Annotated in this window: 54 protein-coding genes and 2 tRNA genes (1 of these 56 running past the window's edge); 33 read left to right on the top strand and 23 right to left on the bottom strand. The window is 67.6% G+C overall.

All coding sequences use genetic code 11. The annotated features are described in order from the left end of the window. On the top strand, positions 1-2,805 hold the 3' portion of the coding sequence (locus QRN63_RS12555; protein WP_285031043.1) for a DEAD/DEAH box helicase. It extends 39 nt beyond the left edge of the window; the window shows 2,805 of its 2,844 coding nt (coding positions 40-2,844); its start codon lies beyond the left edge, outside the window; its stop codon occupies positions 2,803-2,805. A gap of 12 nt (positions 2,806-2,817) precedes the next feature. Here the strand turns inward: QRN63_RS12555 and QRN63_RS12550 are convergent, their stop codons facing one another. After that, the gene (locus QRN63_RS12550; protein WP_285031042.1) at positions 2,818-3,696 is read right to left on the bottom strand and encodes an MBL fold metallo-hydrolase; all 879 of its coding nucleotides are present in this window, start codon (positions 3,694-3,696) and stop codon (positions 2,818-2,820) included. Positions 3,697-3,837: 141 nt separating this feature from the next. Between QRN63_RS12550 and QRN63_RS12545 the strand changes: the two genes are divergently transcribed. Then, positions 3,838-4,581, top strand: a complete 744-nt coding sequence (locus tag QRN63_RS12545; RefSeq protein WP_267316847.1) for a DUF4333 domain-containing protein — start codon at positions 3,838-3,840, stop codon at positions 4,579-4,581. Positions 4,582-4,653: 72 nt separating this feature from the next. Here the strand turns inward: QRN63_RS12545 and QRN63_RS12540 are convergent, their stop codons facing one another. Next, a complete protein-coding gene (locus QRN63_RS12540; protein WP_285031041.1) occupies positions 4,654-5,604 on the bottom strand; it encodes a 5'-3' exonuclease in 951 nt (316 codons plus the stop codon). A gap of 52 nt (positions 5,605-5,656) precedes the next feature. Between QRN63_RS12540 and QRN63_RS12535 the strand changes: the two genes are divergently transcribed. Together QRN63_RS12535 and QRN63_RS12530 are read left to right on the top strand one after the other, a co-directional pair. After that, complete coding sequence (locus QRN63_RS12535; protein WP_285031040.1) at positions 5,657-6,781, top strand: M24 family metallopeptidase; 1,125 nt, start codon at positions 5,657-5,659, stop codon at positions 6,779-6,781. A gap of 43 nt (positions 6,782-6,824) precedes the next feature. Next, a complete protein-coding gene (locus QRN63_RS12530; RefSeq protein ID WP_285031037.1) occupies positions 6,825-8,150 on the top strand; it encodes an ABC1 kinase family protein in 1,326 nt (441 codons plus the stop codon). 78 nt (positions 8,151-8,228) lie between these two features. Here QRN63_RS12530 and QRN63_RS12525 read toward each other — a convergent pair whose 3' ends face one another. Further along, on the bottom strand, positions 8,229-9,086 hold the full coding sequence (locus tag QRN63_RS12525; RefSeq protein ID WP_285031036.1) for a metal-dependent hydrolase: 858 nt from the start codon (positions 9,084-9,086) through the stop codon (positions 8,229-8,231). Further along, positions 9,079-9,723 (bottom strand): TetR/AcrR family transcriptional regulator, encoded by a 645-nt coding sequence (locus QRN63_RS12520; protein WP_285031034.1) that lies wholly within the window; start codon positions 9,721-9,723, stop codon positions 9,079-9,081. Before QRN63_RS12520 ends, QRN63_RS12525 begins: the two co-directional genes overlap by 8 nt. Before the next feature lie 144 nt (positions 9,724-9,867). Between QRN63_RS12520 and QRN63_RS12515 the strand changes: the two genes are divergently transcribed. Further along, a complete protein-coding gene (locus QRN63_RS12515) occupies positions 9,868-10,536 on the top strand; it encodes a class I SAM-dependent methyltransferase (RefSeq protein WP_285031032.1) in 669 nt (222 codons plus the stop codon). Here the strand turns inward: QRN63_RS12515 and QRN63_RS12510 are convergent. Beyond that, a complete protein-coding gene (locus QRN63_RS12510; protein WP_267316853.1) occupies positions 10,514-10,909 on the bottom strand; it encodes an MmcQ/YjbR family DNA-binding protein in 396 nt (131 codons plus the stop codon). The genes QRN63_RS12515 and QRN63_RS12510 overlap by 23 nt on opposite strands. A gap of 162 nt (positions 10,910-11,071) precedes the next feature. Between QRN63_RS12510 and ligA the strand changes: the two genes are divergently transcribed. Then, positions 11,072-13,144, top strand: coding sequence for an NAD-dependent DNA ligase LigA (ligA, locus tag QRN63_RS12505; RefSeq protein ID WP_285031031.1), 2,073 nt, complete (start codon positions 11,072-11,074; stop codon positions 13,142-13,144). On the opposite strand, the gene QRN63_RS12500 is transcribed toward ligA, so the two are convergent. From QRN63_RS12500 to QRN63_RS12480, 5 genes are all read right to left on the bottom strand, one after another. Further along, entirely contained in the window at positions 13,141-14,721 is a 1,581-nt protein-coding gene (locus tag QRN63_RS12500; protein ID WP_285031030.1) for a polyamine aminopropyltransferase, read from the bottom strand. The genes ligA and QRN63_RS12500 overlap by 4 nt on opposite strands. After that, positions 14,721-15,179 (bottom strand): DUF350 domain-containing protein, encoded by a 459-nt coding sequence (locus QRN63_RS12495; protein WP_285031028.1) that lies wholly within the window; start codon positions 15,177-15,179, stop codon positions 14,721-14,723. The genes QRN63_RS12500 and QRN63_RS12495 overlap by 1 nt, the downstream gene beginning before the upstream one ends. 25 nt (positions 15,180-15,204) lie before the next feature. Continuing rightward, positions 15,205-15,621, bottom strand: a complete 417-nt coding sequence (locus QRN63_RS12490; RefSeq protein WP_285031027.1) for a DUF4247 domain-containing protein — start codon at positions 15,619-15,621, stop codon at positions 15,205-15,207. A gap of 9 nt (positions 15,622-15,630) precedes the next feature. Further along, positions 15,631-16,242, bottom strand: a complete 612-nt coding sequence (locus tag QRN63_RS12485; RefSeq protein ID WP_285031026.1) for a DUF4178 domain-containing protein — start codon at positions 16,240-16,242, stop codon at positions 15,631-15,633. Positions 16,243-16,332: 90 nt separating this feature from the next. Then, on the bottom strand, positions 16,333-17,028 hold the full coding sequence (locus tag QRN63_RS12480) for an ACT domain-containing protein (protein ID WP_285031362.1): 696 nt from the start codon (positions 17,026-17,028) through the stop codon (positions 16,333-16,335). An 83-nt stretch (positions 17,029-17,111) separates the two neighbouring features. Here QRN63_RS12480 and gatC point away from each other — a divergent pair, with 83 nt between their 5' ends. Genes gatC through QRN63_RS12465 form a run of 3 tightly spaced genes read left to right on the top strand, consistent with a single transcriptional unit; the run spans position 17,112 to position 19,984 of the window. Then, positions 17,112-17,411, top strand: coding sequence for an Asp-tRNA(Asn)/Glu-tRNA(Gln) amidotransferase subunit GatC (gene gatC, locus QRN63_RS12475; RefSeq protein WP_267316859.1), 300 nt, complete (start codon positions 17,112-17,114; stop codon positions 17,409-17,411). Further along, positions 17,408-18,892, top strand: coding sequence for an Asp-tRNA(Asn)/Glu-tRNA(Gln) amidotransferase subunit GatA (gene gatA / locus QRN63_RS12470; RefSeq protein ID WP_285031025.1), 1,485 nt, complete (start codon positions 17,408-17,410; stop codon positions 18,890-18,892). The genes gatC and gatA overlap by 4 nt, the downstream gene beginning before the upstream one ends. A gap of 60 nt (positions 18,893-18,952) precedes the next feature. Further along, positions 18,953-19,984: an ATP-dependent 6-phosphofructokinase gene (locus QRN63_RS12465; RefSeq protein ID WP_267316861.1), complete on the top strand. Its 1,032-nt coding sequence runs from the start codon at positions 18,953-18,955 to the stop codon at positions 19,982-19,984. Here the strand turns inward: QRN63_RS12465 and QRN63_RS12460 are convergent. Together QRN63_RS12460 and QRN63_RS12455 are read right to left on the bottom strand one after the other, a co-directional pair. Beyond that, on the bottom strand, positions 19,981-20,982 hold the full coding sequence (locus QRN63_RS12460) for a glycerophosphodiester phosphodiesterase family protein (RefSeq protein WP_285031024.1): 1,002 nt from the start codon (positions 20,980-20,982) through the stop codon (positions 19,981-19,983). The genes QRN63_RS12465 and QRN63_RS12460 overlap by 4 nt on opposite strands. 45 nt (positions 20,983-21,027) lie before the next feature. Then, on the bottom strand, positions 21,028-21,699 hold the full coding sequence (locus QRN63_RS12455) for a hypothetical protein (protein WP_285031023.1): 672 nt from the start codon (positions 21,697-21,699) through the stop codon (positions 21,028-21,030). Between the two features lie 23 nt (positions 21,700-21,722). On the opposite strand from QRN63_RS12455, the gene gatB reads away from it, so the two are divergent. Next, positions 21,723-23,219 carry an Asp-tRNA(Asn)/Glu-tRNA(Gln) amidotransferase subunit GatB gene (gene gatB / locus QRN63_RS12450; protein WP_267316864.1) on the top strand — a complete coding sequence of 499 codons (1,497 nt, stop codon included), beginning with the start codon at positions 21,723-21,725 and terminating at the stop codon, positions 23,217-23,219. Here the strand turns inward: gatB and QRN63_RS12445 are convergent. After that, positions 23,216-24,325, bottom strand: coding sequence for a DUF7802 domain-containing protein (locus QRN63_RS12445; protein ID WP_285031022.1), 1,110 nt, complete (start codon positions 24,323-24,325; stop codon positions 23,216-23,218). The two genes, gatB and QRN63_RS12445, sit on opposite strands and share 4 nt — an antisense overlap. A 29-nt stretch (positions 24,326-24,354) precedes the next feature. Next, positions 24,355-25,530, bottom strand: a complete 1,176-nt coding sequence (locus QRN63_RS12440; protein WP_267316866.1) for a PQQ-dependent sugar dehydrogenase — start codon at positions 25,528-25,530, stop codon at positions 24,355-24,357. 139 nt (positions 25,531-25,669) lie between these two features. Between QRN63_RS12440 and QRN63_RS12435 the strand changes: the two genes are divergently transcribed. Next, positions 25,670-26,566: a DoxX family protein gene (locus tag QRN63_RS12435; RefSeq protein WP_267316867.1), complete on the top strand. Its 897-nt coding sequence runs from the start codon at positions 25,670-25,672 to the stop codon at positions 26,564-26,566. 23 nt (positions 26,567-26,589) lie between these two features. Here the strand turns inward: QRN63_RS12435 and QRN63_RS12430 are convergent, their stop codons facing one another. Continuing rightward, on the bottom strand, positions 26,590-27,000 hold the full coding sequence (locus QRN63_RS12430) for a PH domain-containing protein (protein WP_267316868.1): 411 nt from the start codon (positions 26,998-27,000) through the stop codon (positions 26,590-26,592). A gap of 257 nt (positions 27,001-27,257) precedes the next feature. Here QRN63_RS12430 and QRN63_RS12425 point away from each other — a divergent pair, with 257 nt between their 5' ends. The 3 genes from QRN63_RS12425 (at position 27,258) to ilvC (ending at position 30,672) form a co-directional block, all read left to right on the top strand. Then, positions 27,258-29,090, top strand: coding sequence for an acetolactate synthase large subunit (locus tag QRN63_RS12425; protein ID WP_285031021.1), 1,833 nt, complete (start codon positions 27,258-27,260; stop codon positions 29,088-29,090). Positions 29,091-29,095: 5 nt separating this feature from the next. After that, the gene (ilvN, locus tag QRN63_RS12420; protein WP_155899492.1) at positions 29,096-29,602 is read left to right on the top strand and encodes an acetolactate synthase small subunit; all 507 of its coding nucleotides are present in this window, start codon (positions 29,096-29,098) and stop codon (positions 29,600-29,602) included. 68 nt (positions 29,603-29,670) lie between these two features. Continuing rightward, positions 29,671-30,672 carry a ketol-acid reductoisomerase gene (ilvC, locus tag QRN63_RS12415; protein ID WP_205848940.1) on the top strand — a complete coding sequence of 334 codons (1,002 nt, stop codon included), beginning with the start codon at positions 29,671-29,673 and terminating at the stop codon, positions 30,670-30,672. Positions 30,673-30,750: 78 nt separating this feature from the next. Here the strand turns inward: ilvC and QRN63_RS12410 are convergent, their stop codons facing one another. The 3 genes from QRN63_RS12410 to QRN63_RS12400 form a co-directional block, all read right to left on the bottom strand. Then, a complete protein-coding gene (locus tag QRN63_RS12410) occupies positions 30,751-31,080 on the bottom strand; it encodes a hypothetical protein (protein ID WP_267316870.1) in 330 nt (109 codons plus the stop codon). Between the two features lie 69 nt (positions 31,081-31,149). Then, positions 31,150-31,749, bottom strand: a complete 600-nt coding sequence (gene wrbA / locus QRN63_RS12405; protein WP_285031020.1) for an NAD(P)H:quinone oxidoreductase — start codon at positions 31,747-31,749, stop codon at positions 31,150-31,152. 14 nt (positions 31,750-31,763) lie between these two features. Next, a complete protein-coding gene (locus QRN63_RS12400; RefSeq protein WP_285031019.1) occupies positions 31,764-33,191 on the bottom strand; it encodes a phytoene desaturase family protein in 1,428 nt (475 codons plus the stop codon). An 87-nt stretch (positions 33,192-33,278) separates the two neighbouring features. Between QRN63_RS12400 and serA the strand changes: the two genes are divergently transcribed. Genes serA through QRN63_RS12385 form a run of 3 tightly spaced genes read left to right on the top strand, consistent with a single transcriptional unit; the run spans position 33,279 to position 36,458 of the window. Further along, positions 33,279-34,865: a phosphoglycerate dehydrogenase gene (serA, locus tag QRN63_RS12395; RefSeq protein WP_267316873.1), complete on the top strand. Its 1,587-nt coding sequence runs from the start codon at positions 33,279-33,281 to the stop codon at positions 34,863-34,865. Next, entirely contained in the window at positions 34,862-35,872 is a 1,011-nt protein-coding gene (locus tag QRN63_RS12390) for a 3-isopropylmalate dehydrogenase (protein ID WP_285031018.1), read from the top strand. Before serA ends, QRN63_RS12390 begins: the two co-directional genes overlap by 4 nt. A 13-nt stretch (positions 35,873-35,885) precedes the next feature. Beyond that, positions 35,886-36,458 (top strand): hypothetical protein, encoded by a 573-nt coding sequence (locus QRN63_RS12385; protein WP_267316875.1) that lies wholly within the window; start codon positions 35,886-35,888, stop codon positions 36,456-36,458. Here the strand turns inward: QRN63_RS12385 and QRN63_RS12380 are convergent. Further along, complete coding sequence (locus QRN63_RS12380; RefSeq protein ID WP_285031017.1) at positions 36,447-37,298, bottom strand: helix-turn-helix transcriptional regulator; 852 nt, start codon at positions 37,296-37,298, stop codon at positions 36,447-36,449. The two genes, QRN63_RS12385 and QRN63_RS12380, sit on opposite strands and share 12 nt — an antisense overlap. A 133-nt stretch (positions 37,299-37,431) precedes the next feature. Here QRN63_RS12380 and QRN63_RS12375 point away from each other — a divergent pair, with 133 nt between their 5' ends. The 8 genes from QRN63_RS12375 to QRN63_RS12340 all read left to right on the top strand — a co-directional run bounded on the left by QRN63_RS12375 (position 37,432) and on the right by QRN63_RS12340 (position 45,161). Next, a complete protein-coding gene (locus QRN63_RS12375; RefSeq protein ID WP_285031016.1) occupies positions 37,432-38,349 on the top strand; it encodes an alpha/beta hydrolase family protein in 918 nt (305 codons plus the stop codon). Between the two features lie 118 nt (positions 38,350-38,467). Beyond that, on the top strand, positions 38,468-39,349 hold the full coding sequence (gene bla, locus QRN63_RS12370) for a class A beta-lactamase (RefSeq protein ID WP_285031014.1): 882 nt from the start codon (positions 38,468-38,470) through the stop codon (positions 39,347-39,349). Positions 39,350-39,358: 9 nt separating this feature from the next. Then, a complete protein-coding gene (locus QRN63_RS12365; protein ID WP_285031013.1) occupies positions 39,359-40,633 on the top strand; it encodes a DUF7373 family lipoprotein in 1,275 nt (424 codons plus the stop codon). Positions 40,634-40,710: 77 nt separating this feature from the next. Then, on the top strand, positions 40,711-41,337 hold the full coding sequence (locus QRN63_RS12360; RefSeq protein WP_285031012.1) for a dihydrofolate reductase family protein: 627 nt from the start codon (positions 40,711-40,713) through the stop codon (positions 41,335-41,337). A 140-nt stretch (positions 41,338-41,477) separates the two neighbouring features. After that, the gene (locus QRN63_RS12355) at positions 41,478-41,639 is read left to right on the top strand and encodes a hypothetical protein (protein WP_267316881.1); all 162 of its coding nucleotides are present in this window, start codon (positions 41,478-41,480) and stop codon (positions 41,637-41,639) included. Positions 41,640-41,654: 15 nt separating this feature from the next. After that, the gene (locus QRN63_RS12350) at positions 41,655-41,939 is read left to right on the top strand and encodes a hypothetical protein (protein ID WP_285031011.1); all 285 of its coding nucleotides are present in this window, start codon (positions 41,655-41,657) and stop codon (positions 41,937-41,939) included. 117 nt (positions 41,940-42,056) lie between these two features. Next, entirely contained in the window at positions 42,057-42,527 is a 471-nt protein-coding gene (locus QRN63_RS12345) for a DIP1984 family protein (RefSeq protein ID WP_267316883.1), read from the top strand. 498 nt (positions 42,528-43,025) lie between these two features. Further along, positions 43,026-45,161: a hypothetical protein gene (locus QRN63_RS12340; protein ID WP_285031010.1), complete on the top strand. Its 2,136-nt coding sequence runs from the start codon at positions 43,026-43,028 to the stop codon at positions 45,159-45,161. A 132-nt stretch (positions 45,162-45,293) separates the two neighbouring features. Here QRN63_RS12340 and QRN63_RS12335 read toward each other — a convergent pair whose 3' ends face one another. Next, positions 45,294-46,508 (bottom strand): MFS transporter, encoded by a 1,215-nt coding sequence (locus QRN63_RS12335; protein WP_285031009.1) that lies wholly within the window; start codon positions 46,506-46,508, stop codon positions 45,294-45,296. Positions 46,509-46,583: 75 nt separating this feature from the next. On the opposite strand from QRN63_RS12335, the gene QRN63_RS12330 reads away from it, so the two are divergent. The 5 genes from QRN63_RS12330 (at position 46,584) to QRN63_RS12310 (ending at position 50,375) form a co-directional block, all read left to right on the top strand. Next, on the top strand, positions 46,584-47,774 hold the full coding sequence (locus QRN63_RS12330; RefSeq protein WP_502888122.1) for an alpha/beta hydrolase family protein: 1,191 nt from the start codon (positions 46,584-46,586) through the stop codon (positions 47,772-47,774). 26 nt (positions 47,775-47,800) lie between these two features. After that, a complete protein-coding gene (locus tag QRN63_RS12325; protein WP_285031008.1) occupies positions 47,801-48,583 on the top strand; it encodes a fumarylacetoacetate hydrolase family protein in 783 nt (260 codons plus the stop codon). A 1-nt stretch (position 48,584) separates the two neighbouring features. Further along, a complete protein-coding gene (gene gltX, locus QRN63_RS12320) occupies positions 48,585-50,042 on the top strand; it encodes a glutamate--tRNA ligase (RefSeq protein ID WP_285031007.1) in 1,458 nt (485 codons plus the stop codon). A gap of 128 nt (positions 50,043-50,170) precedes the next feature. Next, positions 50,171-50,242: transfer RNA gene (locus QRN63_RS12315), tRNA-Gln, on the top strand. 60 nt (positions 50,243-50,302) lie between these two features. Next, positions 50,303-50,375: transfer RNA gene (locus QRN63_RS12310), tRNA-Glu, on the top strand. Between the two features lie 53 nt (positions 50,376-50,428). On the opposite strand, the gene QRN63_RS12305 is transcribed toward QRN63_RS12310, so the two are convergent. From QRN63_RS12305 to QRN63_RS12295, 3 genes are all read right to left on the bottom strand, one after another. Beyond that, positions 50,429-51,643 carry a DUF1501 domain-containing protein gene (locus tag QRN63_RS12305; RefSeq protein ID WP_285031003.1) on the bottom strand — a complete coding sequence of 405 codons (1,215 nt, stop codon included), beginning with the start codon at positions 51,641-51,643 and terminating at the stop codon, positions 50,429-50,431. Positions 51,644-51,653: 10 nt separating this feature from the next. Further along, complete coding sequence (locus QRN63_RS12300; RefSeq protein ID WP_323848806.1) at positions 51,654-52,967, bottom strand: DUF1800 domain-containing protein; 1,314 nt, start codon at positions 52,965-52,967, stop codon at positions 51,654-51,656. Between the two features lie 124 nt (positions 52,968-53,091). Then, positions 53,092-53,793, bottom strand: coding sequence for an IclR family transcriptional regulator (locus tag QRN63_RS12295; protein WP_267316889.1), 702 nt, complete (start codon positions 53,791-53,793; stop codon positions 53,092-53,094). Positions 53,794-53,867: 74 nt separating this feature from the next. Between QRN63_RS12295 and leuC the strand changes: the two genes are divergently transcribed. The 3 genes from leuC to QRN63_RS12280 form a co-directional block, all read left to right on the top strand. Continuing rightward, on the top strand, positions 53,868-55,292 hold the full coding sequence (gene leuC, locus QRN63_RS12290) for a 3-isopropylmalate dehydratase large subunit (RefSeq protein WP_285031002.1): 1,425 nt from the start codon (positions 53,868-53,870) through the stop codon (positions 55,290-55,292). A gap of 12 nt (positions 55,293-55,304) precedes the next feature. Further along, a complete protein-coding gene (leuD, locus tag QRN63_RS12285) occupies positions 55,305-55,898 on the top strand; it encodes a 3-isopropylmalate dehydratase small subunit (RefSeq protein ID WP_064860460.1) in 594 nt (197 codons plus the stop codon). Positions 55,899-56,146: 248 nt separating this feature from the next. Further along, a partial coding sequence (locus QRN63_RS12280) for an HU family DNA-binding protein (protein WP_285031000.1) occupies positions 56,147-56,705 on the top strand: 559 nt, incomplete at its 3' end.

Raw genomic sequence — 56,705 nt, 5'->3', positions numbered from 1 at the left:
GAACCGGGGCCGCAACTGCGTGACTTCGCCGCCGGCTTGTCGTTCACACTGGACGACTTCCAGATCAAGGCCTGCGTGGCGCTCGAGAACGGTCGCGGCGTTCTGGTCTGCGCCCCGACCGGTGCCGGCAAGACCGTCGTCGGCGAATTCGCGGTGCATCTGGCGCTCGCTGCCGGGCGGAAGTGTTTCTACACCACCCCGATCAAGGCGCTGAGCAACCAGAAGCACAACGATCTGGTGGCGCGCTACGGCCCCGAACGCATCGGCCTGCTCACGGGTGACCAGGCGATCAACGGTGACGCCGACATCGTGGTGATGACCACCGAAGTGCTGCGCAACATGCTCTACGCCGACTCGCACGCGCTGCACGGCCTCGCCTATGTCGTCATGGACGAGGTCCACTTCCTGGCCGACCGCATGCGCGGCGCCGTGTGGGAAGAAGTGATCCTGCACCTGCCCGACGAGGTCCGGCTGGTCAGCTTGTCGGCGACGGTCAGCAACGCCGAGGAGTTCGGCGGCTGGATCCAGACGGTCCGTGGTGACACGACCGTCGTCGTCGACGAACACCGCCCGGTGCCGCTGTGGCAGCACATGCTGGTGGGCAAGCGGCTCTTCGATCTGTTCGACCTGTCCAAGGGCGCGGCGCCAGGCAAGAGCAAGGCGCGCGTCGACCCGGAGTTGTTGCGGCACATCGCGCATCGCCGCGAGGCGGATCGTCTGATGGACTGGCAGCCCCGGGGACGTGGCCGTGATGGCCATCGGGGCCGGCCCGCCATGTACCGGCCGCCCAGCCGGCCCGACGTCATCGGCACGCTGGACCAGGCCGGGCTGCTGCCGGCCATCACATTCGTGTTCTCCCGCGCTGGGTGCGACGCCGCGGTCAAGCAGTGCCTGCGGTCCGCGGTGCGGCTGACCAACAAGACCGAGCGGGACCGGATCGCCGAGGTCGTCGACCGGCGCTGCGCTGATCTGGCCGAGTCCGATCTGGCGGTGCTGGACTATCACGAGTGGCGCGAGGGCCTGCTGCGCGGCCTGGCCGCGCACCACGCCGGGCTGCTGCCGGTGTTCCGGCACACCGTCGAGGAGCTGTTCACCGCCGGACTGGTCAAGGCCGTGTTCGCTACCGAGACACTGGCTTTGGGCATCAACATGCCGGCCCGCACCGTGGTGCTGGAACGGCTCGTCAAGTACAACGGTGAGCAGCACGCCCCGTTGACGCCGGGGGAGTACACGCAGCTGACCGGCCGCGCCGGGCGCCGCGGCATCGACGTCGAGGGCCACGCCGTCGTCCTGTGGCACGCCACCGACGAGATGGCCGATCCGGCCCAGGTCGCCGGCCTGGCGTCGACCCGAACGTTCCCGCTGCGCAGTTCCTTCGCGCCGTCGTACAACATGACGATCAACCTGGTGCAGCACATGACACCGGCCGCGGCACACCGACTGATCGAGCAGTCGTTCGCGCAGTACCAGGCGGACCGGTCGGTCACCGGGCTGGTGCGCGGCATCAAGCGCGGCGAGCGGATGCTCGCCGAGATTGCAGCCGAACAGGGCGACGATTGGAACTCCGTGCTCGAGTACGCCCGGCTGCGGGCGAGCATCACCGAACGTGAGCGGGCACAGTCCCGGGCCGGCCGCCTGACGCGGCGCAAGGGCATCAACGACGCGCTGGCCGCGCTCAAGCGTGGCGACGTCATCGCCATCGGCCTGGGCCGTCGCAGCGGACTGGCCGTGGTGCTGGAGCCGGCATTCGACGCCGATGACCCCAGGCCGTTGGTGCTGACCGAACATCGTTGGGCGGGAAGGATTTCCGCTGCCGACTACGCCGGGACGTCGCGGCATCTGGGCAGCATGTCGCTGCCCAAGCGGGTGGAGCACCGGCAGCCGAAGGTACGCCGCGACCTGGCGTCGGCGCTGCTGTCGGCCGCCGAGGCGCTCGATGTGCCGTCGGTGCGACGCAGCCGCGGCGCAAGTGAGGCGACACCGGACATCGACCCGGACCTGGCCAGGCTGCGTGAGCAGATGCGCCGTCACCCCGCGCATCAACTGCCCGACCGCGAAGCCAGAGTGCGTGCCGCGGAGCGCTACCTGCGTATCGAGCGTGACAACGACCAGACCGAGCAGAAGGTCGCCGCGGCCACCAACTCCCTGGCCCGCACCTTCGACCGCATCGTGTCGCTGCTCAGCGAGCGGGGCTTCATCGAAGGCGCCGAAGGTGAGCCGGCGGTGACCGACGACGGGAGTCCAATTGTCGTCACCGACGACGGGAGTCCAATTGTCGTCACCGACGACGGCAGGCTCCTGGCCCGCATCTACAGCGAGAGCGACCTTCTGGTCGCCGAGTGCCTGCGCGGCGGGGTCTGGGACGCCTTGAACCCCGCCGAGTTGGCTGCGGTCGTATCGGCGGTGCTGTTCGAATCGCGCGGCGACGGCCCGTCGGTGCCGCCGGGCTCGGAACAGGTCACCGACGAGGTGCGCCGGGCGCTGGCGAAGACCCGCAGCCTGTGGACCGACATCCGAGGCGACGAGCGCCGGCACCGGCTGCCGTTCAGCAGGGAGCCCGACGCCGGGTTCGCCGCGGCGATGTACAGCTGGGCGACCTACGGCGACCTGACCGCGGCGCTGCTGATGTCCGACAACGGCAACGGAAATGCACTGCCCGCAGGTGATTTCGTGCGGTGGTGTCGTCAGGTGCTGGACCTGCTGGACCAGGTGCGGCTCGCCGCGCCGTCGCCGCAGCTGCGGGTCACGGCCAAGCGGGCCATCGGTGCCGTGCGTCGCGGCGTCGTCGCCATCGACTCCATGTGACCTGCCGCCGGCTCAGGCCAGACTCAGATCCAGCCAGTCGTCGACCATGAACCGATCGCCGCGCGCCACGATGGTCGCGCCGCCGCGGCCGGCATAGTGCGCCGGCACGACCGTCGCCCTTCGCCGGGACGCCTCGGTGAACACCCGCTTGCGGGTGACGGTCGCCTCGGCCGCGTTGACGTCGAACGCGCACGGATCATCGGGCCGGGGAATCTGGATCGGACAGTGCGTCAGATCGCCGACGAACACCGCCGGCTTGCCGGCATCGAGCCACAGCACCGACGAGCCGGGGGTATGACCGGGGGCAGGGCGCAGCCACACCGACTCGCTCAGCTGAAAGTCGCCGGAGAACTGTTCGGTCTGGCCGGCCACAGGGATCACGCTGTCCTCGAACACCGTTCGCATCTCCTCGGTGGTCTCGGGGTTGTCGGGCGCAAAGAACCGGTAGTCGGCCTCGGGCATCAGGTACCGGGCGTTGGGGAACGTGGGGACCCAGGCGCCGTCGACCAGTTGGGTGTTCCAGCCGACGTGATCGGTGTGCAGGTGCGTATTGAGGACGACGTCGACGTCAGCCGGGTCGATGCCGGCGGCCCGCATGTTGTCGAGGAACGGGGTGCTGAGGTGATCCAGCGGCAGCATATGTGGCCGGTGCCGATCATTGCCGGCGCCGGTGTCGATGACGATGGTCAGTCCGTCCACCTGCAGCACCCAGCTCTGGATCGCGATCCGGAACAGGTCGGTCTCGGGGTTCCAGAACCGCGGCGCCAGCAGTTCGGCCTCGTCGTGCCAGGCCTCCGGCGGGGTCGACGGCCACAGTGTGGTGGGGATTTGCACCTGGGTTTCCGCGACGCGGGTCAAGATGGCGTTGCCGAGCCGGATTTGGTCCGTCATACCGCGACACTAAGGCCGGCCGGGTCAGGTAATGCCCAGACACGCGCCCCGCGTGCAGGTCATCCCGGAACGGCGGCACCGGTAGTGTGGTTGACCAGCAGCCCGGATGACATCCGAGTCGTAGAGCACCGAGGAGAGACGATGAGCGGTCCAGAGGGAACTGATCCGTCACAGCAGTGGCAAGGTCAGCAGCCCGCTTGGGGTCAGCCGGCGTCCGGCGCCGAGCAGCCGACCACTGCCGCCCCGGCTTGGGGACAGCAGCCGGCCTACAACCCGGAGCAGTACCAGCAGCAGTACCCGGCGGTGCAGCCCGGCGCCGCGCAGCCTGGGGCACAGCAGGTTCCGGGCTACCCCCAGCAGCAGTACCCGGGTTACCCGCAACAGGGTTACCCGCAGCCGGGTGCCTACGGCCAGCCGCAGTACGGCCAGCCGGGACAATACGGGCAGCCTCAGTACGGCCAGCCCGGTCAGTACGGGCAGCCGCAGTTCGGTGAGGGTGCCGCGGGTCAGCAGTTCGACCAGCAGTTCGGCGGCCCGGCCGCCAAGAAGGCCAGCAGCAAGACGCTGCTGATCATCGGTGGCGTCGTGGCTGCGGTCATCGTCGCGGTCGTCGGCGTCCTCGGGTTCCTGTGGCCGGGCTTCTTCGTCACCACCAAGCTCGACATCAATGCCGCGCAGTCGGGCGTGCAGAAGATCCTGACCGACGAGACCAACGGCTACGGCGCGAAGAACGTCAAGGACGTCAAGTGCAACAACGGCACCGACCCTGAGGTCAAGTCCGGGCAGACGTTCGACTGTGACGTCAACATCGACGGCACCAAGCGCACCGTCAAGGTCACCTTCAAGGACGACAAGGGCACCTACGAGGTCGGCCGCCCGAAGTAGCTTCCTCTGCCGAGCAGACGTGAAAACCCCCATTTTCAAGTCGAAATGGGGGTTTTCACGTCTGTTCGCGAGCTACAGCTTGTCGAGCGCCTTCTGTAGCCGGGCGACCGAGTTGACGACGCCGTACTTGCCGGCCAGGTCGGCCATGCGCTGCGGGTCGCGGGCAGCCAGTGGCAGGGCGTCGGACTCCGTCGACAGCGACACCGGCGCATCGGTCGCCACGAGGACGACTGGCAGCGCGGCCGTGATGTAGTCCGCCGCGGCCAGCAGTTTCTTACGTTGCGCCGCAGCCATTTTGGAGGTCGGGTCCTGGGCCGCCGCCTCGATCGCGGCCAGTGAACCATAGGTCTGCAAGAGAGTGGCCGCCGTCTTCTCGCCGATACCGGCGACGCCTGGCAGACCGTCGGACGCATCGCCGCGCAGCAGGGCGAGTTCGGCGTATGCCGCACCGGCGCGATCCAGCGGGACGCCATAGGTCTCGGCGACCTCGGCCGGCCCGTACAGCACCGCCTTGGCCAGGCCGCGACCGATATAGAACACCCTGATTCCAGGTCCGTCATCGCTGGCGAGCTGCAGCAGGTCGCGGTCACCGCTGACGACGATCGCGGGGTCGGTCTGTTCCCGGGTTGCCAGCGTGCCGAGCACGTCGTCGGCCTCGAAGCCAGGTGCGCCGGCGGTGGCGATGCCGAACGCGTCGAGCAACTCCATGATCATGGCGACCTGGGGCGTCAGGTCGTCGGGCACTTCCTCGATGTCGGGCTCGCCATCTGGATGCTCCTCGAGCACGCGGTGCGTCTTGTAGGACGGGATCAGGTCGACACGCCACTGCGGCCGCCAGTCGAGGTCCAGGCACACCACCAGACGGCCGGGACGGTGCTGGGTGACCAGGGCGGCGATGTTGTCGATGAAGCCGCGGACCGCGTTGACGGGGCGGCCGTCGGGCGCGGTGATCGAGGACGGCACCCCGAAGTACGACCGGAACCACATGCTGGCGCCGTCGAGCAGAAGGATCGGCTGGTTCATGTTCAGGCCCGCCTGTCACGGGTGTCGATCAGCATCGCACTAGCCTATTGCCATGAGTTCAGCGCGATTCAACACCGACGTCTATGCCGCGCGTCTGCGCTCGGCCGCCGCGGCTGCGCAGGCCGCCGGCCTGGCCGGACTGGTCATCACGCCGGGATATGACCTCCGGTACCTGGTGGGGTCGCGGGCGCAGACCTTCGAGCGGCTGACTGCGCTCGTGGTGCCGGCCGACGGATCGACGCCGACGGTCGTCGTGCCGCGGCTCGAGCTCGCCTCGCTGAAAGAGTCGGCGATCCTGGAACTGGGCCTCGCGGTTCGGGATTGGGTCGACGGCGACGACCCCTACGCGTCGGTCGCCGCGGCGCTGCCGGGGAAGCTGGTGGCCGTCACCGACGCCATGCCCGCCTTGCATCTGCTCCCGCTGGCCTCGGTCCTCGGCGCGGTGCCGGTGCTGGCGACCGATGTGCTGCGGCAGCTGCGAATGATCAAGGACCCCAGTGAGATCGACGCTCTGACCAAGGCCGGCGCGGCCATCGACCGCGTCCATGCGCGGGTGCCCGAGTTCCTGGTGCCGGGCCGTACCGAGGTCGACGTCGCCGCCGACATCGCCGAAGCGATTGTCGCCGAGGGCCATTCGGAGGTGGCGTTCATCATCGTCGGGTCCGGGCCGAACGGGGCCGATCCGCACCACGAATGCTCGGATCGTGAACTGCAGGTCGGTGACATCGTCGTCGTCGACATCGGCGGGCCGGTCGAGCCGGGCTACAACTCGGACTGCACCAGGACCTACAGCATCGGTGAGCCCGATCCTGTGGTGGTGCAACAGTATTCGGTGTTGCAGCGCGCGCAGGCGGCGGCGGTGGCCGCGGTCCGGCCCGGCATGACGGCCGAGCAGATCGACGCTGAGGCCCGCGACGTGCTGGCCGCCGAAGGACTGGCCGACGTGTTCGTGCACCGCACCGGACACGGCATCGGCCTGTCTGTCCATGAGGAGCCCTACATCGTGGCGGGCAATGCGTTGACGCTGGAGCCGGGCATGGCGTTCAGCGTCGAGCCCGGGGTGTACTTCGCGGGGCAGTGGGGTGCCCGGATCGAGGACATTGTCGTCGTCACCGACGACGGCTGCGTGTCGATGAACAACCAGCCGCACGAACTGGTGGTTGTCCCGGTTTTGTAGCGGGCTGTTGTCAAGATCGGCTAAGGAAGACAAGATCGACGCCATGGCTGAAATCCGCCGTGGCCGCACGGGACGCGCCGCCAAGCTGGCAACGCTTCCTGCCGGGATCGCAGGTCGCGCCGTTCTCGGCGTCGGGAAGCGTATGGCCGGCAAGTCGAAAGAGGACGTCAACGCCGAGCTGGTGGAGAAGGCCGCCGAACAGCTCTTTCAGGTGCTGGGGGAGCTCAAAGGCGCGGCAATGAAACTGGGACAAGCGCTTTCGGTCATGGAGGCCGCCATCCCGCCGGCGTATGCCGAGCCCTACCGCGAAGCCCTGACCAAGCTCCAGAGCGACGCACCGCCCCTGCCTGCGGACAAAGTGCACCGCGTGCTCGATGCCCAGCTGGGCACCAAGTGGCGTGAGCGTTTCCAATCGTTCGACGACACGCCCGTCGCCTCCGCGAGCATCGGGCAGGTGCACAGCGCGGTGTGGAGCGACGGCCGCCGCGTCGCTGTCAAGGTGCAGTACCCGGGCGCCGATGAGGCCGTGCGCGCCGACCTCAAGACGCTGCGCATGCTGACCACGCTGTTCAAGCAGGTGGTTCCGGGCGCCGACGTCAAGAGCATCATCGACGAGCTCATCGAGCGCACCGAGGAAGAATTGAACTACCGCATCGAGGCGGACTATCAGCGCGCGTTCGCCAAGGCCTTCGCGGGCGATCCGCAGTTCTACGTCCCGGCGGTCGTCGCGTCGTCACCGAAGGTCGTCATCACCGAATGGATGGAGGGCCGCAAGCTCTCTGAGATCATCGCGGGCGGCACGGAAGACGAACGCAACAGGTGCGCGCACCTGTTGCTGGAGGTCACCATCAGCGCCCCGTATCGCTGCGGGCTGCTCCACGTCGATACCCATCCCGGCAATTTCATGCTGCTCGACGACGGCCGGTTCGGCGTCATGGATTTCGGTGCCGTCGCGGTGCACGAAGGTGGACTGCCGCGGGCGACCGGGCCGATCCTGCGGCTCGCGCGCGACGAGAAGTGGGAGGAGATGACCGCCTACCTTCGGGAGGAGGGGTTCATCCCGGCCGGGGCCACCGTCTCTCACGAAGAGATCAACGCCTACCTGCTGCCGTACATCGAACCGTTGCGCCAAGAGAGCTTCCACTTCAGCCGCAAATGGTTGCAAGGCATCGCCGCCACCGCCGCGGACATCCGCAGCGAGCAGTTCGCGGCGACCTTCAAGACCAGCCGCCAGCTGAACCTGCCGCCCAACTATCTGATGATGTTCCGGGTGCTCGGTGGTCTGCTCGGCATCGCCGCACAGCTCGACGCGACCATCAACTACGCCGAGATCGTCGACAAGTGGGTGCCGGGATTCCGCGAGGACTGACGGGTCGCCACCTACGGCCGATTCGGCGTGAGGCGTGGGATCCAGGCGCGCACCGATTCGCGGTAGCGGCCGGCGCGTTCACTGGTACTGACCTGTCCCCACGGCGAGTTGTCCGGTCTCGCCGAACAACTCGGGCTGCCAACGATTCAGCAGGTCCGTGTTGTCCACGTCGTTGGGGTGGAAGCCGACGGTGTTGTACTGGCGGAGCCGTTGGCGCACAGAACGTTTCAGAAATGGCGTACGACGCAGGTTCCACAGGCTGCCGAACAGGCGTGCGGGTCGGTAGGTGGCGCGGTCCGCGAGCATCGATAGCGCGGTGAATGCCACAACGCTGCCGACGAACGTGCAGGTCACCATGCGCATGGTCCAGATGCGACGCTGCTCGCTGCCGCCTACCGCACGGTACACGTCGAAGGCGACGGCGCGGTGCTCCGATTCTTCGTACGCGTGCCATAGCAACATTTTTCGTACCTCGGAGGCGCCGAGCAGAGCCTGCGCCTCCGGGTCGCTGAGCAACGCTTCGGCGAATACGGCGGTGAAATGCTCCAACGCCGCGGTGATCGCCAGGCAGGTCAACGGCGAGTATCTGCGCTCATCCCACCGCAGCGCTCTGCCGGTGAATCGGTCATTGAACTTCGTGGGATATCCCAACTGCTGCAGCCGTTCGTTGAGCGCGATGTGCTCGCGGCTATGCGTCACTTCCTGGCCGATGAATCCTCTGACCTGTTCTTTCAGCACGGGGTCGGTGACTTGATCGGCGTAGCGGCGCACCGACCGCACGAAGAATTCCTCGCCTTCGGGGAAGGTCGAGGACAGGTAGGCGATGACGTGGCTGAGCACCAAATCGCCCTGGACGTAGTGACGGTCAGAGACACCGCCCGAGTAGTCGAAGTGGATGCGGCGAGCGCGGATTGGGCGCGGGTGGGTGTCAGCCATGCGATTCTCCGATGGTGGTCTGGATCAACATTGCGGTGAAAAAGGCGCGTACTTCGGCGATCTTCTTGCGATGACTCTCGCGAGTCAGGTCATACAGGCTCAGTCCGTCGTAGAGTGCGGCAACGGTGCGCAGCAACACGTCCATCGACTTTTCGGCGGCGGAATCGGTGAAATACTCGGCGCCCTCCTGGCGCAAGATCTCGATGAACATGTCGTCCCAGGTCGACATCAAGGCACGTAGTTCCGAGTCGTGGCGGGCCGCGATCGAGAGTTCCATCAGCGCGCGGCATTCGGGCTGTTCGTAGTACGACCACAGGATGTCCAGCGCTGCTTCCGGGGTGCGCTGTTGTGGATCGAGCCCTGCCATTCGCGCTTCGAAGTCCTCGGCGCGCTTGGCTACCAAGTGACTGGCAGCTGCGTTCACCAGCGCCGCCTTGGTGGGGAAGTGGTGCGCAAGGGCGCCGCGGGAGACCCTGGCCCGCCGAACGATGTCGTTCGTCGATGTGGCGGCATAGCCCTTGTCGACAATGCACCACAACGTGGCCTCCAGAAGACGCAACCGCATCGCTGCCACGCGCTCGGCACGCGGGATGCGCACTCGTTCGTCTGCGTTGCGGTGGCGGGAGCCGGCTGCCATATCCGGACGTTAGCCCTGATTTAACAAACAGGCAAGCCTGCCTGTTATTGGCCCGGCGAGGTCCGTGCGGCGTGGCCGGCGTCGCGGTGACTTGCTGATGGCTAACATCATCGTCAGATGGCCTGAGGCGGAGGTGACTTCGGCGTGACGGACAGCGCTGCAGTGGAGCCGGACTTCGTCGCGTTGACGCGCGGCGGCTACGACCGTGCGGCTGTGCACTACGTTCAGCGCTTCCAGAACCACCTCGACGACAGGCCGGTGGATCGCGCCATGATCGGAGCTTTCGCCGAGTTGGTGGCCAACATGCCCACGCCGCATGTATTGGACGTGGGCTGCGGCACCGGCGTGGCCACGGCGGCGCTCGCCGCTGCCGGTCTTCACGTCACGGGAATCGATCTGTCTCCCAACATGATCGCGCAGGCGCGGCAGCACAATCCCGGTCTGTCATTTCGCGTCGGATCGATGCTCGACCTCGCGGTGGCCGACGGCAGCGTCGGCGGGCTCTGCGCCTGGTACTCGATCATCCACGTGCCGGACGCGCACCTGGCTGCGGTGTTCGCCGAGTTCCACCGGGTGCTCGCGCCGGGCGGGGTGCTGCTGTTGGCATTTCAGGTCGGTGATGAGCCGCGCGTGCTCACGGACTTCGACGGCGAGCCGGTGCAGTTGACGTTCGTCCGCCGTCGGCCCGAGGTCGCTGCAGATCTGTTGTCGAGCAGCGGTTTTCGCGTCCACGCCGAAATGGTGCGGCAACCCGATGACGACGCAGCTGAATCCACGCCGCAGGCCTACCTCATCGCGCGTCGAGCAGCTTGATCAGTCGCTTCGTCGCGACCAGTCGGAACGACGCGTCGAGCAGCTCCCGGACCTCGTCCCAGTCGACCTTCGCCGCGGTGAAATCCAGCCCGAGCCAGCCCGAGGGGCCCATGTAGGCGGGATAGTAGAAGCGCGAATCCTGTTCCAGCGCTGCGCGGTCGGATTCGTCGACCTTGACCAGCAGTGAATGCGGGTAGGCGACCATCTCGCCCGTCGCCTTGGAGTTGCCGCCGTACATCGCGAACATCTTGGGTGCGCAGAACACCGGCCGGCCCCACGACACCTTCTCGAAGGCCTCGGGAAAGCTCAGCGCGACCGCGCGCAGCTCTGCCAGGCCGGGGTCGTCATCGTCGAACATGATCGGATGCGGCACGGTTGCCACGGTAACCCGCGGTAGGGCGGATCGGGGACTGGCGGTCGCACCAGGCGTCGGAGCCGCTGAGACCCGGGGCCGCGCGCACGGTCCACGTGGCGGGCGGGACGTCGTCGGGGATCATCGCGGTCTGGTGTCGGTGCCCTTCGCTAGCCTTACCGGGTGAGCTCACCTGACCCTGACGTGCGCCGGCAATGGCAGGAACTGGCCGAGGAGGTCCGCGGCCACCAGTTCCGCTACTACGTCAAGGACGCACCGATCATCTCCGACGGTGAATTCGACAAGTTGCTGGGCGAATTGCAGGAGATCGAGGAGCGGTACCCCGAGCTGCGGACGCCGGATTCGCCGACGCAGCTGGTCGGGGGCGCCGGGTTCGCGACCGAGTTCGGCGAGGCGCAGCACCTGGAGCGGATGCTCTCGCTCGACAACGCCTTCAACACCGACGAGCTGACGGCGTGGGCCGCGCGGCTCACCAACGAGCTGGGCCGCGACCTCGAGTACCTCTGCGAGCTGAAGGTCGACGGCGTCGCGCTGGCACTGGTCTACCGCGACGGCAAGCTCGTCCGCGGCGCCACCCGGGGCGACGGTCGCACCGGTGAGGACGTGACGCTCAACGCCCGCACCATCACCGACGTCCCCGAGCAGCTGACCGGCACCGACGAATTCCCGGTGCCGGCGGTGCTGGAGGTCCGTGGCGAGGTGTACTTCCGCGTCGAGGATTTCGCCGCGCTCAACGCCAGTCTCGTCGAGGAAGGCAAGGCGCCGTTCGCCAATCCGCGCAACAGCGCCGCCGGGTCGTTGCGGCAGAAGAACCCCGCGGTCACCGCCCGCCGCCGGCTGCACATGATCTGCCATGGACTGGGCTACACCGAAGGCTTCGAGCCGGCATCGCTGCACGACGCGTACCGCGCGCTGAAGGCGTGGGGTCTGCCGGTGTCCGACCACACCACCCGCGTCACCGGCATCGCGGCGGTGGCCGAACGCGTCGCGTACTGGGGTGAGCACCGCCACGACGTCGATCACGAGATCGACGGCCTGGTGGTCAAATTGGACGACCGCACCCTGCAGCGCCGCTTGGGCGCCACCAGCCGCGCGCCACGGTGGGCCATCGCGTACAAGTACCCGCCCGAGGAAGTCACCACCAAGCTGCTCGACATCCGGGTCAGCGTGGGCCGCACCGGCCGCGTCACCCCGTTCGCGTACATGGAGCCCGTCACGGTGGCGGGATCGACGGTCGGGCTCGCGACGCTGCACAACGCCACCGAGGTGAAGCGCAAGGGTGTGCTGATCGGCGACACCGTGGTGATCCGCAAGGCCGGCGACGTCATCCCCGAGGTGCTCGGCCCGGTCGTCGATCTGCGCGACGGCACCGAACGTGAATTCGTCATGCCCGCAACATGTCCGGAGTGCGGGAGCACGCTGGCGCCGTCGAAGGAGGGCGACGCTGACATCCGTTGCCCCAACACCCGGTCGTGCCCCGCGCAGCTGCGCGAGCGCGTTTTCCATGTCGCGGGTCGCGGTGCCTTCGACATCGAAGGCCTCGGCTACGAGGCGGCCACCGCCCTGCTGGCCGCCGGCGTCATCACCGATGAGGGTGACGTCTTCGACCTGACCGAAGACGACCTGTTGCGCACCAACCTGTTCAAAACCCAGAAGGGTGAGCTCTCGGCCAACGGGGCCAGGCTGTTGGCCAATCTCGGCCGGGCCAAGCAGCAGCCGCTGTGGCGGGTGCTGGTGGCGCTGTCCATCCGGCATGTCGGCCCGACGGCGGCCCGGGCGCTGGCCGCGGAGTTCGGTGACCTGCAATCGATCACCGAAGCCTCCGAGGAGCGGCTGGCTGCCGTCGAGGGCGTCGGCCCGACGATCGCCGCCGCCGTGATCGACTGGTTCACCGTCGACTGGCACCGCGCCATCGTCGACAAGTGGCGCGCCGCCGGCGTGCGGATGGCCGACGAACGTGACGCAAGCATCGAGCGCACGCTGGAAGGCCTGTCGATCGTGGTGACCGGCTCGCTGACCGGGTTCTCGCGTGACGAGGCCAAGGAGGCGATCCTGGTCCGCGGCGGTAAGGCGGCCGGTTCGGTGTCCAAGAAGACCGCCTACGTGGTGGCCGGCGACGCGCCGGGGTCCAAGTACGACAAGGCCGTTGAGTTGGGCGTGCCGATCCTCGATGAAGACGGCTTCCGGCGGTTGCTGGAGGAGGGGCCGGCGGTGGTCGACAGCTCCGACGACTAGCGGTAACCGCGCCGCATGTCGTCGACGATCAGCGGGTGCTCAAGCGTCGACGGTGGCAGGTGCTGCGGCGCCGTGTCGGGCGCGAACACCGTGGCGGCGTCAAGCACCCGCTGATTCAGGAACCGAAGCGGCGGAGCGTCTTTGGGCACCATCGGTGCGGGTGGCAGTTGACCGCGGCGGGCCAGGGTGAAACCCCAGTCGCCGAACGTCGGCACCTCCACGTGATAGGGCGTCACCGCGAGACCGGCGGACGCGATGGTGGATACCGTGCGCCAGAACGCGATCGGAGTCGAGTAGGGGCTGCCGGACTGCACCACCAGCAGGCCCTGTGCGGCCAGCACCCGGGCGATGAGGCTGTAGAACTCGGTGGAGTACAGCCGGCCGAGGACCGGGTTGTCGGGGTCGGGCAGGTCGACGATGACGGCGTCGAATCCGCCGGGCGGTATGACGTCCGGGTGCGGCACGCGCAGCCAGGTCATCGCGTCGTCGAGAATCAGTTGGACGCGGCGATCGTCGAGCGCACCGGCGTTGGCGTCGCGCAGCTTGGTACGGGCCACCGCCACCACCGCCGGATCGAGCTCGACCTGGACTATCCGGTCGATACCCTTCTGGCGCAACAATTCCCGTGCTGCCAGGCCGTCACCGCCTCCGATTACCAGCACCGAGCGCGCGCCCCGGCCCAACGCCGGGTACACCAGCGCTTCGGTGTAGCGGTACTCGTCGCGCGTCGAGAACTGCAGTCCGCCATCGAGATACAGCCGGGTGTCGTCGCCGCGGCGGGTCACCACGATCTCCTGGTAGGCCGAATGCTGGTACGCCACGATCGGGTCGGCGTACAGCCGCTGCCGGGACGTCGTTTCGATGCCGCCGGCGGTCGCCATCAGTGTGGCCAGTACCGCGAACGCCAGCACGAGGGCGCTCAGCGCCGCGACGAACTCCCGCCGGCTCAGGACGTGGCGCAGCAGGAACACCGAAACCAACGCTGCAGCAGCCAAATTGATCATCCCGGTGGCCGCCGCGCCGCGGATCATACCGAGATGGGGCAACACCAGGAACGGCCACGCCAGACCGCCCAGCAGCGCGCCCAGATAGTCGGCGGCATTGAGGTTGGCCAGCACCCGGCCGGCGTCGGTGGCCCCGGCCACCCGGCCGCGCTGCAGCAGCGTCATCAGCAGTGGCACCTCGGCGCCGACCAACCCGCCGATGAGCGCCGTCGCGACGCCGAGCACCCAATCCGAGTCGCCGAGGAAAGCGAACGTCACGTAGAGCACCGTCGCGGACAGGCCGCCCACCACACCCAGCGCTGTCTCCACCGCGATGAAACTGATGGCCGCGCGCCCCAGCAGCGACTTGGCCAGCAGCCCGCCGACGCCGAGGGCCGCCACGTAGCCTGCGACGATCAGGGACGTCGACACGATGCCGCCGCCGTTGAGACTCGTCGAAAGGGTCAGCAGCGCGAGCTCATAGACGATGCCGCATGCGGCGCAGGCCGCGACCGCCGCCAGAAGCAGTGCGCGCCAACGGGTTCCGATTACCGGCGCGGAATCCGAGAGGGCCGCCGGGGCCTCGGTGACCATCAGGTGAGGGCGGCGGCGTTGATACCGCCGACCACCAGCAGCACCACTGCGACCGACAGGGCCGCCGGGTGGAACTCCTCGGCGTTGATGTCGTTGCGGAAGTGCCCGGGCGCCAACAACTCCACGGCCACCAGGGCCAGGCCCTGCAGCGCGACGCCGATCAGCCCGTAGATCAAAGTGTCGATCAAGCCCTGCCCGAGCCGGTCGGAGCTCGAGTGGATCGCGGTGATGATGATGGCGGCCAATGCGACGTCCATCGCCGCAGTGATCGCCACCGCGTTGGGCCGTCGCTCGACGAAGACCTGGCGGCGCAGCTTGCCCGGGGTCAGCACGTCGACCATGACGAAGCCGGCGGCCAGCACCAGCACCCCCACGAGGAAGTACAGCACCGAGCCGACCACGTTCTGGATGACCGTGTCGGTATGGACGGTGCCGAAGTCGATGGCGGCCAGATTCATCGGAGTCTCCTCGGAATAGGTGTGGTCACTTGACGCCGCCGGGTCCGCCCGAGCTGCCGCCGGAACTGTGCGACGGCGATCCCGGGCTGAATCCCGGGCCAAGGAAGAAATAGCTGCCGTGGTTGTATCCGGAGTTGAGGCTCTCCATCCGGATGGAGCAGGCCTGCCCCGACCCCGGACCGACGATCACGATGGAGTCGCTGTACCGCAGGTAATAGCTGCCTTGATCCGTCGCGCGTGCCTGCGGCGAGTGGGCTTCGGCCAGGTCGTCGGCCACGTCGCTCGGCGACCCGTCGCACCGGTAGGTGTTGTAGCCGACATTCTGATAGTGATCCTTGACGTACGACTGGATGGTGCGGGCGGTGCTGATGCCGATCGCCAGGCAGATCACCGAGGCGACCGCGAGCACCCCGGCGAGAATCAGCATCTTGCCCCGGGTCATGGCGCCCGCCTACGAGCCGGCGGGGGGAGCGGGATACACCGTGAGCTCACCGGGAGACATGATCGTGCCGGTCGACACCTCCCACGGCGTATTCGGGCCCCACTGCTCGAAACTCAGCAGTGCGGCGTGGCCCGCGCTGGTGTAGTCGACGTACATCATCTGGCCGTTGGGAGGCAGCCCGGTGGTGCCTTCGCAGCTGTAATACGGCTGCCCGCGCTCGACCTCGTCGTACTGCACCCCATCGATGGTGTGCGGGCCGATGGGCTGCAGCGCCAGGTCGGGCCGCTTGGTCCAGAACGCGAGTTCCAGACGTCCCTCGTCCTCTTCGACGCTGAACCAGATCGGTTCGCCGTGACCGCCTTCCAGCAGATGCTCCCACCAGACGAACGGCCCTTCGCGGTACGTCACCGAGCCACGCACCACGTAATCGACGCCGCCGTAGCTGACGATCGCGCCGGGGCCGAGCTGTTTGGGTCCGAACACCGGCATCTCGCCGGACTTCAGCGGGTCTTGGCGGGCGCCGGGCTTTTCGGCTTTCTTGGCGCGGGTGAACGCGAGCACCACGACGACGATGGCCGCGATCATCAGCAGGACGCCGATGACGATCAGGAATGTGCTCACGGCGCCCTCCAGCGAGATGTGGGCCCACGCTAGCAGTTTCGACGCTGCCGTAACGGCATTCGCACTGGTGAGTGGCTGTGAACGCGACAGTCAGCGCACGATGGTCGCGACGATGCCGGCGAGGTACCCGAGCCGGGCGACCTCCGACGGCCGAAAAGCCGGCCCGCCCGGGCGGCCGAGCATGATCGCGGTGTACTGGTCGCCCAACGGTGCGGCGGCCAGGGTGGTGTCGATGTCCCGCCAGAACTGCGGCACCCAGTCGCCCGTGGCGTCCAGGGCAGCGGCGTGTTCCAGCGGCAGCCACGGCGCCGAGTCGGCGAGCGTCTCGGGCGCACCGGGGCTGCCGGTGATGCGGTGGGGCAGCACACCTTCCTTGCCGCCGGACACCACAACGCACCACCCGACGCGCAGCACGCGCGGTGCTTCGTCGGCCAGCACCTGGAGTCGGGCGCCCTTACCCTTGGCGGCCGCCACATGGTCGATCAGTTCCAGTTCGCGATGGGCCTCGAGCAGCCCGGTGTGCGGCCGAATGCTGTCCACGTACACGCCGTTGAGGGCCTCCGCGGCGGTGATCAGGGTGTCGGGCATGGACCCGAGCGGCAACTCGACCACCAGGTCGTCGATGGCGTATCCCGGGCCGCGCTCGACGACGTCGAGCGACAGGATGTCGGCACCCACCGAGCCGAGCGCCACCGCCAGCGAGCCGAGGCTACCGGGGCGGTCTTCGAGCTGAACCCGCAGCAGATAGGAGGACACGCGACAACTGTGGCACAGCGGCGTGGCCATGGCAGGACGTGGCTGTGCGGCGCGTGTCACGGATCCGTTCCCCGTGACTGCGCCCGTCCCGCCTCCCACTAGGGTGTTTAGACGTGTCGAAGATTTCCCGGGACGATGTCGCCCATCTGGCGAATCTGGCCCGGCTCGCCCTGACCGATGGTGAGCTGGACAGTTTCGCAGGCCAGCTCGATGCCATCCTGGCGCACGTCGGCAAGATTCAGGCCGTCGACGTCACCGGTATCGAGGCGACCGGCAATCCGCTCAAAGAGGTGAACATCACCCGGCCCGACGTCGAGGTGGCCAGCCTGGCGCAGGAGCAGGCGCTGGCGGAGGCCCCGCGGGCCGAGGACGGCCGGTTCGCCGTGCCCCGCATCTTGGGAGAAGCGCAGTGACCGACCTGATCCGTTTCGACGCCGCCACGCTCGGCGAGAAGATCGCCGCCGGCGAGGTGTCGGCCACCGAGGTCACCCAGGCTCACCTGGACCAGATCGCCGCCACCGACGAGACCTACCACGCCTTCCTGCACGTGGGTGCCCAGGAGGCGCTGGCCGCTGCCGCCGCCGTCGACAAGCAGGTGGCAGCCGGCGAACCGCTGGCCTCGCCGCTCGCCGGAGTTCCCTTGGCGCTCAAGGACGTTTTCACCACTACCGACGCGCCGACCACGGCCGGCTCGAAGATTCTGGAGGGCTGGCGGTCGCCGTACGACGCCACCGTCACCGCACGGCTGCGCGCGGCCGGAATCCCGATCCTCGGCAAGACCAACATGGACGAGTTCGCCATGGGGTCGTCCACCGAGAACTCGGCCTACGGCCCGACCCGCAACCCCTGGGACGTCAACCGGGTTCCGGGTGGTTCCGGTGGCGGTAGTGCCGCGGCGCTCGCGGCATTCCAGGCCCCGCTGGCGATCGGCACCGACACCGGTGGCTCGATCCGTCAGCCCGCCGCGCTGACCGCGACGGTCGGCGTCAAGCCCACCTACGGCACCGTCTCTCGGTACGGCTTGATCGCCTGTGCGTCGTCGCTGGACCAGGGTGGGCCGTGCGCCCGCACCGTGCTCGACACCGCGCTGCTGCACCAGGTGATCGCCGGCCACGACCCGCGCGATTCGACCTCGGTCGACGCGCCCGTGCCCGACGTGGTGGGTGCGGCCCGGGCCGGCGCCGCCGGTGACCTGAAGGGCGTACGGATCGGTGTGGTGAAGCAGTTGCACACCGGCGAGGGCTACCAGCCCGGCGTGCTGTCGTCGTTCAACACCGCGGTGGACCAGCTGACCGAGCTCGGGGCCGAGATCACCGAGGTCGACTGCCCGCACTTCGACTACTCGCTGGCGGCCTACTACCTGATCCTGCCGTCCGAGGTCTCCTCGAACCTCGCGCGCTTCGACGCGATGCGCTACGGCCTGCGGGTCGGCGACGACGGCACCCACAGCGCCGAAGAGGTCATGGCGCTGACCCGCGCCGCCGGCTTCGGCCCGGAAGTCAAGCGCCGCATCATGATCGGCACCTACGCCCTGTCGTCGGGCTACTACGACGCCTACTACAACCAGGCTCAGCGGGTCCGCACCCTGATCGCCCGCGACCTGGATCAGGCGTACGAGAAGGTCGACGTGCTGGTCACCCCGACCACCCCGACCACCGCGTTCGGCCTGGGTGAGAAGGTCGACGATCCGCTGGCGATGTACCTGTTCGACCTGTGCACGCTGCCGCTGAACCTGGCCGGCCACTGCGGCATGTCGGTGCCGTCGGGCCTGTCGCCGGACGACAACCTGCCGGTCGGACTGCAGATCATGGCGCCGGCCCTGGCCGACGACCGGCTGTACCGCGTCGGCGCGGCCTACGAAGCCGCGCGCGGCGCACTGCCCACGGCCGTCTAGCGGCGAGCCGGCCGGCTCGTTCAACGAGAACGAGAACCCGCGAGCGGGCAGTATGGGGGCATGCGGATAGGCGTGCTGACCGGTGGTGGTGACTGTCCTGGCCTGAATGCGGTGATCCGGGCGGTGGTTCGCACCTGCGATGTCCGGTACGGCTCGACGGTGGTCGGGTTCCGGGACGGCTGGCGTGGCCTGCTCGAGAACCGTCGGGAACAGCTCAAGAACGACGACCGCAACGACCGGCTGCTGGCCAAGGGCGGCACGATGCTGGGCACGGCGCGCGTCAACCCCGACAAGCTGCGGGCCGGGCTGGACCAGATCAAGCAGACCCTCGAGGACAACGGCATCGACGTGCTGATCCCGATCGGCGGCGAGGGCACGCTGACGGCAGCGCACTGGCTGGCCGAGGAGAACGTCCCCGTCATCGGTGTGCCCAAGACCATCGACAACGACATCGACTGCACCGACGTGACTTTCGGCCACGACACCGCGCTGATGATCGCCACCGAGGCCATCGACCGGCTGCACAGCACCGCCGAATCGCATCAGCGGGTGATGCTCGTCGAGGTGATGGGCCGCCATGCGGGCTGGATCGCCCTCGGTGCCGGTATGGCCGCCGGTGCCCACATGACGCTGATCCCGGAACAACCGTTCGACGTCGAAGAGGTGTGCCGGCTGGTGAAACAGCGCTTCGTGCGCGGTGATTCGCACTTCATCTGCGTCGTCGCCGAAGGTGCGCGGCCGGCCGAGGGCTCAATGCAGTTGCGCGACGGCGGGATTGACGAATTCGGGCATGTGAAGTTCACCGGGGTCGCCCAGCAGCTGGCCATCGAGATCGAGAAGCGGATCCGGAAGGAAGTCCGCACGACCGTGCTCGGCCACGTGCAGCGCGGCGGCACGCCGACGCCGCACGACCGCGTGCTGGCCACCCGGTTCGGCATCAATGCCGCTGACGCCGCACACGCGGGGGAGTACGGGATGATGGTGTCGTTGCAGGGGCAGGAGATCGGCCGGGTGCCGCTGGCCGACGCGGTGCGGCAATTGAAGCTCGTGCCGCAGAGCCGTTACGACGACGCCGCCGAGTTCTTCGGCTAGCGGTAGGCCCGCGGCAGCGGCATGCCCAGTTCGGACTCCACCGCGCGCAGCCGGCTCGGGTAGTCGGTGATGATGCCGTCGGCGCCGGCCGCGATCTGCGCCCGCATGGTGTCGGGGTCGTTGATCGTCCACGGAATCACCTTGAGTCCGCGGGCATGCGCGCGGTCGATGAAGGCCCGGTCGGCGACCAGTGCGAACCCCGGATCTTTCGGGGTCAGTCCGTACGGCACCGAGTAGCCGGGGGACAGGATGTTCGCGCCGACCGACGCCGCTCCGGCGATCGGGTCGCCGGCCACCGCCGGATTCACGTCCGCCGTCCACGCCGAGTTCGGTACCCAGGTGGTCTCGTCCCACAGCGCCACCAACGGGATGCCGGGCTCCTGCTGACGGACCAGTGGCAGGCTGCGCCAGTCGAAGCTCTGGATTTCGACCTTGTCGACCTTGCCGGCCGCCCGCACGGCACCGAGGATGACGTCGACGAATTGCTGTGGGGTGGCCGATGTTTCGGGCTTGTCGGCTTCGATCTTGGTCTCGACGTTGTACCGGACGCCGGCGTGGTGCGAATCGGCCAGCGCGAAGACCTGATCCAGCGTGGCGATCTTGTTGCCGGTCACCACTTCAGCGGTCGGGAATCCGCTGAGCTGCTTGCCGCAGTCCAGCGTGTGCAGCTGGGTTCGGGTGAGGTCGTGCACGAGTTTGCCGACGTAGGGATACTGCGGGTCGCCGGGGAAGGCCGGGCCGGTGTCGGAGCACTTGTCGGCTTGGATGGCCGGGTCGTGCCACACCATGGGCGCGCCGTCCTTGGCGAGGACGATGTCGAGTTCCAGTGTGGTGACACCGAGTTCGATGGCCTTGGTGAACGCACGCAGCGATTCCTCGGTGGTCTCGCCCCGTCCGCCGCGGTGCGCTTGCAGGTCGAAGGCGTCGGAGTCGGCCGATGCGACGGGCAGGGCCGTCAGCGCGAAGGTGGTCAGCAGGGCGCCGATGCGTGCGAGCATCCGGGGAGATTAACCGGCCCCGGGAAATGGCCGGTGAACGACGGGTCAGACCGCGGCGAGCTTGTTCACCTGTGCGGTGAACAACGACGCCACGGGCTTGTCGCAGGTCTGCGGCGGGTCGCCGGTCGTCATGAGGCAGATGACGGTGACCGACACACCGCGATACTGCCCGAGCGCCTTGATGCTGATGAACGGTGTCACCAGGCCGCCGCGGGCGGAAACGGTCTCGCGGACGGACACTGCCCAGGCGGGCAGGGCATCGGGATGCGGCCGGCGCTCGACGTCGATCACGAGCAGGTCGTTGATGGTGTAGCGGGTGCAGACGCGAGCGGCCTCGACGTAGTTCGGCCATGTGTACGGCAGCCTCAGCCAGACCGCGAGGGCATGGTGCGCGTCCTTCTTCAGCTGTACCTGGACCGACTGTCTGCTCGGTGCCCCGGCCAGGGGCGCACACGGTTGCGGTGACACCTCGTCGGTCGTCATGCGCGTGGCCGGGTTCTGGTTGGGGCCGTCGAATGTCGCTGTCGGCCAGTCGGGGAAGTCCTGCCGTCCCACCGCCATCGACGTCTCGAGATCGGTGATGCCCGGATCCAGGACACCGCGAACAGCCATGACACCACCGGTGATCACCATGGCCACTGCCACGATCGCCCCGACCACCAGCGCTGCGAACTTCCCGTTCGCGTGTGGTGGGGGCAGCGGTTGACCGGCGCTCATGGGGCCGACACTACGATCAACGCATGGCTGACGCAGACCTTCTCGACTACGACGACGTCCTCGCGACGTACGAGCCCGTCATGGGCATGGAAGTCCATGTCGAGCTGTCCACCGAGACCAAGATGTTCTGTGGTTGTGCGAACCGCTTCGGTGCCGAGCCGAACACGCTGGTGTGCCCGGTGTGCCTCGGCCTGCCCGGCGCGCTGCCGGTGGTCAACGGAGCGGCCGTGGAGTCCGCGATCCGGATCGGGCTGGCGCTGAACTGCGACATCGCGCCGTGGGGCCGGTTCGCCCGGAAGAACTACTTCTACCCGGATCAGCCGAAGAACTACCAGATCAGCCAGTACGACGAGCCCATCGCCGTGAACGGCTACCTCGACGTTCCGCTGGAGGACGGCAGCACCTGGCGCGTCGAGATCGAGCGCGCCCACATGGAGGAGGACACCGGCAAGCTGACCCACCTGGGCAGCGACACCGGCCGCATCTCCGGCGCCACCACCTCGCTGGCCGACTTCAACCGGGCCGGGGTGCCGCTGGTCGAGATCGTCACCAAGCCCATCGAGGGCGCCGGTGAACGCGCCCCGGAGATCGCCCGCGCCTACGTGACCGCGCTGCGGGACCTGTTGCGCGGCTTGGACGTTTCCGACGTCCGCATGGACCAGGGCTCGATGCGTTGCGACTCCAACGTCTCGCTCAAGCTCAAGGGCGCCGCGGAGTTCGGTACCCGCACCGAGACCAAGAACGTCAACTCGCTCAAGAGCGTCGAGGTGGCGGTCCGCTACGAGATGCGCCGGCAGGCCGCGGTGCTGCAGTCCGGCGGCACCATCACCCAGGAGACCCGGCACTTCCACGAGGACGGGCACACCACGCCCGGCCGCAGCAAGGAAACCGCCGAGGATTACCGCTACTTCCCGGAGCCGGACCTGGAGCCCATCGCCCCGTCGGACGAGTTGGTGGAGCGGCTGCGCGGCACCATCCCCGAGCTTCCGTGGTTGGTGCGCAAGCGGATTCAGGACGACTGGGGCATCTCGGACGAGGTCATGCGTGACCTCGTCAACGCCGGTGCCGTGGAGCTGGTGGCCGCGACCGTCGAGCACGGTGCATCCAGTGAGGCGGCTCGCGCGTGGTGGGGCAACTTCCTCACGCAGAAGGCCAACGAGAGTGAAGTGACGCTCGACGAGCTGGCCATCACCCCGGCCCAGGTCGCCGCCGTGGTCAAGCTGGTCGACGACGGCAAGCTGTCCAACAAGCTCGCCCGCCAGGTCGTCGAGGGCGTGCTGGCCGGTGAGGGTGAGCCCGAGCAGGTCATGAACGACCGCGGACTCGTTGTGGTGCGCGATGATTCGCTCATCCAGGCCGCGATCGACGAGGCGCTGGCGGCCCAGCCGGACATCGCCGACAAGATCCGCGGGGGCAAGGTTCAGGCTGCCGGCGCGATCGTCGGCGCGGTGATGAAGGCGACCAAGGGTCAGGCCGACGCAGCGCGCGTGCGCGAACTGGTGATTGCGGCCTGCAGCTAGCGCAGCGCCTCCTGTGGCGCGGGTGCGGTCTTCGGACGCAGTGACGACACCCCCGCGACGCAGTAGCCCGCGATCACGAAACACACCGCGGCACACGGCAGATTGCCGGTCGGCGTGCCCGCGCCGGTGACGCCGTCGATGGCGCCGGCGAAGTCGGGCAGCGCGGCCAGCCAGAGCACCGTGAAGGTGAGCAGGTACAGCACTCCGAACACCCGCACGTACGGACTCGGGTGCTGCGTGCCGACCCGGCGTGTGATCCGCCAATCCTGGATCAGGACCGGCACCGTCACGAAGGTGAACACCGCCACCTCCACACCGAGGACCGCGTACTGCGTCGCGGTGTGGCGGGCGGAGAGCAACGTCGGCAGGCTGAGCAGCCCCATGATGACCGGCGCCAGGACGCTGATGACCGGGATGCGCCAGGCCAGCGACAGCGCGCCCGGTGGTGTGCCCGCTGCCACCCTGCGCCCCATCAGCACATGTACCAGGAAGGCGACCGCCGCGGGCCCGACGACCGCCAGGCTGACCCAGCTGCTCACCGGCACGCAACCCAGCGTCGGGTGGTTCAGGGGGTTCGCGGTGTTCCAGACCCACCAGCGCAGCTGCGGGCCGAGATGGTCGAACACGCCGTAGACGCAGCCGTGAACGAACCCGACGCAGATGGCGCCGACGGCCGCGCCGCGCCGTTCGAAGACCCCGGTGGCGCGGACGATGTCGTAGGCGAGGGTGATGGTCGCCGGGTACAACGCCACGATGTACAGCGGTAGCCGGCCGTCGACGAAATCGACGCTGAACACGTTGTGCACCAGCATGACCCCGAGCCGGGAGCCGGCGAAGATGTCCGGTGGATGCCGGGGGAGTTCGGTCACCAGCGCGTAGACCACCGACGCCAGCCAGATGGCGATCCCGGTCGGGTCCCGCCGGACCCGCCGCAGCGCGTAGGCCAGGGCCAGTGCCGCGCCGACCAGCATCAGCAGCTCGACCACGGGCATGGTCCAGTGGGCCAGGGTCAACGGGTTCCGCAGCTTGACCCAGGAATCGTCATCGCAGGAGAAGCCCAGGTAGCCGGCCAGCCGAGCGAAATCGGCCGGGCAGGCGCGCATCATCGGGCGGCCCCTCGCACGTCGGTCGCCAATTACGTCTTGTCGTCGGTGCTACGCGGGAATCCGCCCTGCGGGAACAGCGGGAACACGACGTCGTCGAACTTCTCCACGTCGCCGGCCGTCTTGTTCACCGTGGCGCCCCAGACATTGCCGTCAGGGGAGAGCTTCAGCGCGAAGACGTGGCCATGGGTGTCGGTGCGGAGCGCCTCGGGGTCGCCCGTGACCGCGCCGGTCTCCTTCGACAGCCGAACGGCCACCGTCTTCTTGGTGTTGACGAGGTTGACCATGACGGTGTCGTCGGTCGCCACACACCCCGCGACGCCGGGCCGGTCGGGCCAGCTCCACACCGTCGACACCTTGGAGTCCTTGGTGATGCGCTGCAGCCGGTCGCCGGTCGGGGTGCGGTCGGTCACATACAGCGAGCCGCTGGCACCGTCGATGCACAGCCCGCCGCCGGAGCCCATGCCCGACAGTGCGGTGGTCGGGGGCGCCTGGCCCACCGTCGTCGGCTGCTCGATGCGCAGCAGCTTGCCCGCCAGCGAAGCCGGATCAGCTGCGGCCGCGGGGTTTCCGGCGTCCCCGGTGAGCACCACGAGGGTCGTCGGGCTGCTGAAGATCAGCGCTCCCATGTTGCCTGTGGGGCCCTTGGGAATGCCGGTGAGGATGGGCTTGGGGACGTCGCCGTCGGCGATGCGGACCACCCGGTTGTCGGTGGGCGTGGTGATGTAGGCGTACATCAGCCGGTCCTGCTGGTAGCTCGGCGACAGGACGATGTCCATGAGCCCGCCGTCGCCGGACGCGTCGACCGGAATCACGGTCTTGACCTTGGGTTCCGCGGTCGTGGCGATGTTCTTGACGGCGCCGGTGACGCGTTCGGCGACGATCGCCGACTTGCTGTCGCCGCCCATGATCAGGCCGCTGGTGCTCTCCAGGCAGCCCTGCAGCACCGCCGGCGCCGGGCAGGCCTTCGGGAACGGGTTCGGCGGCAGCGGTGGCGGGGGCGGCGGTGGCGAGCTGGGCGCCCCGCCGAGATCCGGCTCGATGGTGAACGGCTCGGATGCCGCCGAATCGAAACGGGCACAACTGGGCAGCGCCAGCAAAGCGATGGCACACAACGCCAGGACCCGTCGAGCGGGTGCAGAGCTGGAACGCTCAGGCCGGTGTTGGGGCCTCGTCAGCGCAGCCCGCGTCGACCGCCGCAATGTCATGCCCGCCAGGTTACGGACTGTTCGCGGATGCTCGCCACGCCGGGGCCACGCGTCGGGCTGGGCAAATCCCGTAAACAAGCCGGTCAAACCACCGCCTAAATCCACGGTCAGCAGTGCAGTTGCACTTACCCTGGCAACCATGGCCAGTACTTCCCATGACTCGCGTGCATGGCAACGGCCCGACGAGCCGGCCGCCAGGCCCGCGTCGGCACGCCTGGTCGATCCAGAAGACGACCTGCCCATCACGACCTATCGCGGCAGTGGCGGCGCAGACGGCGGTGAGACCGCCGCGACCACGGCCATCCCGCGGTTCGACAACGCGTCGTCCGACGAGGCGACCGAGGTGACGCCCGCGTCGTCCTCGTCGCCGTCCTCGATGGCATTCGATCTCATGCACGAACCCGAGCCGCTGCCGTACGTGCAGCCCCGGGAGCGCAACTCGCAGCAGGGCGTCGAGCCCGCCGAGATCGAGCCCGACCCCGAGACCGATGCCCGGGTACGCGTCGCCAAGCGCCGCGGCACCCAGGACCTGGGACTCCTGGTGCTGCGTGTCGGCCTCGGCGCATGGCTGGTGGTCCACGGCCTGCAGAAGGCGTTCGGCTGGTGGGGCGGCCAGGGTCTGAACGGGTACGAGCACGCGCTCGCCGCCGCCGGGTTCCAGCACGCCGGGATCCTGACCTACCTCGCCACCGGGGCGCAGATAGGCGCCGGTGTCCTGCTCGTGCTGGGGCTGTTCACGCCGGTGGCCGCCGCCGTCGCGCTGGGCTATCTGGTCAACGCGCTCGCCGTGGAGGTGGCCGCACAACCCGTGCACGGCTACTTCCCGTACTTCCTGCCCGAAGGCCACGAGTACCTGGTGACCATGATCGTGCTGGCCGCGGGCTTGACCCTGACCGGACCGGGTCTCTACGGCTTCGACGCCGGACGCGGTTGGGCGCGCCGCCCGTTCATCGGGTCGATTCTGTGCCTGCTGATCGGCATCGGCGCGGGCGTCGGTGTGTGGCTGCTGCTGAACGGCTCAAACCCGCTGCACTGAGGTTGATCGTCCGCGGCGCCGGCTCACTCGTTGTACGGGTTGGGCACGACGCCGCCGCTCGCCGCGGTCAGCACCGGCAGTGACGCGAACGTCACACCCGGCAGGCGCAGGTCGGTGCCGTCGGTCAATTCGGCCTTGGCCCACTTGGAGCGGTCGAACCGCAGCCCCTTGATGTCCTGCCACGTCACCGTCCGGCTGCCGAGCAGCGACCGCGCCGTGACGCCTTTCTTGTCGGCCACCGTGCGGTAGCGAATCACCATCGCCGACAACACAATCGGGATGACGAGCAGCACCGCGCACCAGGCCGGCCCGGCGAACACCAGCGCCAGTAGGCCGATGGCGAAGAACCCCACCGCCAGGTGGGCGACCCCCGGGATCTTGATCACGACGGGTTGAGGTGCGGTCGAAGCGGTTCGGCGGCTCACGTCATTCATTCTCCCAGGCGGCGCGGGCACGGGTTGCCAGGTGTGCCGGGCCGTGGATGTGATTTGACCTGCGCGCGCCGCGGGGACTACCGTCCTTGCCATGCAGAACTCGGGATTGCTTGTAGTAACTGGGCGCGTTGGTGCGTGACCAGGCTGAGTAAGCCGACTACAAGCATCGACGCGCAACCCTCGTACAGCCACCCACGCTGACGGGGGTTTTTTGTTTGCCCGGGAACGCCAAACCGAACACGATCAAGAGGACAAGAGTGAGCGCACCCACCACGCGACCGCCAGAGTCGACGCAACAGCAGAACGGTGTTGCCAACGGCCAGCCGAGAACTGTTGCACCGCAACAGATGACCGGCGCCCAGGCCGTCGTCCGTTCGCTCGAGGAACTCGACGTCGACACCATCTTCGGCATCCCCGGTGGTGCCGTGCTGCCGGTCTACGACCCGCTGTTCGACTCGAAGAAGGTGCGCCACGTGCTGGTGCGGCACGAGCAGGGCGCCGGCCACGCCGCGTCGGGCTACGCGCATGCCACCGGCAAGGTCGGCGTGATGATGGCCACCTCGGGACCCGGTGCCACCAACCTGGTCACGCCGCTGGCCGACGCGCAGATGGACTCGATCCCGGTGGTCGCCATCACCGGGCAGGTCGGCCGCGGGCTGATCGGCACCGACGCCTTCCAGGAAGCCGACATCTCCGGCATCACCATGCCGATCACGAAGCACAACTTCCTGGTCCGCAACGGTGACGACATCGCCAAGGTGATTGCCGAGGCTTTCCACATCGCCGCTTCCGGCCGTCCCGGCGCCGTCCTCGTCGACATCCCGAAGGACGTGCTGCAGGGGCAGTGCACCTTCAGCTGGCCGCCGGTCATCGACCTGCCCGGCTACAAGCCCAACACCAAGCCGCACAGCCGCCAGATCCGCGAGGCCGCCAAGCTGATTGCCGCGTCGCACAAGCCCGTGCTGTACGTCGGCGGCGGCGTCATCCGCGGTGCGGCGTCCGCGGAGCTGCTGGAGCTGGCCGAGCTGACGGGCATCCCCGTCGTCACCACCCTGATGGCGCGCGGTGCGTTCCCCGACAGCCACCCGCAGCACATGGGCATGCCCGGCATGCACGGCACGGTCTCGGCCGTGGCCGCGCTGCAGAAGAGCGACCTGCTGATCGCCCTCGGCACCCGCTTCGATGACCGGGTCACCGGTCAGCTGTCGTCGTTCGCGCCCGACGCCAAGGTGATCCACGCCGACATCGACCCCGCCGAGATCGGCAAGAACCGGCACGCCGACGTGCCGATCGTCGGTGACATCAAGAACGTCATCGTCGACCTGCTCGGGGCGCTGCGTCGTGACGGTGTTGCCGCCGACACCCTGGACCTGGCCGACTGGTGGACCTACCTTCACGGCATCAAGGACACCTACCCGCTGAGCTACGGCCCGCAGAGCGACGGCAGCCTCTCGCCGGAGTACGTCATCGAGAAGCTGGGCCAGATCGCCGGGCCGGACGCGCTGTACGTCGCGGGCGTCGGTCAGCACCAGATGTGGGCCGCGCAGTTCATCAAGTACGAGAACCCGAAGACCTGGCTGAACTCCGGTGGCCTCGGCACCATGGGCTTCTCCATCCCGGCCGCGATGGGCGCCAAGTTCGCCCGCCCGGAGGCCGAGGTGTGGGCCATCGACGGTGACGGCTGCTTCCAGATGACCAACCAGGAGCTGGCCACCTGCGCCCTGGAAGGCGCGCCGATCAAGGTTGCGCTGATCAACAACGGCAACCTGGGCATGGTGCGCCAGTGGCAGACGCTGTTCTACGACGAGCGTTACAGCCAGACCAACCTGTCCACCCACTCGCACCGCATCCCGGACTTCGTGATGCTGGCCGAGGCGCTGGGTTGCGTCGGGCTGCGCTGCGAGCGTGCCGAGGACGTCGAGGACGTCATCCGGCAGGCCCGCGAGATCAACGACCGCCCCGTCGTCATCGACTTCATCGTCGGGGCCGACGCCCAGGTGTGGCCGATGGTCGCCGCCGGCACCAGCAATGACGAGATCATGGCGGCGCGCGATATCCGTCCGCTGTTCGACAACGAGGATCAGGTGTAAGCGCCATGACGACCACTCACACACTTTCGGTTCTCGTCGAGGACACCCCCGGTGTGCTCGCTCGCGTGGCGGCGCTGTTCTCGCGGCGTGGCTTCAACATCCAGTCGCTCGCGGTCGGCGCCACCGAGCAGAAGAACATGTCGCGCATGACCATCGTGGTCTCGGTCGAAGAGCAGCTGCCGCTGGAGCAGATCACCAAGCAGCTCAACAAGCTGATCAACGTCATCAAGATCGTCGAGCAGGAGCCGGACAACTCGGTCTCCCGCGAGCTGGCGCTGATCAAGGTGCGGGCCGACGCCACCACCCGTGGCCAGGTGATCGAGGCGGTCAACCTGTTCCGTGCGAAGGTCGTCGACGTGTCGACCGAATCGCTGACGGTCGAGGCCACCGGCACCCAGGAGAAGCTCGACGCATTGCTGCGAGTGCTGGAGCCGTATGGTATTCGCGAGTTGGTGCAGTCCGGTGTGGTTTCACTGGCGCGCGGCCCGCGTGGCATCGGCGCGGCCAAGTAACCGAGCTGGACCCCGAACAAATCTTCAACAACAGAAACAAGGGTAAGGAAAAGCAAGTGGCAGTTGAGATGTTCTATGACGACGACGCGGACCTGTCGATCATCCAGGGACGCAAGGTCGGCGTCATCGGCTACGGCAGCCAGGGACACGCGCATTCGCTTTCGCTGCGCGACTCGGGCGTGCAGGTCAAGGTCGGCCTGAAGGAAGGCTCGAAGTCCCGCGAGAAGGTCACCGAGCAGGGCCTCGAGGTCGACACCCCGGCCGAGGTCGCCAAGTGGGCCGACGTCATCATGCTGCTGGCGCCCGACACCGCGCAGGCCGAGATCTTCACCAACGACATCGAGCCGAACCTGGAAGACGGCAACGCGCTGTTCTTCGGCCACGGCCTCAACATCCACTTCGGCCTGATCAAGCCCCCGGCCAACGTCACCATCGGCATGGTCGCCCCGAAGGGCCCCGGCCACCTCGTGCGTCGTCAGTTCGTCGACGGCAAGGGTGTGCCCGCGCTGATCGCCGTGCACCAGGACCCCAAGGGCGAGGGCCAGGCGCTGGCGCTGTCCTACGCCAAGGGCATCGGCGGCACCCGCGCCGGCGTCATCAAGACCGACTTCAAGGAAGAGACCGAGACCGACCTGTTCGGTGAGCAGGCCGTCCTCTGTGGTGGTACCGAGGAACTGGTCAAGGCCGGTTTCGAGGTCATGGTCGAGGCCGGTTACGCGCCGGAGATGGCCTACTTCGAGGTGCTGCACGAGCTCAAGCTGATCGTCGACCTGATGTACGAGGGTGGCATCGCCCGCATGAACTACTCGGTGTCCGACACCGCTGAGTTCGGTGGCTACCTGTCCGGTCCGCGCGTCATCGACGCCGACACCAAGGAGCGCATGCGTGCCATCCTGAAGGACATCCAGGACGGCACCTTCGTCAAGCGCCTGGTCGCCAACGTCGAGGGCGGCAACAAGGAGCTCGAGGGTCTGCGCAAGGCCAACGCCGAGCACCCGATCGAGGTCACCGGTAAGAAGCTGCGCGACCTGATGAGCTGGGTCGACCGGCCGATCACCGAGACCGCCTAGTCAGTTCCCGAAAGGCCGGTTGCGGCACGCGAAACAGCGTGCGGCAACCGGCCTTTCGTCATTTCAGTAGACGGTGTCTCAGTAGACGGTGTAGCCGATGGCGGCCAGCGCGCGGGTCACGTTGCGCCCGTCCGCGCTGCCCGGCAGCTTGCGGCTCCGGTCGATGTCCAGTCCTTCGCCCGCCACCGCGTAAATCTCGGTCGACACCGGGTCGTCGGGCTCGGGCGGTTCGAGACGTCCGTCCGGATAGATGGCCTGCGCCCGCATGGCCCACATACTCTGTTCGACGGCGATCACGTGATAGCCGCACAACGGCGGCCGCATCTGATAAAGCTGGCGATCACCGACCGCGAACAGCTCGTTGTTGGGTACCGACCCGACCAACCGGGCTGTGCCTCCGAATATCACCCATTCACGCTAAGCCGGGCCGGCGGGGTGTTCCGACGCCAATTCTCGGTGCCGGAACCGGGCAGCGCGTTACCCGCCCAACCGGTCCGCTACCGACACGACCCGCCGCGCCAGGTGGTCCAGCGCCGCGTAGGTGTTGTCGTCGAACTGGCGGATGTTGTCGTGATTGGCCAGCAGGCTCACGCCGTACGGGTTGCCGTCGGCGAACTTGAGCGGCTCGGTGTAGCCGGGCGGGACGATGATGCCGCCCCAGTGCATCAGCGTGATGTAGAGCGACAGCAGCGTCGTCTCCTGGCCGCCGTGGGCGGTGTTGGTCGAGGTGTAGCCGGCGTACACCTTGTCCGCCAGCCCGCCCTTCGACCACAGGCCGCCGAGGGAGTCCAGGAACCCGCGCAGCTGCGATGCGACCGAGCCGAAGCGGGTCGGCGAGCCGAAGATCACCGCGTCGGCCCACACGATGTCGTCGCCCGTGGCAACCGGAAGGTCTTTGGTCGCTTCATAATTCGCAGTCCAGGCCGGATTGTGCGCGAAGGATTCTGGGGCGGCGGTCTCGGTGACGGGCCGCAGCCGCACCTCGGCGCCCAGCGATTCGGCGGTGCTCGCGATGCGCTGTGCCATGGAAGTGCCGTGCCCGGTCGCGGAGTAGAAGATCACAGAAAGCTTGGCCATGGGCCAAGCCAACACTATGGCGCGAGCGACGGCAGCGTCTTCACCCCGAATTCACGACGCAGCACGGTGCGTGCCGCGTACAGGCCCGCCATGCCGTGCACGCCGCCATTCGGGGGAGTGGCCGCTGAGCAGAGATAGGCGCCAGGAATCGGAGTGGCCCAAGGATTCAGGCGCAGCGTCGGGCCGGCTAGAGCCCGCCATGCACTGTTGCCGCCGCCGGTGATGTCGCCGCCCACTAAGTTCGCGTTGTGCTGGGCCAGCTGCGAAGCCGGGACTCCGCGGGCTGCGACGACGATGTCGCGGAACCCCGGGGCAAAGCGTTCCATGATCTCGATTACCTGCTCGGTCTGATCGATGGGCGAGTCACGGGGCACGTGGACATAGCTCCAGAACGGTCGGCGACCGCGATCGTCGATCCGTGTCGGGTCGGCGGTGTGCGGCGACGCAGCGAGCACCATCGGCCACTTGGCGTGTCGACCGCGTGCTATCTCGCGTTCTGCAAGAGCCATCTGGGCGCGTTCACCGCCGAGGTGAATCGTGACCGCGCGGGCCAAACGTCGGTCACGCCACGGGATTTCATCGGACAAGACAAAATCGACTTTTGCTACCCCGGGATTGGCTCGTAGCCGTCGCAATGTTGCGGCGTAGCGCGTTGGTAGCCGATCACCGTAGATGCTCAACAACGCCTTTACTGGAGTGTCGTACAGCACCACGCCTCGTGGCGGTTCGGTGATTTCTTCGCCGAGCACCAATTCACCGCCATGGGCCAGCAAGTCAGCAATCAACGCGTCGGGAATGGCTTGACTGCCGCCGGTAGGCACCGGCCACCCGACTGAGTGGGCCAGTACGGCCAGCATCATGCCCAGGCCCGATGACGTCATCGACGGCATCTGCGAAATGGTGTGTGCGGCAACGCCGGTAAACAGCGCCCGAGCGTCCTCGCCGCGAAGCAGCCCCCAAGCCGGGCTGCCCTGCGTCAGCATCCGCAGCGCGAGCCGGGCCGATGTCACCAAGTCAGGCGGCAAGGATCGTTTGTCGCCGAGAACGAACGCGGCCGCCGAGTCGCTGCGCTGCACCATCGGTCCCAGGAGCCAGCGCCACGACGCCCCGTCAGTCAGCTCGGCGCAGGTGCGCTCGAAATCGTGGTAGGCCAGCGCGGCCGGACGCTCTGGCAGGGGGTTGGCGTAGGAAATCTCCGGCACATTCAGCGTGATGCGATCCGCGAGGCCGAAAGCACGGAAGAACGGCGAGGCGAATGCCAGCGGGTGCACCGCCGAGCAGATGTCGTGCACGACGCCTGGAAATTCCGGGTCGGGGGCGCTGCGGGCGCCGCCGCCGGGGGTCGGCTGACCTTCGAGGACCCGGACCGACAGGCCGGCTCGCGCACAGATGACGGCCGCGGCCAGTCCGTTGGGTCCACTACCGACGACGGTGACGTCCACCACTTGATGGTAGTGACGGCCGCTGACCACCCAGCTCAAGGCAACCGCGATTGGTAGCGCGGCCATGCCGCCCACTAGTCTGTGCGCGTGAGCCTTCCTGTCGTACTCATCGCTGACAAACTCGCCGAATCGACCGTCGCCGCCCTCGGCGACCAGGTAGAGGTCCGTTGGGTCGACGGACCCGACCGCGAAAAGCTGCTGGCCGCCGTGCCGGACGCCGACGCCCTGCTGGTGCGTTCGGCCACCACCGTGGACGCCGAGGTGCTGGCCGCGGCGCCCAAGCTCAAGATCGTCGCCCGCGCCGGTGTCGGCCTGGACAACGTCGACGTCGACGCCGCCACCGCGCGTGGCGTGCTGGTCGTCAACGCCCCGACTTCGAACATCCACAGCGCCGCCGAGCACGCCCTGGCGCTGCTGCTCTCGACGGCCCGCCAGATTCCGGCCGCCGACGCCACGCTGCGCGAGCACACCTGGAAGCGCTCCAAGTTCTCGGGCACCGAGATCTTCGGCAAGACGGTCGGCGTCGTGGGCATGGGCCGCATCGGCCAGCTCGTCGCGCAGCGCCTGGCCGCGTTCGGCGCGCACATCGTCGCCTACGACCCCTACGTCTCGCAGGCCCGCGCCGCCCAGCTGGGTATCGAGCTGCTGAGCCTCGATGAGCTTTTGGGTCGCGCTGATTTCATCTCGGTGCACCTGCCCAAGACCAAGGAAACCGCCGGTCTGATCAACAAGGAAGCGCTGGCCAAGACCAAGCCGGGCGTGATCATCGTCAACGCGGCCCGCGGTGGCCTGATCGACGAGCAGGCCCTGGCCGACGCGATCACCAGCGGCCACGTCCGTGGCGCCGGTCTCGACGTGTTCGCCACCGAGCCCTGCACCGACAGCCCGCTGTTCGAGCTGCCGCAGGTCGTCGTCACCCCGCACCTCGGTGCCTCCACCGAAGAGGCCCAGGACCGCGCGGGCACCGATGTCGCCGCGAGCGTGAAGCTGGCGCTGGCCGGCGAGTTCGTGCCGGACGCCGTCAACGTCGGCGGCGGTGTCGTCGGCGAAGAGGTCGCGCCGTGGCTCGACCTGGTGCGCAAGCTGGGTCTGCTGGTCGGTGCCCTGGCGCCCGCGCTGCCGGCCTCGCTGAACGTCGAGGTGCTCGGCGAACTCGCGTCGGAAGACGTTGAGATTCTGAAGCTTTCGGCGATGCGCGGCCTGTTCTCCGCCGTCATCGAGGACCAGGTGACGTTCGTCAACGCGCCGGCGCTGGCCGCCGAGCGTGGTGTCGACGCCGTCCTCACCACCGAGACCGAGAGCCCCAACCACCGCAGCGTCGTCGACGTGCGCGCCGTCCTGTCTGATGGTGCGACGGTGAACGTGTCGGGCACCTTGAGCGGTCCGCAGCTGGTCGAGAAGGTCGTCCAGATCAACGGCCGGAACCTGGACCTGCGCGCCGAGGGCATCAACCTGATCCTCAACTACGGCGACCAGCCCGGCGCCCTGGGCAAGATCGGCACCCTGCTCGGGGGCGCCGACGTCAACATCCTGGCCGCGCAGATGTCGCAGGACTCCGACGGTTCGGGTGCGACGGTCATGCTGCGACTGGACCGCGAGGTGCCGGCCGACGTGCTCGCCGCGATCGGCGAGGCCGTCGGCGCGACCACGCTGGAACTGGTGGATCTGTCGTGAAGCTCGCCGTCATTGCCGGCGACGGCATCGGTCCCGAGGTCATCGGCGAGGCACTGCAGGTCCTCGACGTCGTGCTGCCGGGGGTCGAGCGCACCGAGTACAACGTCGGCGCCAAGCGCTACCACGAGACCGGCGAGACCCTGCCCGACGGCATGATCGACGAGCTCAAGACGCACGACGCAATCCTGTTGGGCGCCATCGGCGATCCGTCGGTGCCCAGCGGCGTGCTCGAGCGCGGACTGCTGCTGACCATGCGGTTCGCCCTGGACCACCACGTGAACCTGCGGCCGTCGCGGCTGTTCGCAGGTGTCGACAGCCCGCTGGCCGGCAATCCGGACATCGATTTCGTCGTCGTCCGCGAGGGCACCGAGGGGCCGTACACCGGCACCGGTGGCGCCATCCGCGTCGGCACGCCGCACGAGGTGGCCACCGAGGTGTCCACCAACACGCGCTTCGGTGTGGAGCGGGTGGTCCGCTACGCGTTCGAGAAGGCCCGGACGCGGCGGAAGCACCTGACCCTGGTGCACAAGAACAACGTGCTGGCGTTCGCCGGCTCGCTGTGGAAGCGCACGGTCGACGAGGTCGCCGCCGAGTACCCGGACGTCGAAACCGCGTACCAGCACATCGATGCCGCGACCATTCATATGGTGACCGCACCTGAGCGGTTTGATGTGATCGTCACCGACAACCTGTTCGGCGACATCATCACCGATCTGGCCGCGGCCGTCTCCGGTGGTATCGGCCTGGCGGCATCGGGCAACATCGATGCGACGGGCACCAACCCGTCGATGTTCGAGCCGGTGCACGGCAGCGCACCCGATATCGCCGGCCAGGGTCTTGCCGACCCGACTGCCGCCATCATGAGTGTGGCGCTGCTGCTGACCCACCTCGGTGAGACCGACGCCGCGGCCCGCGTGGACAAGGCTGTCGCCGAACACCTTTCGACGCGCGGCGACGCAAAACTGTCGACGTCGGAGACCGGCGAGCGGATTCGCAGCTTCCTGTAGTCCCGTGCGCGGAATGAATGGCCTTGCCACCCTCACCAGGCAGTGCCGGCTGTTCGCCATCGGGTCGACGTTCTTCGCACTGGCCACGGTCCCGGGGTTTCCCTCGGTGGCCGGGGCCGGAACGACCAACATGCTGTGTTTCGTCGGATCGTGGTTCTTCACCACGGCCGCCTTGATGCAGTACAAGCTCGCCCCGCCCGGGATCCAATGGTGGTCGGCGGCAATCCAATTCATGGGTACCGTGCTGTTCAACGTGAGTACGGGTGCGGCGGTGTGGGCGCACGCCGTGCTCGCCGAGCGGCGCTATGTGTGGGCGCCCGACGCCGCCGGATCGCTGGCCTTCCTGCTCAGTGGTCTGCTGGCGGTGCTGGTGGTCGGCCTGTGGTCGCCGAGATCCGTTGCCTGGCAGGCGTCTTGGATCAACCTCATGGGCTGTGTCGCGTTCCAGGTGTCGGCACTGGCGGCCTTCGTCCGGAAGACCGGCATCACGGTCGACGAGCGACTGGCCAACTTCGGGACCTTCGTCGGGGCGTTGTGCTTCCTGGTGGCCGCGCTGTTGGTGCGGCCACGCCGGTCACCGGCTTGATTGTCTGGTCGCCGCCAGCGTGCCCAGCAGATTCAGCCGCTCCTCGGTGGGCGAGTTCGGTTCGGCGGTCATGACATACAGTGTCAGCCCGGGATCGGCCGCCAACTCCAGGCCGTCGAAGGTCAGGTCGAGTTGGCCGACCGCGGGATGGTTCAGCGCTTTCGGTCCCGAGGTATGTGCCCGGATGATCTGTGCTCCCCACCGGACCCGGAATTCGTCACTGCGGGTGCTCAATTCGCCGATGAGCTGGGTGAGCCTGTCGTCGTAGGGGTCGCGTCCGGCGGCGCTGCGCAAGATCGCGACGGCGTTGTCGGCCTGCTGATTCCAGTCGACGAAGAAATCCCGCGCGCGGTGGTCCAGGAACACGAAACGGGCGAGATTCGCCGGTTCTTGCGCGTCGTCGACGGCGTCGCGGTAGAGCTCGGCGCTCAGGGCGTTGGTGGCCAGGATGTCGAGACGGTCGTTGCTCACCCAGGCCGGCACGCCCACCATCGAGTCCAGGATCCGCTGGACGCTCGGTCGAATGGTGACCGGGCGGCGCGGGGTGCGCCGTGGCCCTTGCCGGACTTTGACGAGATCGAACAGGTGCGCGCGCTCCGCCTCGTCGAGCTGCAGCACGGTCGCCACCGAGTTGAGTACCGAATCCGAAACGCCGCTGAGGTTGCCGCGTTCCAAGCGGGTGTAATAGTCGACGCTGATACCGGCCAGCAGGGCCACCTCTTCCCGACGGAGGCCGGGTACCCGCCGCTTGGCGCCGTAGTCGGGGAGCCCGGCCTGATGGGGTGTCATGCGCGCACGGCGTGACGTCAGGAAGTCACGAATGTCCTTGCGCTGGTCCACACGGATCACAGTAGAGGGCACGCGAGCCGCGAAGGAGGGTTTGCTGAACCCTGGTTCAACTGGCCCTGCCTACCGAACGGTGCGCGGCCTACCGTCGATTTCTGAACCCAGACTTCGACGAAAGGAAGCGCTCATGTCCGACGACACGGCAGCTCAGGAAGCGTTCGACAGCTTTGTCGCCATGTGGACCACCGGGACGACCGGCGGCCGTCGCGCGCCGGTTCTGCGGCGCCCCGACGAGGTCGGGCTGGACTACGAAGACGTGTTCTTCCCGTCGATGGACGGTGTCCCGCTGGAGGGCTGGTTCATTCCCGCCGACTCCGATCGACTGATCATCCATAACCACTTTCTTCCCGGAAACCGCTACGGCTATCCCGGGCACCTGCCCGAGTTCGGCGGCCTCGGCGGGTTCGAGGTGAATTTCCTGCCTGAGTACAAGGCTCTGCACGACGCCGGCTACAACGTCCTCGCTTACGACATCCGCAACCACGGTCTCAGCGGCCAGGGCAACGGTGGCATCGCCGGCATCGGTCTGACCGAATACCGCGATGTCATCGGATCCTTGCGGTACGCGGCTGCCAGGCCGGACACGAAAACGATGAAGAAGGCTTTGCTATCAGTGTGTTTGGGCGCTGACTCGACTGCAGTGGCGTGGTCAAGGCATCCCGAAGAGTTCGCTGAAGTCCAGGCCATGGTGATGCTGCAGCCGGTGTCGGGTCGCTACATCGTCGAGGAGTTCGTCAAAGCCATCGGGATGGCAGACGGCTATGCGAAGTTCGATCAGGCTGTTCACGAACGAACCGGATTCCATCTCGCCGAGCAGTCACCGCTCGAGCACGTCAAAGCAGTGACCGTGCCGACGCTCGTCGCACAGGTGCACGATGACACCATGACGCGTCCACAAGACGTGCGGGACATCTACGACGCGATCCCGGTCGCCGCGAAGAGCTTGCACTGGATCGAAGGAACCAACCGGCGCTTCGACGGCTACAACTATTTCGGTGTTCATCCGGAGGTGGCCACCGCCTGGTTCGACAAGCACGTCCACTGACGTCTGGCCCGCGGGCGTAGCGGGATCTGTTGGGGCCCAACGCACCGCGGACCAGCCGGGGGGCCAGGAGAAGACCCCGCGTTGGCGTCTCGCGCCGAGACGTGGTTGGCTGGGATGCGTGGGGGAATCGCTGAGCCGACGGGATTTCATCGTCGGGTTGGCCGCCACGGGCGTGCTGGCCGGGTGCCAGTCCACCAAGGCGGACGAGCCGACCAGCTTTGCAGAACTGGAAGATCGCTATCAGGCGTTAATCGGCGTCTACGCAGTCGATTTGGAATCATCGGCGACGGTCGAGCACCGTGCCGACGAGCGGTTCGCGATGTGCTCGACCTTCAAAGCGTATGCGGCGGCACGCATCTTGCAGATGGCCAAGGACGGTCACGCGAATCTCGATGCCATGGTGCCCATCACCGCCGGCGACATCGTCGTCAACTCGCCGGTGCTGAGCGAGGCGGTGGGGGCACGGATGGCGTTGCGGGAGATCTGTGCCGCCGCTCTGACCCAGAGTGACAACGCAGCAGGCAACATCATGCTGCGGACCATCGGCGGGCCGTCCGCCCTGACGGCTTTCGCGCGCTCGATCGGCGATTCGCAGACCCGGCTGGATCGCTGGGAACCGGACCTCAACGAAGCGGCGCCCGGCGACCTCCGCGACACCACCACGCCGCGGGCCCTGTGCGGTGGGTATCGCGCCATTCTCGTCGGCGACGCGTTGTCCGGTGCGGCTCAGTTCCAACTGCAGCGGTGGATGGGCGAGACCGCGACGTCGACCCGTCGGTTCCGCGCCGGTCTGCCCGCAGACTGGACCAGCGCGGACAAGACCGGCGGCGGCGACTACGGGTCGACCAACGACGCCGGGATGCTCATCGGCCCCAAGCACGAGCGGGTCATGCTCACGGTGCTGGTCCGCACCCGCACCCTGCGGCGGGACGCCGGGCCGTTCAATGAGGCGATCGCCGAGTCCGTGCGATCAGTGCTGGCGCGCCTCGGCCACAGTTAGTGTTGGATCGTGGGGATCCGGAAGCTGGCACTCGCCGTGGTCGCGTGCGGGTGCGTGGTCGCGGGCTGTTCGACGACCGCGACCGGCACCGCGCGGTTCGGCGGCTCACTGAGCGACCCCGAACCGGACGTCAGCCAGCTGCGGACCGGTAACTACCAGATCAAGCCGAGCACCCCGTTCTTCAGCGCCGGGCCCAATCCGCTCACGCAGTCGATCGTCGAATCGACCCGCATGGCCGAATATGTCATCGGGCCTTGGGAAATCGACGCGTCGGTGACCAGGCCCGGGGCCATCGGGACCGGCACCATGACGGCGGAGTTCGGTGTCGACAACATCCTCGGGGTGTCCAAAGACAATGTGATGCAGGGCATTGCCAGGGCGCACGGTATGGTTGCCGGTTTCGGGTCCTACCGGTCATCCGGGTCCCGGGACTCTGATCTGGAAATCCAGAACGCGGTTCTGATGTTCCCCGATGACGCCCAAGCGGCGGCGGCCGCCGGTGAATTCACCGCGCAGTTCGGCCCGATCGTGGCCACTCCGTTCCAGCCGTATCCGGTCCAGATCTCGGTCGGTACCGGCACGGTGCCGGCGGTCGGCGTGGATTACGGCACCGGGGCCAGTGGCGTCGCGGCGTACACGGTGCAGGGACGTTTCGTGCTGTATCAATTCGTGAGCGCGAAAGCCACCAAGTTGACCAAGGCGCCGTTGCGGGCTCAGTTGCTGACGTCCGACCTGCTCGGCAGGCAGCAATCGCTGATCAAGAGCTTTGTGCCCACCGAACCGGCGAAACTCGCTGACCTGCCGAAAGATCCGAGCGACGACCAGTTGCTGTCGAAGACCATCACCACTCCCGATCGGCAGCAGGGGGTATTGATCGGGACGTGGCGACCACGGGCGTGGCTGCATTTCGAATCCGATCCGGTGAGCATGACGACCCAGTTCGAGCGCGCCGGTGTGCAGTGGGTGACGCAGCGGTGGGGCCGCGTCTACCAGGCGCCCAACGCGGATTCGGCCGCGCAGCTGCTGGACGCCACCGGTGTCTTGATCATGAAGAATCCGGACGTGCAGATGGCCGGTCCGGTGCCGGGGTTCCCCGGCGCGCGGTGTTTCGAGCACCTTCACGACTACGCGCAACCGGACGCAACCGTGACATGGCGCATCCTGGGGTGGCACTACAGCTGCCTCGCGCGCACCGACCGCTTTGTGTTCCAGGTCTTCGCTGACGACGAAACCGCTGTGGACCAACAGATTTCGGCGCAATATCGGGTGCTGTCCGGGAAGTAGCCGACTGCCCGATGAGTTCCGCCGGGTCCGATGGTCTACCTCACTGACAGACACCACCGACTCGTCAGGAGCTAGAAATGGGCCAGATTCACCTCGCGTTGTTCGCCACTCTCGACCTCGTCGGGCAGGCGCCCGGCGGCCCCGGCGAGGACTCCGACGGCGGTTTTCCGTTCGAAGGCTGGCAGGCACCGCTCATCGACGAGGTGTCGGGGGAGCAGGTCGGCGCCGCGTACGAAGGCACCGACGCGCTGCTGCTCGGCCGGCGGACGTACGACATCTTCGCGGGCTATTGGCCGCATCAGGATGACGAATTCGCCGACATGTTCAACCGCATCCCCAAGTACGTCGCCTCCCGCGGCAAGCCGGACCTGTCGTGGTCCGGCTCGTCGCGGATCGGCGCGGATCTGGTGGCGGAAGTGCGGGAAATCCGTGACCGTCACGAGCACGTCAAAGTGGTCGGGAGTTTGAACTTCGTACAGACCCTGTTGCGCGAAAAACTGTTTGATCGAATGGACCTCTGGGTGCATCCTATTGTGCTGGGGGTCGGCAAAAAGGTGTTCGACGGCGGCGCAGTGCCGTCCAATCTGACGCTGCTCAAGGCCCCGGTGTCCAGCCCGGCCGGCATCGTTCACCTGCAGTACGGGCTGGCCGGGGGTGTGCCGGCGACGGGGGACATGAGTGCACCGGATCGGGGGGACGTTTGACTGGTAGGGAGTGGACGCGCGGCGTACTCGCCGGCGCGGTATTAGGGGGAGTCGGCTGGGGTCTGTTGGCTGTCGGGGCCATGGGTCCCGGCGATGATCCGAACTTGGACCGAATTGATACAGCGAATTTGACTGTAGCGGTGGGTGTTTCGCTGATATGCCTGGTGATTGCGGCGGTGCTGTCGCGCGCGCGGATGCTCAGCAGCGTCGCTGTGGCGCTGGTGGTGGCACCTGTGAGCGTTTGGTTCATCGTCGGTCTGCTGTACCTGCAAGCCATTGCCACGGTGGCGATGTGGCGCTGACCGGAGGAGGTGCGCATGTCCTACGAGTATGAAAGCACGCTCGATCCCCGCACCGAGCGGAAGATCGATCCGCGTTATCTGTTCGGCGGCTACGCGCTTGGCTTGGTCGTGATGTCGCCGGCGCCGCTGTTGTACTACTGGCTGTTCGCGCCGGCAAGCGCGCTGCTGGTCGCCGCGGTCGCGGTTCTTGTCGCGACGGTGCGGCCACGGTTTGACGACGCGGCATGTGGCGCGTTCTTCGCCGCCCTGTTCGGTCTGGTCGCGGTGCTCGTGCTGTTCTTCGTCGGCGCTCAGAGCTGATCGCGGCCGGCGGTTCGTCCCGCTGGAAAATACGTTGCCGGCCAACCTCTTTGCGCTCATCATGGTTCGGGCCGAGCAACGGACGATCGGTCTGTGCCACGAGAAGCGAGGTGAATCATGAAGTTGGCAGAAGCTCTGTCGTTGCGCGCGAACGCAGTTCGCCGCATCGAACAGTTGCGCGTGCGTGTCGTGGGTAACGCGCGGTTCCAGGAGGGCGAAGAGCCCGCGGAGGATGCCGCAGCGCTACTCGTCGAGATCGACGGCGCGCTGGGCGATTACGAGTCCCTGATTCGGCGGATCAACCGCACCAACGCGGCCAGCTCGGTCGGGGCCGACGGCACGCTGACCGACGCACTCGGTCGGCGCGACGCGCTGCGGTTGCGGCACCACGTTCTGACCACGGCTGCGGACGCGGCCACGGGTGCCAACCAATACGGCTACTCGCGGCAGCTGCGTTCGGAGCTGAAGATGTTGTCCGCCTTGTCCGCCCGCGATCTGCGGTCGCAGGCCGATGACGTGGCGCAGGAGTTGCGTGAGCTTGACGTCCGGATTCAGAAGGCGAACTGGGAGGTCGAGTTGCTGGACTGACAGCAGCATGGTGTAGCAGGTAGTTGTCGCGGAGGCGTGCACAAAACCTCAAACGGCTCCAACCGTTCAGGTGCACGGAGGGCAGTGCAACGGGTTCGATTCCCACACTCACACCGCAGCCCAGCAATGCGCACAGGTGACAGAGCACGAGGCACAACGCATCACCACGTGCAGATTCGTGACAACGAGGGCGGGTACGGGGACTACACCTCCAGTGGCCGAGCCGCGGTGGAAAGCAGGGGACGGCGACTGCTGTGACGGATGCGCTGAAAGTGACTGGCGGTCAGCGCTTTCTGTGCGTCGCTATGTGCGGGCTATGGGTTGATGAGAATGCCGTTCATGGCCTGGCGAGAGTGCCGAGACTGCGTAGCCTTTAGTTGTGCTTAGTAGTTCTGGTGGGCCTGAATGCCGGCCGGAACCAGCGGGTACTTGTATCCGGAATCGCGCGGGTCGGGAGCGCCGCGACGACGGCCATCCGTCGTAGTTGAGGAGGTCGACATGACGACTTTCAGTTCCCCGCCCATTCACGTTGTTCCGCCCCCTGCACCCACGTCGCGGTGGCGCAGGCTCATCCCACGGACCCGCCGGCGGAAGGCGGCCGTGGCCGCCGGCGTGGCGGTGGTGCTCGTGGCGGGTGTGCTGGGTGCGTCGTACGAAGCAGCACCGGGCGGCACCCTCTGGGGCGTCGACAAGACCGTGTTTCCCGGGCATGCGCAGGATGTCGCGCTGACCGCAGTCGTCGATGATCTGAAGGCGGCACAGGACATCCTGGGCAGTGGGCAACAGCCGACGCCCGATCAACTGACGGCGGCTCGCACGTCACTCAACGAAGCCAAACAGGGTTTGGACTTCCTGTCGCCCTCACCTCAGCGGACCAGCCTGCAGAACCTCTATTTGCAGCTGACCCAACAGCTTCTGCAGTACACACCCGATTCGGCACAGCAGCTGCCCGCGTTGCCCGCACCGCCGGCTGAGCCTCAGGCCGCTGACCCCGGCAGCGCGCCGCAGCCGCCCGAGGTGGCCCTGATGAGCGCGTCTGCGCCCACATGGGGATACCAGGACTCGGGCGGGGGTTCGGCAGCACCCATCGACCAGATGTCCGACACTTTCGTGCCGCCGCCACCCGATGTGCCCGCCGCCCCGGCGGCCGACTGGTCGCCACCCGTCGATCCACCGGCGACACCGAATCTGCAGGACCTCGGCTACTACGACCCGTCCTGGGGGCAGCTCTACGGCTACAACTCCAACGATTGGTACAACTACGACCTCGGCGGCTACAACCAGTACGGCTACGACTTCCTCGGATTCAACCGCTGGGGCTACGACCGCTGGGGCTACGACCGGTGGGGTTACGACCGCTGGGGTTACAACTGGGCGGGCTACAACTGGTCGGGCTACGACCGCGACGGCTGGGATCGGGGCGGCTGCAATGAATGGGGCCAGCGCCGGGATCATCCCGGCGATGCGCGCAACCAGGATTGGTACAACGACCACCACCCCTACGTGCAGTACTACCAGTGGAAGTTCCGCCACGACGATCCGGTGTACGAACGCACGCAGTGGGACCAGGCGCACGGATTCAACCCGAATCAGTACCAGAACTGGAACATGAACCGGGACTGGCACGATCCACGTCATCGTGACTGGGCGCCGCCGACCACCGCGGTCAGCGCCACCCATTCGGTCACGGACGTGAACGCCCGGGTGTCGTCGCCGGTGGTGAATCTGAATGTCTCACTGGCACAGTTCATCTCGAATGACAAAGCGACGAGCACCTCTGATCGTCTGCTGAAAGATCTCTCGGAGAAGTCGGCCCGGGATGTCACCAAAGACCTGAATTCGACCGCCACCGGTGCCGGGACGCAAACGCCTTCGACGTCGGGACAGCACTCCGCCGCTGCGGTGGCCGATCATCGAACACCGGCGGCGCCACCGGCATTGACCGCAGCGGTGCCGACGCCACCGCCGTCGAAGGTGCCGGCCGGGTTCACCGCGCCGAAGCTGGCCCCGGTGCCGCCGCCCGCACCGGCCCAGGCGCAGGCGCAGGCGCAGGAAAAGCCGAACACGGCGCGGGATGCCCGGGTGCCGGGACCTGTCCCGAGTGCTGCCCCGAGTGCGACGGTGGTGGGGCCGAAGGCAGGCACACCGGATGCGATCGTGCCACCGAATGCCGTGGCACCGCCGGCCGAGCCTAAAACGTCACCGCCGGCCGAGCCGAAAACCGTGACGCGGTCGGCGCCGGAAGCGGCTCCGCCGATTCGGGACGCGGAGCCGCACGAAGCCAATCCGGTTCCACCGAAACAGGTTTCAGAGCCGCCGGCGAATCCGGTGAAGCAAGAGCCGCAGCAAGCCGTGTCAGCGCCGCCGGCGAAGCACGCGGCGGCGCCGGACACGCCGGCGCCCGAAGCCCCGGCCCCAATCCGGCAGGCGCCCGTCCGCCCGGCTCCCGCGCCGCGGGAGGAGGCACCGCAGCCGGTCCGGCAGGCTCCGCCGCCGGTGCACGAGGCGCCGCCGCCGGTGCATCAAGCCCCGCCGCCCCCAGTGCATGAGGCGCCGCCTCCTGCGCCGGCACCGCGCCCGGCGCCCGCACCGCGGGGTGCCACGTGCCCGCCGCCGATGTGCCCGGCGGGGTAACCCTCCGCGGCCGGATTCGACTGGTGGGCCGGTACCCGGAACGTGATATCAACGGCGATGTCGCGTTCCGGATATGTTTGCGGCCAGAGCCCTGCCGTGACGACGCCTCGCCGCGTTGCCGGGGCCGACCGGTCAGCGCGGCACTGGGGTGGGAACGGGTTTGGTGCGCAACGGGTCTGCCCCGACTGGCACCAGCGGCACGGCCAGCACGGGGAACAGTGCGCACACCGCGAACGCCGCTGGGAACCCGAAGACTCCGATCAGGGCGCCGAATGCCGGCGGCACGATGCCTGCCGTCAGCAGTTGCGTCGTGTTCTGCACACCCAACGCCCGCCCGCTCCAGAACGGCCCGGCGATTTCGGCAATCGCGGTGAAGGACAACCCGTTATCGGTCACGGTCACCACCGACGCCACCACCATCACGAACACCGCCACCGGCCAGTGCAGGTAGTCGCACAGCGCCAGCAGGCCCATCGTGGCACCCGCCAGGACGGCGATGACCCGTACCGGATGCAGCCGCGAACCGGTCAGATCCGACCAGCGGCCGGCGCCGATTCGCCCAGCGGCACCGCATAATTGGGCCACCGTCACCATGGTGCCCGCCGCGCCGGCCGACCAACCGTGTGCTGTCATCAGCCACACCAACGAGAACGTCCACACCAGGCATTGCGGCACGACCAGCAGTACCGACACCGCATGGATGCGTGCCAGTACCGACGATCCGCGGTAGGGATTGGCCAGATCGGCTGCGGGAGCGGCGGATCGGTGCGGCCGGGGCGGATCGATGACCCCGATGACGGTCACCACGGCGGCGACCAGACAGGCGATCGCGGGGAACAACAGCGCGGCGGACACCCCTGCCGATTCGGCCAGTCGCGGAATCACCAAGGCGCCCAGCCCAACTCCCAACGGCTGCGCCGTCTGGCGGATACCCATGACCAGACCACGTTGCTCGGGTGGGAACCAGCCGACCACCAACCGGCCGCTGGCGGAATTGGAGCTCGCGGCCGCCATGCCGCCCAACAGCAGGAAGGCCCCGACCGCCACCAGCGAGTCGGCCCAGGCCGCGGCGAAGGCCGCGGCCGAGGTCAACAGCGAGCCCGCGGTCAGCACGAACCGCTCACCGACCCGGTCGACGACCCAGCCCCAGGCGATCAGCGTCAGCACCATGCCGAAGCTCGGCATGGCGGAGACCAGGCCCGCGCGTGACAGGTCCAGCCCGCGTTCGCCGTGCAGCGTCGGGATCAGGAAGGCGGCGCCGTTGATGAAGACGTTGGCGCACATCGTCGAACCGAGCGCGATCACCAGCATCGACCAGCGGCGGACGGCTGAGACATTGGTGGCCATGGCTTCATGGTGCCACCGTGGTTCTCAAGATATGAATCTGTTTCTCAATATATGAGAGGTCCTAGAGTTCGGGGCATGGCTCTGCGGGCGAACCTCTCACGTTTGACGGCGGTCTTCGCGGCCGGCTTGATGCTGGTGACGGCACCGATACCCACGGCAGCGGCAGCTGCGCCGGACTGGTCGGGCCTGGATGCGCGGGCATTCGCCGACCGGGTGCCGCGGCCGGGCGGTCTCATCCGGTCCGTCCCGCTGAACCCCGAGCTGTCGGTCGCCGCTGCGGCACGCGCCTACCGAATCCTGTATTCGACCACCGATCAACACAATTCGCCCGCGGTCAGTAGCGGCGCGGTGTTCGTGCCGCCCGGCGAGGCCCCGCCGGGCGGATGGCCCGTCATCGCCTGGGCGCACGGCACCGTCGGCCTCGGCGACGATTGCACGCCCTCGGCGCAGCCGCGGAGCGCGCGTGACAACAAATATCTGAGCCACTGGCTGACTGCGGGGTACGTCGTCGTCGGCTCCGACTACACGGGTCTGGGCACCCCGGGCCTCATGAGCTACCTCAACAGCGTCGCCACCGCGCACGCCATCATCGATTCGGTGATCGCCGCGCATCACCTGGACCTGCCGCTGTCACCGAAGTGGGCGCTGGTGGGGCAGTCCCAGGGTGGCGCGGCGGCGGTGGCGAGCGCGCGGTGGGCCACCGAGTTCAGCAAGGGGACGGGCTTGGACTACCGGGGCGTCGTGGCCACCGGCACGCCGGCGAACATCGATGACGTCGTCATCACCGCGGGTCCCGAGATGGTGCTGCCACCCGAGTTGGGATCCATCGCGTCGGCCTACACCGCGTACATCCTGGCGGCATTCCGCGAGCTCCGTCCGGACGTCAACAGCGTGCTCACCCCAGCGGGCCTGTCCGCCGCGGACAAGGCCGAAACCTTGTGCACGTTCCCGCTGAGCGACGCCCTGACCGGCTCGACGCCGCCGCAGTTCTTCTCCGCGCCGCTGGCCTCGCTACCTGACATGCGCGGAGCGCTGGCCGACTTCATGGGCACGCCGGTCGCCGGCTACGACCGGCCGATTTTCCTCGGGGTGGGCCTCAAGGACCGTGATGTGCCGCCGTCGTCGACGCTGAAGTTCGCCGATCAGCTCAAGGCCAACGGCCAGGACGTGACGCTGCACGTCTACCCCGAAGACGACCACTCCAGCACCGTGCTGACCTCGATGGCGGACTCCACCCCGTTCCTGCAAGCCCAGTTCGCGGGCTGACCAGCGGGCCTCACTAGGCTGGGCGGATGCGCCTAGGTCGAATTGCCAGTCCAGACGGCGTCGCTTTTGTGGTGATCGAGGGCGACCCGAACTCCGATGCGGTCTGCAAAGAAATCGCTGAGCAGTACCTGTCCCGCAACCCCACCTTCACCGGGCGCTCGTGGCCGCTGGCCGACGTCCGGCTGCTGGCGCCGATCCTGGCGAGCAAGGTGGTCTGCATGGGCAAGAACTACGCGGCACACGCCCGTGAGATGGGCAGCGAGCCGCCCGAGGACCCGGTGATCTTCCTCAAGCCCAACACCGCGATCATCGGACCGAACATCCCGATCCAGCTGCCCGCCGACGCCAACCCGGTGCACCACGAGGGTGAGCTGGCGGTGGTCATCGAACGTCCGGGCAAGGACATCCCGGCCGCCAAGGCCAAGGACTACATCCTCGGCTACACGATCGCCAACGACGTCTCGGCACGCGATCAGCAGAAGAAGGACGGCCAGTGGATGCGGGCCAAGGGGCACGACACGTTCTGCCCGGTCGGCCCGTGGATCGAGACCGCGGTGGACCCGGCCGATCTGGACATCCGCACCGAGGTGAACGGGGAGAAGCGGCAGGACAGCAACACCGCGCTGCTGCTGCACGACGTGGGCGCCATCATCGAATGGGTGTCGGCTGTCATGACGCTGCTGCCGGGCGACATCATCCTCACCGGAACCCCCGAAGGCGTCGGCCCCATCGAGGATGGCGATACCGTCAGCGTCACCGTCGACGGCATCGGCACCCTCACCAATCCTGTTGTGCGTAAAGGGAAATAACGTGACCACACCTGTCAGGGTTCGCTTCTGTCCGTCACCGACCGGCACGCCGCACGTCGGCCTGGTCCGCACCGCTCTGTTCAACTGGGCGTACGCGCGGCACACCGGCGGCGACTTCGTCTTCCGCATCGAGGACACCGATGCCGCGCGCGACAGCGAGGAGAGCTACAACGCCATCCTGGACGCGTTGCGCTGGCTCGGGCTGAACTGGGACGAGGGTCCCGAGGTCGGCGGCCCCTACGAGCCGTACCGCCAGTCGCAGCGCGGCGACCTCTACCGGGAGGTGATCGCGAAACTGCTTGCCGCGGGCGAGGTTTACGAGGCCTACTCGACGCCCGAAGAGGTCGAGGCCCGGCACCTCGCCGCGGGCCGCAACCCCAAGCTGGGTTACGACAACTACGACCGTGACCTCACGGCGGAGCAGAAGGCCGCGTTCGAGGCCGAAGGCCGAAAGCCGGTGCTGCGCCTCAAGATGCCGGACGCGGACATCACGTGGGTCGACCTGGTGCGTGGCGAGACGACCTTCGCCGCCGGCGTGGTGCCGGACTTCGCGATCACCCGCGCGAGCGGAGATCCGTTGTACACCTTGGTCAATCCGGTCGACGACGCGCTCATGAAGATCACCCACGTGCTGCGCGGCGAGGATCTGCTGCCCTCGACGCCGCGGCAGATCGCGCTGTACCAGGCGCTGATCCGGATCGGCGTCGCTGACGCGGTGCCCCAATTCGCTCACCTGCCAAGCGTTCTCGGTGACGGCAATAAGAAGCTGTCCAAACGCGACCCGCAGTCCAACCTGTTCCTGCACCGGGATCGCGGTTTCATCCCCGAGGGCCTGCTGAACTACCTGGCGCTGCTGGGCTGGGGCATTGCCGACGACAACGACATCTTCAGCCTCGACGAGATGGTGGCCGCGTTCGACGTTGCCGACGTCAACTCGAACCCGGCGCGATTCGACCAGAAGAAGGCCGACGCCATCAATGCCGAGCACATCCGCCGGTTGGCTCCGGACGACTTCGCCGCACGGCTCAAGTCGTACCTCGACGCACACGGCCACGACGCCACGTTGGACGCCTTGGGTTTCGCCGCGGCGGCCGAACTGATCCAGACGCGCATCGTCGTGCTCGGCGACGCGTGGGACCTCGTCAAGTTCTTCAACGACGACGCCTACGTGGTCGACGAGAAGTCGGCGGCGAAGGAACTGGGGCCCGCGGCTGCGGAGGTCCTGGACGCCACGCTGAGCGCCTTGGCGGGCGTCGGTGAGTGGAACACCGCCAACATCGAGGCCGCGCTCAAAGCGGCGCTGCTCGACGGCCTGGAACTCAAGCCGCGCAAGGCGTTCGGTCCCATCCGCGTCGCGGTGACCGGCGCGGCCGTCAGCCCGCCGCTGTTCGAATCGATGGAACTACTCGGGCGTGAGCGCAGTCTGGCGCGGTTGCAAGCGGCCCGAAACGGGCTGTGAGCGGGCGATTTAAAGACAGGGCCAACTGTTTGGTAGTCTGCTCGTCGGCCCGGAAAGCAGAAGCGGCGAACATCCGCTGAGGTTTCCCGGTCCGAAGATGCCCGTGACCTGCGGTTATGGGCATCAAGTGGGGTATGGTGTAATTGGCAACACAGCTGATTCTGGTTCAGCCATTCTAGGTTCGAGTCCTGGTACCCCAGCTGCCGGAGCGATTAGGTCAGCCAGCGCAACTGAGCTAAGCTATCGCACCGGAAGTTCTAGCCCCCGTCGTCTAGCGGCCTAGGACGCCGCCCTCTCACGGCGGTAGCGTGGGTTCGAATCCCATCGGGGGTACGTACGAACGCCGGACCTGACAACAGGTCCGGCGTTTTGTCTTTCTCGGGGTGTTACCTGCCGCCGGCGAGGAATCCGATGTCCCGCCGTCCGCGGCCCACCGACGGTTCCGGATCCGCGCCGAGGGTACGCGACAGCAGTTCGTGATAAACGTCACGGAAGTCGACCGTCGTCTTCAGGTCGCCGTCGGTGAGATCGGTCAGGCTCGGTACGTCGCCGTAGAACCCGCCCTTGACGGGCGTGCCCGCGACGAACACCGGGCCCGACGTGCCGTGGTCGGTGCCCTGCGAAGCGTTGGCAGCGACCCGCCGCCCGAATTCGGAGTACATCAGCACCACCACGTTGCGGCCGTACGGCGTGCCCTGGAGCTTGTGGAAGAACGGCGTCAGGGCGTCGTCGAGAGTCTTGAGCAACGCCTGCTGCGGGGCACGCTCGTCGGCGTGCGTATCGAAGCCCAGCAGCTGTGTCATGTACACCTGCGTGGGTACCCCGGCGCGGATGCAGCGCGCCACCAGTTCGAGGTCGTTGGCCAATTGGTTGTCGGCCTGGCCGATGGTCTGCAGCCGGCCGTTGATCACGGGCGCGAAGCGGCTGTTGGTGGAGTGGTTGGCCCGGTACGACTCGCACACCTGGCTCATTGCGGTGGTGTCGGTCGGGTCGTCGGCGCTGAGCGCGGCCAAGGTACGCGCGACATCGGCCGGGATGGCCGGCACGAAGTCCGAAAGCGATGCTGCGACGTGCTTTTGGCCGACCGCCAAGGGTGGCAGCACCGTACCGATGTTGACGGCCCGGATCGGATCGTCGCCGGTGGTGTCGAGCCAGCGGCCGATCCAGCCGCTGGTGACCGCGTCGACGGGGTTGGCGGTCTGCCAGATGTCCATGGAGCGGAAGTGGCTGCGGTCAGGCTTCGGGTAGCCGACACCGCGCACGATGGCGAGCTTGTCGGACTGCCACAGCTTCGACATACCGGTGAGCGCGGGATTGAGCCCGAATGCCGCGTCGAGATGCAGCACTTCCTCGGGCCTGTAGGCGAGTTCGGGGCGGGCATCGTGATAGGCGTTGTCCGCGTAGGGGATAACAGTGTTGAGGCCGTCGTTGCCGCCGTAGAGCGTGACGATCACCAGGATGCCCTGGTTGGTCTGCAGCGGGCGGTCCTGACTTTCACGGAGCAGGTCCGGCAGGGTCACCGCGGCGACACCGCCGAGCAGACCGGCGGCGCCGGCCCCGGCGCTGGCGATCAGGAACTTGCGGCGATTGAACTCGGGCATCGGGATCTCTTCAGGACGTCACGTACTCGGGGGTGATGACGGCCGCTGCCACCAGCCGGTGTGGATCGGAGACCAACGGTTTGAGCGCGGCCGCCGAGCGATCCGACCAGGCGCCGATGCCGAACAGGTAACCGACGCCGTCGATCCGCTCGCTCGAGGCCATCTTCTCGACGGCGCTGATGTCGCTGAGCGCCAGCAGCCGGTTCGCGGCCCACACCCGGGCGGCCGCGCTGTTGGTCGACAACCAGAGTTGCCCGCGCGGCCAGCCGCCGACGTCGGGCGGATAGAAGGGGCGCTGACCCATCACCCGGAGTACCTGGTCGAGGTCGGCGAGGACGTGTTCGTCGTCGAGGGGAACCGCGAGCGATCGGACGATGCCCATCAGCCATTCCACCGGGGTGCTGACGACAGTGCCGGCGGCCTTGGTGAATTCGGGATCGAGCACGACGGCCTTGGTGAGCGCCTTGAGATCCCGGTTCTGGCCATAGGCGGCGACCAGACGGCTGATGGTGTCGGGGGCGGCCGGCTGATCCGAAGCCAATAGGCGCCAGAGGGTTCCGGCGACGAACGCGGCGGACGCGGGCTGGCGCAGGACGATGTTGCAGAAGTCGGTATCGGTGAGGTTGCCGGTGACACCGAGCACGGTCTTGACGGACTCGTCGTGATGTTCGGCGTAGACGGCGGTGCTGCCGTCGGGCCGCAGATGCCGTCCGGTGAGGGTCTTGGCGCCCTCCTTCACGTCGATCTCTGTGTAGCCGTTGGCATGTCCCATCGTGAAGAGCTCCATGAACTCCCGGGACAGGTTCTCGTTGGGCGCCGCGGCGGTGTTCACGTCGCCGTCCAGCCAGTGCAGCATCGCGCCGTCCGTCAGCATGGCCCACGCGAGACTGCCGAAGTCGCCGAGTTTGAGGGTGCGCAGCTTCTCGTTCTGCTCACCCATCAGCTGCGCGGCGTTGACCTTCTCCGCCGACGTGGCAAAGTGGTTGTGCCACAACAACGTCAGCTTCTCGTGGATGGGCTGCTGCACCGCGGCCATACGGCGCAACCACCAGCCCGACAGTTCCTGCATACGTGCCACGAGTTCCTGGCCGAATGCGGCGATCTCGGTGGCCGAGGCGCCCGACGGCGGGTACTGCGGGATGGCGGATTTCGGCATCGGGGTCGCGACGGCACCCGGGTCGGCGTTCGGATCGAGGCTAAGCGCCCAGTCGAGATACGCCGCCCAGTCCTGCTTGACCACAGCGTCGACCTGGGCTCCGGTGGTTCCGAAGCCCGTGCGGCGCAGCATCCGTGCGGTTGCCAGCCACTGTGGTGGCTGCGACACGATGAAACCTACTTTCCTGCAGCGGTACGTCCCCGCCGGCGCTGCCGGGGCCACTTAGGAACTTAGGTGATCGGCGCCGCCGTCGTCACAGTATGCAGCGGATTCAAAGGGTTTGCTGGTTCGGTCAGAGCCGGCGGGTGAGCGCTTCGGCCGCGGCCAGCAGATCGCTCGCCCAGCGGACGCCGGGGCGCCGGCCCATCCGGTCGATCGGTCCCGAGACCGAGACGGCCGCGATCACCGCGCCGCGGTTGTCCCGCACCGGAGCCGAGACGCTCGCCACGCCTGGTTCACGTTCGGCGGCGCTCTGCGCCCAGCCGCGCCGGCGGACCTCGGCCAGGACCCGGTCGGTGAACTTCGCCGTCGGCAGCACCGCCTGCTGGGTCGCGGGATCGCTGTAGGCCAGCAGCACTTTGGCGCCGGAGCCGGCGGTCATCGGCAGACGGCTGCCGACCGGTACGGTGTCGCGCAGGCCCGACGGTGGTTCGAGGGCCATGACGCACACCCGGGCCATGCCTTCCCGGCGGTACAGCTGCACGCTCTCGCCGGTGATCTCGCGCAGCCGGGGGAGCACCGCGCCCGCCGCGCTCAGCAGCGGATCGTTGACCTGTCCGGCCAGCTCGGTCAGTGCCGGGCCGAGCCGCCACCGTCCTTCGTTGTCGCGCGCCAGAAGTCGGTGGACTTCGAGGCCCGCGGCCAGTCGGTGGGCGGTCGCCCGGGGCAGCCCGGTGCGGGCGCACAGTTCGGCCAGTCCACACGGTGACTCGGCCACTGAATGCAGCACACCCACCGCTTTGTCGAGGACGCCGATGCCGCTATCCTGTCTCACAGGGAGATACTAGCGTCTCGCATTGTGAGACGGTAGGTCAGGCTCCCGGGTCTCGCGGAAGGAACTGCACAGTCATGACGAACAAGCCACGCACCATGGCGGAGAAGGTCTGGGCGGACCATGTGGTGGTCGAGGGTGCCGGCGAGGGCGCGGCCCGCGAACCCGATCTCATCTATATAGATCTGCATCTGGTGCATGAGGTCACCAGCCCGCAGGCATTCGACGGTCTGCGTCTGGCCGGTCGTCCCGTGCATCGCCCCGACCTCACCATCGCGACCGAGGACCACAACGTCCCCACCATCGACATCGACAAGCCGATCGCGGATCCCGTGTCGCGCACCCAGGTCGAGACGCTGCGGCGCAACTGTGCGGAATTCGGCATCCGCCTCCACCCGATGGGCGACGCGCAACAGGGCATCGTGCACATCATCGGACCGCAGCTGGGTCTGACCCAGCCCGGCATGACGGTGGTGTGCGGTGACAGTCACACCTCGACGCACGGTGCCTTCGGCGCGATCGCGATGGGCATCGGCACGTCCGAGGTCGAGCATGTGCTGGCGACCCAGACGTTGCCGCTCAAGCCGTTCAAGACCATGGCGATCAATGTCGACGGCGAACTGCCGCCGGGCGTCAGTGCCAAGGACATCATCCTCGCGGTGATCGCCAAGATCGGTACCGGCGGCGGTCAGGGCCACGTCATCGAATACCGCGGCAGCGCCATCGAATCGCTGTCGATGGAAGGTCGCATGACGATCTGCAACATGAGCATCGAAGCGGGTGCCCGGGCTGGCATGGTGGCGCCCGACGAGACGACGTTCGAGTTCCTCAAGGGCCGTCCGCATGCGCCGCAAGGGGCGGATTGGGACGCGGCTGTGGCGGCGTGGACGGCGTTACGTACTGACGAGGGTGCCGAATTCGACACCGAGGTGCACATCGACGCGGCCGCCCTGAGCCCGTTCGTCACGTGGGGCACCAACCCCGGACAGGGCGTGCCGCTGTCCGCGAATGTGCCGGACCCAGAACAGATGTTCGATGAGGGCGACCGGTTGGCCGCCGAAAAGGCGTTGGCCTACATGGACCTTCGGGCCAATACGCCCATGCGGGATATCGCCGTGGACACCGTGTTCGTCGGTTCCTGCACCAACGGCCGGATCGAAGATCTGCGGGTGGTGGCCGACGTGCTGCGTGGCCGCAAGGTCGCCGACGGCGTGCGGATGCTGGTGGTTCCCGGGTCCATGGCGGTGCGCGCACAGGCCGAATCCGAGGGTCTGGGAGAGGTTTTCACGGCCGCAGGCGCCGAATGGCGGCAGGCCGGCTGCTCGATGTGTCTGGGCATGAACCCCGATCAGCTGGCTCCGGGGGAGCGCAGCGCCTCGACATCCAACCGGAATTTCGAAGGCCGCCAAGGCAAGGGCGGCCGCACCCACCTGGTGTCTCCCGCTGTCGCCGCTGCCACCGCGGTGCGCGGAACCCTGTCCTCACCCGCTGATCTGAGCTAGGAGCGCACTGCAATGGAGGCTTTCCACACCCACACCGGAATCGGCGTTCCGCTGCGCCGGTCGAATGTCGACACCGACCAGATCATCCCGGCGGTGTACCTGAAGCGGGTCACCCGAACGGGTTTCGAGGACGGACTGTTCGCCGGCTGGCGCACCGATCCGTCGTTCATCCTCAACCTGCCGCCGTTCGACCGGGGCTCGGTTCTGGTGGCCGGCCCTGATTTCGGCACCGGCTCGTCGCGCGAGCACGCGGTGTGGGCCTTGATGGATTACGGATTCCGGGTCGTCATCTCGTCGCGTTTCGCAGATATTTTTCGGGGAAATTCTGGCAAGGCCGGATTGCTCGCCGCGGAGGTGGCGCAGGACGATGTCGAGCTCCTCTGGAAGCTCATCGAGCAGAATCCGGGGCTGGAAATCACTGTGAATCTTCAAGATCGGAATTTGACCGCGGGAACGGTCGTGCTGCCCTTCAAGATTGACGATTACACCGCATGGCGGCTGCTCGAAGGTCTTGACGATATAGGCCTTACGCTGCGGAAACGCGACGAGATCGAGGCCTTTGAGCAGCGCCGGCCGAGCTACAAACCGCGCACTCTGCCGGCCTGAGGAAGGGGCTTCGCAGGTCCCGTCAGCGGGCCTGCGGAGCAATTTCGGCACTCGGGCGCAGCTCGAATCCCTGCCCCCGCAACCAGGTTTCGAAACCTCTCAACCACCTCCCAAGTGGGCCAACCGGATTGCCGAATTTCGTCATAGCTATGCCCGAAACCGGGCGTGGCTCTTGGAAATCGGCGGGTACTGGGTTTACCGTGTGCATTAGTCGGTCCACCCAGGGCCACTGAAATCGGAGGTTTTGGATGAACAAAGCAGAACTCATCGATGCCCTGACAGAGAAGTTGGGCACCGATCGTCGTCAGGCCACTGCGGCCGTCGAGCACATCGTGGACACCATCGTGCGCGCCGTGCACAAGGGTGAGAGCGTCACGATCACCGGCTTCGGCGTCTTCGAGCAGCGTCGCCGCGCCGCCCGCGTCGCGCGCAACCCGCGCACCGGCGAGACCGTCAAGGTGAAGCCGACGTCGGTTCCGGCTTTCCGTCCGGGCGCTCAGTTCAAGGCCGTTGTTGCTGGCCAGCAGCGTCTTTCGGCTGACGGCCCCGCCGTGAAGCGCGGCGCCACCGCAGCTCCGGCCAAGCGCGGCGCTGCCAAGAAGGCCGCTCCCGCCAAGAAGGCCGCTCCCGCCAAGAAGGCTGCCGCCACCAAGGCTCCGGCCAAGAAGGCTGCGGCTCCGGCCAAGAAGGCTGCGGCTCCGGCCAAGAAGGCTGCACCGGCGAAGAAGGCTGCGGCTCCGGCCAAGAAGGCCGCGGCTCCGGCCAAGAAGGCTGCACCGGCGAAGAAGGCTGCGGCTCCGGCCAAGA

Source organism: Mycolicibacterium sp. lyk4-40-TYG-92 (genome assembly GCF_030209435.1).
In the GTDB taxonomy this organism is placed as follows: Bacteria; Actinomycetota; Actinomycetes; order Mycobacteriales; family Mycobacteriaceae; genus Mycobacterium.
The sequence above is the reverse complement of the archived record's forward strand: the minus strand, read 5'-3'. Positions and strand labels throughout refer to the sequence as shown.

Excerpts from the sequence above, each read along its gene's own strand:
- QRN63_RS12540 (WP_285031041.1), bottom strand. The coding sequence starts at position 5,604 with ATGAACCAGCCGATCCTTCTGCTCGACGGCGCCAGCATGTGGTTCCGG.
- QRN63_RS12305 (WP_285031003.1), bottom strand. The coding sequence starts at position 51,643 with ATGCCCGAGTTCAATCGCCGCAAGTTCCTGATCGCCAGCGCCGGGGCC.
- QRN63_RS12530 (WP_285031037.1), top strand. The coding sequence starts at position 6,825 with ATGGCTGAAATCCGCCGTGGCCGCACGGGACGCGCCGCCAAGCTGGCA.
- QRN63_RS12500 (WP_285031030.1), bottom strand. The coding sequence starts at position 14,721 with ATGGTCACCGAGGCCCCGGCGGCCCTCTCGGATTCCGCGCCGGTAATC.
- QRN63_RS12480 (WP_285031362.1), bottom strand. The coding sequence starts at position 17,028 with ATGGCCACGCCGCTGTGCCACAGTTGTCGCGTGTCCTCCTATCTGCTG.
- QRN63_RS12460 (WP_285031024.1), bottom strand. The coding sequence starts at position 20,982 with ATGCTCGCACGCATCGGCGCCCTGCTGACCACCTTCGCGCTGACGGCC.
- gatB (WP_267316864.1), top strand. The coding sequence starts at position 21,723 with ATGGCTGACGCAGACCTTCTCGACTACGACGACGTCCTCGCGACGTAC.
- leuC (WP_285031002.1), top strand. The coding sequence starts at position 53,868 with ATGACGAACAAGCCACGCACCATGGCGGAGAAGGTCTGGGCGGACCAT.
- QRN63_RS12430 (WP_267316868.1), bottom strand. The coding sequence starts at position 27,000 with ATGAATGACGTGAGCCGCCGAACCGCTTCGACCGCACCTCAACCCGTC.
- leuD (WP_064860460.1), top strand. The coding sequence starts at position 55,305 with ATGGAGGCTTTCCACACCCACACCGGAATCGGCGTTCCGCTGCGCCGG.
- QRN63_RS12550 (WP_285031042.1), bottom strand. The coding sequence starts at position 3,696 with ATGACGGACCAAATCCGGCTCGGCAACGCCATCTTGACCCGCGTCGCG.
- QRN63_RS12345 (WP_267316883.1), top strand. The coding sequence starts at position 42,057 with ATGAAGTTGGCAGAAGCTCTGTCGTTGCGCGCGAACGCAGTTCGCCGC.
- QRN63_RS12330 (WP_502888122.1), top strand. The coding sequence starts at position 46,584 with ATGGCTCTGCGGGCGAACCTCTCACGTTTGACGGCGGTCTTCGCGGCC.
- QRN63_RS12525 (WP_285031036.1), bottom strand. The coding sequence starts at position 9,086 with ATGGCTGACACCCACCCGCGCCCAATCCGCGCTCGCCGCATCCACTTC.
- QRN63_RS12325 (WP_285031008.1), top strand. The coding sequence starts at position 47,801 with ATGCGCCTAGGTCGAATTGCCAGTCCAGACGGCGTCGCTTTTGTGGTG.
- QRN63_RS12465 (WP_267316861.1), top strand. The coding sequence starts at position 18,953 with ATGCGGATAGGCGTGCTGACCGGTGGTGGTGACTGTCCTGGCCTGAAT.
- QRN63_RS12545 (WP_267316847.1), top strand. The coding sequence starts at position 3,838 with ATGAGCGGTCCAGAGGGAACTGATCCGTCACAGCAGTGGCAAGGTCAG.
- QRN63_RS12340 (WP_285031010.1), top strand. The coding sequence starts at position 43,026 with ATGACGACTTTCAGTTCCCCGCCCATTCACGTTGTTCCGCCCCCTGCA.
- QRN63_RS12535 (WP_285031040.1), top strand. The coding sequence starts at position 5,657 with ATGAGTTCAGCGCGATTCAACACCGACGTCTATGCCGCGCGTCTGCGC.
- QRN63_RS12455 (WP_285031023.1), bottom strand. The coding sequence starts at position 21,699 with ATGAGCGCCGGTCAACCGCTGCCCCCACCACACGCGAACGGGAAGTTC.
- QRN63_RS12385 (WP_267316875.1), top strand. The coding sequence starts at position 35,886 with ATGAATGGCCTTGCCACCCTCACCAGGCAGTGCCGGCTGTTCGCCATC.
- wrbA (WP_285031020.1), bottom strand. The coding sequence starts at position 31,749 with ATGGCCAAGCTTTCTGTGATCTTCTACTCCGCGACCGGGCACGGCACT.
- QRN63_RS12335 (WP_285031009.1), bottom strand. The coding sequence starts at position 46,508 with ATGGCCACCAATGTCTCAGCCGTCCGCCGCTGGTCGATGCTGGTGATC.
- QRN63_RS12520 (WP_285031034.1), bottom strand. The coding sequence starts at position 9,723 with ATGGCAGCCGGCTCCCGCCACCGCAACGCAGACGAACGAGTGCGCATC.
- QRN63_RS12445 (WP_285031022.1), bottom strand. The coding sequence starts at position 24,325 with ATGATGCGCGCCTGCCCGGCCGATTTCGCTCGGCTGGCCGGCTACCTG.
- ilvN (WP_155899492.1), top strand. The coding sequence starts at position 29,096 with ATGACGACCACTCACACACTTTCGGTTCTCGTCGAGGACACCCCCGGT.
- QRN63_RS12360 (WP_285031012.1), top strand. The coding sequence starts at position 40,711 with ATGGGCCAGATTCACCTCGCGTTGTTCGCCACTCTCGACCTCGTCGGG.
- QRN63_RS12375 (WP_285031016.1), top strand. The coding sequence starts at position 37,432 with ATGTCCGACGACACGGCAGCTCAGGAAGCGTTCGACAGCTTTGTCGCC.
- ilvC (WP_205848940.1), top strand. The coding sequence starts at position 29,671 with ATGTTCTATGACGACGACGCGGACCTGTCGATCATCCAGGGACGCAAG.
- QRN63_RS12495 (WP_285031028.1), bottom strand. The coding sequence starts at position 15,179 with ATGAATCTGGCCGCCATCGACTTCGGCACCGTCCATACCGACACGGTC.
- QRN63_RS12350 (WP_285031011.1), top strand. The coding sequence starts at position 41,655 with ATGTCCTACGAGTATGAAAGCACGCTCGATCCCCGCACCGAGCGGAAG.
- QRN63_RS12440 (WP_267316866.1), bottom strand. The coding sequence starts at position 25,530 with ATGACATTGCGGCGGTCGACGCGGGCTGCGCTGACGAGGCCCCAACAC.
- QRN63_RS12490 (WP_285031027.1), bottom strand. The coding sequence starts at position 15,621 with ATGACCCGGGGCAAGATGCTGATTCTCGCCGGGGTGCTCGCGGTCGCC.
- QRN63_RS12435 (WP_267316867.1), top strand. The coding sequence starts at position 25,670 with ATGGCCAGTACTTCCCATGACTCGCGTGCATGGCAACGGCCCGACGAG.